Consider the following 55,497-nt stretch of genomic DNA (forward strand, 5'->3'; position numbering starts at 1 on the left):
AGGACGCTTGGTGGGAGATATCACCTTTGAAGATGTCATCAACTTGGTGGAAGAAGAAGCCACCGACGCCGCTCTGGCCCAAGCAGGGGTGGGCAACTTGCTCAGCCGAGACAAGGTTTGGAGCGAGCGCCTGGTTAAAGGCTCCCGTTGGTATGCCGTCCGCCTGCGCATCACGTTTTTAGTCATCACCTTGATTGGCGGCATGGTGGTGGGGGGAGTGATCGAAACCTTTGAGGAGGTGTTGGAGGCGGTGACGGCAGCGGCTGTTTTCATCCCCTTGGTCATGGATATGGGCGGTAATGTCGGTACCCAATCTACGACCATCTTTGCCCGTGGCTTGGCTTGGGGCCACATCAACGTGCGGCAGTTTCTCCCCTATTTGCTGCGGGAAGCCAGCATTGGTGGCATTATCGGAGTGATCCTGGGAGTCACGGCTGGGGTGATTGCCTACTTCTGGCAGGGGGCACCCAATGGGATCCCACAATTGGGTCTAGCGGTGGGCTTGGCTCTGGCCATTGTCCTCACTTTGGGGGCTGTCTTGGGCGCCATTTTGCCCTGGGTGATGTTAAAGCTGGGCTTTGACCACGCTCCGGGAGCGGATCCTTTTATCACTACCATTAAAGACTTCACCGGCCTCTGGGTGTATTTCACCCTGGTGGCTTGGCTAGTCGGGGTTGAAGTGGAGCTCTAGGGCTGCGCCGGCGCTGGATCCAGGGGGCACCTCACCGGCAAGGCGCGTTCCAGGAACGAATAATCCAGCCCTTCTTGAGAAATCAGCCTTTCAGAGTCTCGCCACAAGGCTATCGCGACGGCGGCGCAGAGCACTTTTACGAGGTGTCCTTTGACCAACGAAGGGTTACAGCAAACATTTAGGAGGTGTGCCATGACCTTGAAAGTTCTATCTCCCTTGGCTGCTGCTCAATTTCGGTCACGGCTGCAGCAGTATGCCTATCGGGTGGGCATAACCTGTGCTTTAGAAACAGGTGGTAAGCTGGCCCCAGAATCCGCCTTTGCTCAACTGGAAGCCCTCTGGCAAACCTTGCAACAGGAAGCCACTGCCCTTGGGATCCCAGATGAGGATGGCTAAACTTTATCCTTTCACGAGAACCGGAGCATGACCTGGATTGACTTCACCTTGCGTTTGGCCGTTGCCTTTGTCCTGGGATCCCTCATTGGCCTGGAGCGACAGTGGCGGCAGCGTATGGCCGGCTTACGCACCAACACCTTGGTGGCCACGGGTGCAGCTTTGTTTGTCATGCTCTCGGTTCTCACCCCTGATGAAAGCAGCCCGACCCGTATTGCGGCCCAAGTGGTATCGGGGATTGGCTTTTTGGCCGGGGGCGTGATTCTTAAGGAAGGAGCCAGCGTCCGTGGCCTGAACACTGCCGCCACCATCTGGTGTGCAGCCGCGGTGGGAGCCTTTGCCGGATCGGGGTACATTCCCCAAGCTGCCATTGGGGCCGCAGCTGTGTTGATCTCCAACGTTGTGCTGCGTCCGCTGGGCTACCGCATCAACCAGCAGCCTTTGAAAGGCACAGAACTGGAACTGGTCTATGAGTGTTCGTTCATCTGCAAAAGCCAAGCAGAGGCCCACATCCGCGCCTTGCTCCTGCAGGGTATAGCTCCCACCCATCTCAAACTGCGCGCCCTCTACAGCGAAGACCTGGAGGACAAGCCCGATCTGGTCAAAGTCGAAGCAGAGCTAGTCACCCAGACCCGCGACGACCAAGCCCTGGAACTTGTCGTCAGCCGCATCAGCCTAGAGCCAGGCGTGATCACTGCCCGATGGCGGATCATCGAACAGGAATTTGGCTGATCCCTCATCCTGCCAACTCCCAACCGGTCAGCAACGCAAACACCAGAAATAAGCCGCCCCCCACCCAATGCACGGCGCGTTCAGAGGACTACTACGGCTTGGTCAATCCCGGTAGCTTGGAGAAAATTAGAGTTGCCTGCGAGCAGTTGGCTAGGGTTCTTTTGAAGGTGGGATAGAGGGGCAGTAAACGCTGTTTTTCCTAGCAGGGGAAAGGGGATCCCCCTCTCCTATGCATAAGCCACAACTTAGCTATGCCGAAATCGCATAGCTCGTTAAGAAGTGTAACGCCAACTACCAAAGTCCATGGTTCGTCATCGCTAGGATAGGCGGCGTTCATCCCACGGCAGCGATCATGGCGAACCAGTTTGAACGCCTTAAAAGCGAGAAGGATGGGCTGGCGGTTAAGGACGAGCTGGAAGCTTTTGCCCAAATGGGCTGGGAGAACATCCCCGAAGACGACCGAGATCACCGCCTCAAGTGGCTGGGGATCTTCTTTCGCAAGCGCACCCCTGGCCAGTTCATGCTGCGGCTGCGCCTGCCCAATGGGATCCTGACCAGCGGCCAAATGCGCAAGTTGGCCGAGATCCTCCGCCCCTACGGCCAAGATGGCGTAGCCGACATCACCACTCGGCAAAACCTGCAACTGCGGGGCATTCCCATTGAGGACATGCCTCAGGTTCTGCGGCAACTCAAGGAGGTGGGCCTGACCAGCATCCAGTCAGGCATGGACAACGTGCGCAACATCACGGGATCCCCTCTGGCCGGTATCGACCCGGATGAGCTGATCGACGTGCGTGGCCTCACCCGCAAAGTGCAGGACATGGTAACCAACAACGGCGAGGGCAACCCTTCTTTCTCCAACCTGCCGCGCAAGTTCAACATCGCCATCTGCGGTTGTCGCGACAACTCGGTGCATGCCGAGATCAACGACCTGGCTTTTGTGCCTGCTTTCAAAGAGGGCAAGCTGGGCTTCAACGTCTTGGTGGGAGGCTTTTTTTCGGCCCGCCGCTGTGCCGAGGCCATCGGGCTGGACGTTTGGGTAGATCCCCGCGATGTGGTTCCTCTATGTGAGGCGGTGCTGCTGGTCTATCGGGATCACGGCCTGCGGGCCAACCGGCAAAAGGCGCGGCTGAGGTGGCTCATTGACGAGTGGGGCCTGGAGAAGTTTCGGGCGGCGGTGGAGCAGCAGATTGGCCACCCTCTGCCCAGAGCGGCGGAAAAAGACGAGGTGGTCTGGCACAAGCGGGATCTGCTGGGAGTACACGCCCAAAAGCAACTGGGCCTTAACTTTGTAGGCCTGCACGTGCCCGTCGGGCGGCTCAACGTCCCGGAGATGAGGGAGCTGGCTCGCTTGGCGGAGGTGTACGGCTCCGGAGAGCTGCGGCTAACGGTGGAGCAGAACGTGCTCATCCCCAATGTGCCCGACTCGCGGGTGGGGCCGCTTCTCCAAGAGCCGCTCTTGAAAAAGTTCTCCCCCAACCCGGGACCCTTGCAGCGGGGGTTGGTGTCCTGTACGGGCAACCAGTTTTGCAACTTTGCCCTCATCGAGACCAAAAACCGCGCCGTGGCCTTGATGGAAGAGCTGGAGGCCGAGCTGGAGATTCCTCAAACAGTGCGCATCCACTGGACAGGCTGTCCCAACTCCTGCGGCCAGCCCCAGGTGGCTGATATTGGCCTCATGGGCACCACCGTTCGCAAGGACGGCAAGCCGGTGGAGGCAGTGGACATCTACATGGGGGGAGAAGTGGGCAAAGACGCCAAGCTGGGCGAATGTGTGCGCCAAGGGATCCCTTGCGAAGACCTCAAGCCCGTCTTGGTGGAGCTGCTGATTGAGCACTTCGGGGCCAGGCCGCGTCGTGATCCCTCGGCTGCTCAGACCTCTGCTTCCCCCTTGATGACCTACTAGGCAGTTCGTCGTTCGAAATTTTGGAGGTTGTGATGTCTAAGCTATTCAACACTTCCTCTCCCATCTCCCGTCGCCAGTTTTTGGCTGGGGCAGCTGCCCTTGCGGCTGGAGCAGCTACGGCTGGGATCCCCCGCGCCCAATCCCAATCCTTGGGGCAGGGCTACTGGGTAGCTCAAGCTGATACCCCAGAAACCACGCGAGCCAGGCTGGGATTTATCGCCCTCACCGACGCTGCCCCCCTCATCATTGCCAAAGAGAAGGGGTTTTTTGCCAAGTACGGCATGAAAGACGTGGAGGTGGTCAAGCAGGCCTCTTGGGGCACCACCCGCGACAACTTGGTGCTGGGATCCGCCGCTGGCGGCATCGATGGGGCACACATCCTCACCCCCATGCCCTACCTCATCACCACCGGCAAAGTTACCGATGGCAAGCCGGTGCCTATGTACATTTTGGCCCGTCTCAATCTGGACGGTCAGGGCATCAGCATTTCCAACGAATATCGGGATCTGAAAATTGGCTTGGATAGTTCCCCCCTCAAAGCTAAGTTTGCCGAGTTGCGAGCAGCCGGCAAAGAGCCCAAATGCGCGATGACCTTCCCCGGCGGTACCCACGACATGTGGATGCGCTATTGGCTGGCGGCAGGCGGGATCGATCCCACCCGCGATGTCTCCCTCATTGTGGTGCCGCCCCCGCAAATGGTGGCCAACATGAAGTCCAAAACCATGCAAGCTTTCTGTGTGGGCGAGCCTTGGAATGCCCAGTTGGTGAACCAAAAAGCGGGGTATAGTGCCCTCACCACCGGCGAGCTATGGAACAACCACCCGGAAAAGGCCTTTGCCCTGCGGGCCGACTGGGTGGATGCGCACCCGAAAGCCACCCTTGCCCTGTTGAAAGCAATCCTAGAAGCCCAGATCTGGTGCGATCAGATGGAAAACAAAGAAGAAATGTGCCGCATCATTAGCAACCGTCGCTGGTTGGGGGTTCCCGTAGCGGATATCTTGGGCCGCGCCAAAGGCACTTTCGACTACGGCACCGGCAAGGTTGTTGAGAACAGCCCCCATTTGATGAAGTTCTGGCGAAATAGTGCTTCCTACCCCTTCAAGAGCCACGATCTCTGGTTCTTGACGGAAAACATCCGCTGGGGTTACCTGCCTGCTGACACCGATACCAAAGCTTTGGTGGATAAGGTCAACCGAGAAGATCTCTGGCGCGAGGCCGCCAAAGCCATTGGCCAGCAGGCTGCTATTCCCCCCAGCACCTCCCGCGGCGTGGAAACCTTCTTCGATGGGGTGAAGTTCGATCCCGAAAATCCTGCCGCCTATCTGGAGAAGTTGGCGATTAAGAAGCTGGCCTAACTTGCTGACTTGCCTGAGTTGGTAACTGCCCAGGAGAGAAGGGATCCGCCAACTTCTACCTAGAGTGTTCAAGTTGAACCCCTTCTCTCTTGGGATCCCTCTAAGCTAACTTCAACCTCACTCCTAGTAGACTATGAGACTTCCCGAATCTGCCCTAAAGTTGAGCTACCACCTCTTGCGGATCTTCCTTTCCCTACTGGCTGGCCTAGGACAATGGCTGCTGAAAACTGGCCCAGGTTTTGCTCTTCAGGCCAACGCCGGCATTGGTTCACCCGCTAGCTCTACCTTTGCTTGGCGGCAACGGGTTCAGGTTTACAAGGTGCTGCGCCGCATTCTGTTGCCCGCCACGGCCATTCTAATCCTGCTCATTCTCTGGCAAATTGCCTACAGCCGGCCGGGAGCCAACTTGCCCACACCTCTCCAAGTTTGGCAGGACACTTGGGATCCCCTCATTAAAGATCCCTTTTTTGACTATGGTGGCAATGCTAAAGGGCTGTTCTGGCAAATTTGGGCCAGCTTGCGGCGGGTGTTCATTGGGTTTGCCCTGGCCGGCTTGGTGGGGGTCGTGGGCGGCATGATCATTGGGGTTAACCGCTGGCTCTACGAGGCCTTGGATCCCATCTTTCAGGTGCTGCGCACAGTGCCACCTTTAGCCTGGCTGCCCATTTCCTTGGCCGCCTTTCGCGATGCCAATCCTTCCGCCATTTTTGTTATCTTCATCACTGCCCTCTGGCCTATTTTGATCAACACCATCGCTGGCGTGCAGCGGATCCCACAGGATTACCGCAATGTGGCCAGAATTCTGCGTCTGTCTGGCTGGAAGTATTTCTTCAAGATCGTCTTCCCGGCAACCGTGCCCTACATTTTCACCGGCCTGCGCATTGGGGTGGGCCTGTCTTGGCTGGCCATTGTGGCGGCGGAAATGTTGATTGGCGGCGTGGGCATTGGATTCTTCATTTGGGATGCCTGGAATAGCTCCCGCGTTAGCGAGATTATTCTGGCCTTGGTCTATGTTGGCCTAGTTGGACTTTTGTTGGATCGCATCACGGCTTGGATTGGCTCGCTGGTGGTGAGCGAAGATCACTAGGCTAAGTTTTCCTGATCCCAACAATCCATTTCAAGGAATCCCTTAGGTAGCCTTATGAAGACCCAGCCTTACATTGAAGTTGATCATGTAGACAAAGATTTTCTTCTAGACAATGGAGAAGTCTACCCTGTCCTGAGAGACATCCATCTAGAGATCCAAAAAGGGGAGTTTGTCTCGCTCATTGGCCACTCCGGCTGTGGCAAATCGACCTTGCTCAATATCCTTGCCGGCTTAGAGCAGCCATCCCGAGGCGGTGTTCTCCTAGAGGGCCGGCAGGTGACGGATCCCGGGCCGGATCGCATGGTGGTGTTTCAGAACTATTCCCTGCTGCCCTGGCTGACGGTGCGGGAAAACATTGCTCTAGCCGTAGACGAGGTGCTGGGATCCCTTCCCAAAGCGGAGCGGAAGCAGATTGTGGAAGAGCACATCCGCCGCGTGGGGCTGCAGGGGGCAGCCGACAAGCGCCCGGCCCATCTGTCGGGGGGGATGAAACAGCGGGTGGCCATTGCCCGGGCTTTGGCCATTCGCCCCAGGGTACTGCTGTTGGATGAGCCGTTCGGGGCGCTGGACGCCCTTACCCGCGGCAGCCTGCAGGAGCAACTGATGGAGATTGCCCAGGCCGAGCAGCTCACCTGCGTCATGGTGACCCACGATGTGGACGAGGCGCTTTTGCTTTCAGATCGAGTGGTGATGCTCACCAATGGCCCTGAGGCCCGCGTCGGCCAGATCTTGCGGATCCCGTTTCCCCGCCCCCGCCACCGCCTGGAAGTGGTGAATCACCCCGAGTACTACAGCCTGCGGGGCGAGATGATCTACTTTCTCAACCAGCAAAAGCGGGCCCGCCAGAAAACTCTCACCCGCGTGGCCATCGCCAAGGGGGGGCTGGAAAAAGTCAACTTGGCAATTGGCTTTGTGCCCCTCAACGACTGCGCCCCTCTGGTGGTGGCCCAAGAAAAAGGCCTGTTTCAAAAGCACGGTCTGGAACAGGTCACCCTGGTGCGGGAGCCGGGCTGGAAGACCATCTGGGAAGGGATCCGCTCCGGTCGGCTGGATGCGGCCGTGGTGGTGGCCGGGATCCCGTTGGCGTCCACTCTGGGAGTGGGGGGAGTGCCGGTGCCTTTGGTAACCTCGTTAACCCTCTCCCGCGGCGGCAGCGCCATTACCTTTGGGCGTCGACTTCTGTTGCAGGGGGTTTTTAGCCCCTGGGATCTTGGCAACTACCTAAGGGAAACCCCAGAGGCCGTCCCTACCCTGGGGGTGGTTCACCCAGCTTCCCTGCACAACTTCTTGTTGCGGCACTGGCTGGCCAGCGGAGGGGTGGATCCGGATCGCGACGTCACGTTGACAATGATCCCACCTCTGCAGATGGTGGCCCGTCTCAAAGCCAGCAATATCGACGGCTACTGCGTGGACGAACCCTGGAACTCCCGCGCCGTTAGGGAAGGGCTAGGGTTCATCGTCACCACCACTCCCGAAATCTTGCCCAGCCACATCGAGAAAGTCCTAACAGTGCGCCAGGACTGGGCCCAAAGCTACCCCCGCACCCACGTGGCTCTGGTCAAGGCGTTACTGGAGGCTTGCCACTACTGCGATCAGCCGCAGCACCGTTCTGAGATCTTGGAGTGGCTGGCTCAGCCCCAGTATGTGGGCGCGGCCCTGGAGGATCTGCAGCCGGGGTGGAGGGGTGTCCTGCAGCGGGGAATTGCCGATGAATCGCAAGTGATTGTCGGTTTCCATCAGTTTGCCAACGGGCGCAACACCTGTCCGGAAAGATTGGAGCACCTTTGGATCCTGACGCAGATGGCTCGCTGGGACCTCTGCGCTTTTCCTCGCAATTGGGTTTCTGTCCTCGAGCAAGTGCTAGACGACAAGACCTATGCCCTAGCTGCCAGAGACCTGGGGCTGCCGGATCGGGCCCACGACCGTGGAGCTTTGCTCTTTGGCGATGGATCCCGCTTTGATGGCGAGGATCCCATTGCCTACCTGGAGTCGGTGGCCATAGGGCAGGAGCCGAAGCTGCAGAACTACCGGCTTAGCGAAGTTTAGCTTTTGTTACCTTACTCAACCCGAAAACGCCATGATGACCCGCTCTCGCCTATCTTCCTCGCCCTCGTCTTCAACAATTTCTGCCGCAGGGCTGCCTCTTCTGCGTCTTCAGAATGTGGGCAAGACCTACTGGACTGCGGCAGGGCCTTTTGTTGCCTTGGAAAACATCAATCTGGAAGTAGCTGCCGGGGAATTCGTCTGCATTATCGGCCACTCCGGCTGTGGTAAGTCCACCTTGATCAACATGGTGGCCGGGTTTTCTGCTCCAACGTCCGGGTCCATTACCCTCAAGGGCCAGCCCATCACTGCTCCAGGGCCGGATCGGATGATGGTGTTTCAGAACTATTCCCTTTTGCCTTGGCTGACAGCTTTTGAAAATGTTTATCTGGTGGTGGATCAGGTCTATCCCGATAAATCCCCCAAAGAGAAAAGGGAAATCGTTCAGGAACACCTGGAACTCGTGGGCTTGGCCGAAGCAGCCCACAAGCGGCCCAAGCAGCTTTCTGGCGGCATGAAGCAAAGGGTGGCCATTGCGCGCGCTCTGGCCGTTCGCCCTGAAGTGCTGCTATTGGACGAGCCCTTTGGGGCCTTGGATCCCATTACCAAGGAAGAGCTCCAGGATGAGCTGCTAGCCATTTGGCGGGATCACCGCTGCACGGTTTTGATGATTACCCATGACATCGACGAGGCTCTTTATCTATCAGACCGGGTGGTGATGATGACCAACGGCCCTGCTGCTCGTATTGGCGAGATCTTGACCATTCCTTTCGAGCGACCGCGCATCCGCTCCCGTATCATGGAAATGCCTGAGTTTTACGAGCTGCGCCACTCTGCCCTCGACTTTCTCTACCGTCGCTTCGCCCATGTCTTGGATTAAGCCATGACGGCCTCTGGGCACCAACCTCCGTCGCCCCTTCAGCAGCAGGCTAAGCAGCAGGCTTCCCGTCGCCTTTTGAAGGGATCCATCATCGGCGCTGGGCAAGTGGGCATGGCCTGTGCCTACGCGATGGTTATCCAGAACACGCTGGACGAGCTGGTTCTTCACGATATCGACCGCGCCAAGCTGGAAGGAGAGGTGATGGACCTGGTGCACGGGATCCCCTTTGTCGAGCCGACGCGGATCTGGGCAGGGGAGCTGGCCGATTGCGCCGGGTCTGATGTGGTGATTTTAACGGCAGGGGCCAAGCAGCGGCCTGGGGAAACCCGCTTGGATTTGGTCCACCGCAACGTCGAGATCTTCAAAAGCCTGATCCCGGCCCTGATGGAGCATTGTCCAGAGGCCATCTTCCTCGTGGTGAGCAACCCCGTTGATGTCATGACCTATGTTTCTTTGAAGTTGTCGGGGCTGCCGCCAGGGCAGGTGATGGGGTCGGGAACGGTCTTGGATACGGCCCGCTTTCGCTACCTTTTGGCCCAGCGGCTGGGAGTGGATCCGCGCAGCCTGCACGCCTACATCATCGGCGAGCATGGGGATAGCGAGGTGGCCGTCTGGAGCAAGGTCAATATCGCCGGCACGCCAATTGGCCAGCTTTCGCCAGCCTGGGATCCCGCCCACTTGGGGGATATTTTCGAGCAGGTGCGCAACGCCGCCTACGAGATCATCCGCCGCAAAGGGGCCACGAGCTATGCCATTGGCCTAGGGGTGGCGCAGATTGTCCAGGCGCTGGTGCGGGATCAGCGGCGGGTTTTAACCGTGAGCAGCCTCACCCAGGGGGAGTACGGCCTGCCGGAGGTCTGCCTTAGCTTGCCCAGGGTCGTTGGACGGCAAGGGGTGGAGCGCACGCTAGTCATGGCCCTTACCGAGAGCGAGCAGCAGCAATTGCACCGCTCGGCCCAGATCTTGCGGCAGGTCATTGACAGTATCCAGTGGTAGCTTAGATTTCCCCTGGCGGAGGGTTCCCTCTGCAAGAGCCGAAGCTGGCGCTTATGGCAACAGAAGTGCAACGGCCCAGTCCTAGAAGCCAACCCAAGGAGGGCTCTTCTTCTCCCCCCTGGGCTGACCTCCCGCTGCAAAAGGGGCTTGGCCAACGGCTGCGGCAACACGTCAACCCCCTGCAGGCTCAGTACCAACAGCCTGCTTCCCCACCCCACTGGGAACGGGTGTATCGGCGGCTGGGACAGCCCTTTCACTTGGATATCGGCAGCGGGAGTGGGCGCTTTCTGCTGCGCCTGGCCCAGGAACAGCCCGACTGGAACTTTTTGGGCGTGGAGATTCGGCAGCCGCTGGTGGAGCGGGCCAATGCCTGGCGGGACGAGCTGGGGCTGGACAATGTCTATTTCCTGTTTGCCAACATCAACGTCTCCCTAAGGCATCTGTTTGCCCCTGGGGAGCTTAGCCGCGTCACCATTCAATTTCCGGATCCCTGGTTTAAAAAGCGCCATCACAAGCGGCGGATCGTCCAGCCCCAACTGGTGGCGGATCTGGCGCTGCTGCTGCAACCGGGCAGCCCTGTTTTCTTGCAGTCGGACGTGCAGGAAGTTGCCGAGGAGATGGTCGCTCGTTTCCTAGAGCATCCGCAGTTTTGGAATCCCTACCAGGGTCCCCTCGATGACAACCCCTTTGGCATTCCTACTGAGCGGGAGTGGCAGTGTCTGCAGTTGGGGCTGCCCATCTACCGTTATTGGCTGGAGCGACGCTGACTCCTTCAGTCGGCTGAGGCCAAGAGAAGCTAGGATATAAGCCGCTGGAGTTGCCGCCGTTGCTGCCATGTCTCCCTCTGAAGCCACGGCTTTTGTCGATCCCTTTTTCGGTTGGCTTTCTGTTCGCCGGGGGCTCCTCAACCTGCTCAGTTTGCTAGCTTTTGTCATTGCTGGGCTTGCGTTGGCCAGCAGTTGGTTCCAGCCGCCGCTGCAAACGAAGCTGGATCTGTTGCAAATTGATCTTGCCCTGCAGGCTGCCCGCACCCTTGACGATCCTCGCTATCAGGATCTGGCCCGAGCTCTGCTGGATCAGGAGGTGTTCAAGGTAGCTAGCAGTCGCTACCAGCAGGTGGCCGACAACTACGCCGAGCGCCTACAGCGCCTGAAACGGGTGGCAGGGCTGGAGACGAGGGGCGAAGGGTCCACAGGGGATCCTGCCCTCCTGGCTTCTGTCCAGGAGCTGCAGGCAGAGCTGGACGGGCTACGGCTGCGCCTGGGCTTGCTCTACGCCTACCAGGAGGATCTGGAGGCGGCCCACCGGCAGTGGCAGCAAGTGGTTGATCCCAGCCGTCCCTTCGAGTTGGAATCCCCGCAAAAGGAGGCGGCCCAGGTCTTGCAGGGGCTGTGGGGGACGCCGCGGCGTATCCTGCCAGAGGCCGAGGTACACCTCCGCAACCACCTGGACGGCTGGTTTGAGGCGGTGGCCCTGCAGCAGCTCTACCGGCTACAACAGCGCGGCGACAGCCTCAATGCCCTTAACCAGCAGCAGGAAAAATTGGCTCTGGCAGCTTTGTTCCGGCTGGCGGTGGTGGGCGGGATCCCCCTGCTGGGGGCGCTGCTGGGGCTGATCCTCCTAGTGGGCTGGCTGGGCTGGAGCTTCTGGCGCCAACGTTCTCTCGTGGGTCCTCCCTGGGAGGTGCCTTGGCCAGGGATCGGGGCGCAGGCAGTGCTAACGGGATGGTTCCTGGGGTTTCTTCTTCTCAGCGCCTTGGTGCCTCGACTCTACACCACCCTCCTTGGCCTGGGAGCCCAGCAGCTTAGCCCTTGGCACCAAGGAGCGATCCTGTTTCTCACCTACAACTCTGGGGCTTTGCTGGGGGCAGGGCTATTGTCCTGGCTCCTACGTGCCTACCCAGGTTGGCAAAAAGTGCTGCAGGTGCGCCTAGGGGGTCCTTGGCTGCTCTGGGGCCTGTGCGGCTACGGGGCGGCCCTACCGCTGGTGGTGCTGGCGGCGGCGCTGTCGCAGCTACTGCTGCCGCAGGCGGGGGGCGGCAACCCCATTTTGCCGCTGCTTTTGGAGAGCCACGGCTGGGGGGCGCGGTTGCTATTTCTAGCTGTGGTCTCTGTCTGTGCCCCCGTTTTTGAGGAGGTGCTGTTTCGGGGCTTTTGGCTGCCGACGCTGGGCCGTTACCTGCCGATGGGGGCTGCCATTGCTCTAAGCGCCTTCACCTTTGCCATTGCTCACCTCAACCTTGCCGATTTGCTGCCCTTGACCATGCTGGGGGTAGTGCTGGGAGTGGTGTACAGCCACAGCCGCAACCTGCTAGCCCCCATCCTGCTCCACAGCCTCTGGAACACGGGATCCCTGGTCACGCTGCTGGTGCTGGCGGGCGCTTCCTGAAGGGAGCTGAGCCTACTTTTTCTTGCCGAAGATGCCGAAGAGGCGGCTCCAGAAGCCACCGCTTTCTCCCTTGCGGGAGGGCGGCACCACTTTTTGGGGCTGGGAGGTCTGACGGCTAGCCGAGGGAACGGGAACCGGCTGCTGGGTGGTGACCTGCTGCAGCCAGCGGCGCACTTCGGCCATCAACTCGGCGTTGTTGGGTTCTAAGCGACTGGCCTGCAGAAAGTCAGCCTTGGCCATACCGGCGTTGCCCTGCTTCAGGTGGGCAATACCCCGGTGTAGATAGTAGCGGGCCACGTTGGGCTGGGCGCTGATGGCAAAGTTTAAGTACTGGATGGCAGCCCGGTACTGCTTGCGCTCGATCATGTCCAGGGCCTGCAGGAAGCGGGTCTCGGCAGGACTGGGTTGGGGAGGTGGAGGCGGGGCGGCAGGAGAAGGGGGCGGCGGAACTGGGGGGCTGGTCGGGATCCCGCCCAGGGGAGTGGTTTTAGGGGCAGGAGCTGGGCTTGCCTTGTAGCCAGCCTTGAGCAACAGATAGGCCAGGTTGAGCTCGCTCAGTTGCTCGGTTTTCTCCAGCAGGGTGGCCAGGGAGCTGTATTGCTCTTTGGCCAGCTTTTCCACCCGCTGGACATACTCTTCCTCCCAGTTGGGAGACTCGGCCAAACCTTTGACTGCCTCTCCCGTAGGCCAGAGATCTGCAGGCGGCGACTCCAGTAGCCGTTGGATGCGCAGCTTGAGCAGAGCCTCGTATTCCGACCGCTCCCGCTCTTTGGTCAGCACCTCGTTGGCCGGGTTGACCAGCTTGGCAAAGAGGACATTGGCCCGCTCTGCCCCTTCCGGATCCCCGACAAAGCGATCCGGATGCAGGGCCTTGGCCGCCTGCAGGTAGCCGCGCCGAATCCTCTTGGGGTCGGCGGTAAGGGGCACACCCAGGATGGCAAAGTGGTCGGTCTCGTAACGAGCTAGCCCCCGGTCAATGCGGGGGACATCAGCGTTGGCTCCCATAGTTGCCACCTCTCCAAGATTTGCTGCAGAGTTCCATTTTTAGCCAGGGCTGCGATCGCCGCATCCACCGCTTCCTTCAAGGAAGGGTGCTGCGAGGATACCACTCCCACCAAAGGTATGGGGAAGAGAGGCGGCCCCACTAGGCGCAGCCGGGATCCCGCCTGACGCAGGCCCAGGACAGCCACGGGCTGATCGACGAGCACTGCATCCAACTGGCCGGCCTGGAGCTGGGCAAACAGGCGCTCGGGGTTGCTGGTGGCAAAGAGCCGGATGGGGTTGCCCCGCCTCTCGTTGTAGGCTTCCAACAGCGCTGCTCCCGTACTATTGACTACAATGCCCACCTTGCGGCCAAAGAGCTGGGCCAGAGACTGGATAGGGGGATCCCCTTGCCCAGGATCCCGCACCACCAAGCGCTGGGGGCTGAGGTAGTAGGGCCGGGTGGCGAGAAACTGCTGCGAATCCAGGCCCAGGCCTTCCCGTGCTCCCCAGATGAGATCCACCTCATCCGCCTGCAAGGCCGTCAACTGCTGGCTCCAGGGGATGTAGACAGGTTCAAGCCGCACCTCTAGCGTCTGGGCAATGGCCTCGAGGATCTCCCACTCAAAGCCGGCGTAGGTTTTTCGCCCCAGGTCGGTGTAGAGGTAGGCAGGGCCCAAGCTGGGATCCAGGCCAACCCGCAGACGGCCCCGCGCCCGAATTTGGGCCCAACGGGAGTCGGAACCCACGAGGGCGGCTGAGGCTGGCTTTTGGGCAGGCTGAGGATAGGCGGGGATCCCCAAGAGAAGCACCAGGCCAAACCCTGCCGCCCAACAACAACGCCAGAGTCTTTTCCCGACTAAGTTGCCTCCCTTGCTTTGCAAAAGCGCCATGACTTGCTGGCCTTTACGTAGACTTTGACTTTAGCTGCTGCGCTCTCCGAGCTAGCGATTCCGCCGCAGCGGGAAGGAAACCGGCAGGGGGCTGACCTGGGCCAGTTCTTCTTGGAGAGCAGCATGGAGCCAGCCGTTGCTGGCCAGCAGGCGGCCACTGTACACATCTACCGGGCTGCCGTCGTAGGCGGTAACCTTGCCGCCGGCCTCTCGCACCAAGACAATCCCAGCGGCAATGTCCCAAGGGGAGAGACCCCGCTCCCAATAGCCGTCCAACTGGCCAGTGGCCACGTAGGCCAGGTCAAGGGCAGCCGATCCCCCTCGCCGCACTCCCTGGGTGAGGTGGGTGAAGTGGCAGAACTCAGCGTAGTTGTTGTCCGGAGTTTCCCGGCGGTCGTAGGCAAAGCCAGTAACCAGGAGACTGCGGGAGAGTTCGGTAGTAGAGGAGACGCGGATGGGTTTGCGGTTGCGGGTGGCTCCCATCCCTTGTACGGCGCGAAAGAGATCCCCCCGAAAGATGTCGCAGACCACCCCTAGCACCGGCTCCCGCCCCTCCAGCAGGCCAATAGAGACGGCAGCAAAGGGGTAGCCGTGGGCAAAGTTGGTGGTGCCATCTAAGGGATCGATCGCCCAGGTGTAGGTGCCTTCTGGGGATCCCTGCTGGCCCGATTCCTCCGTCAAGATCCCATCTTCGGGGAAGTGGCGCCTCAGGATCTTCAAGATGAGCTCCTCGGAAGCGCGGTCTGCTGCCGTCACCAAGTCTCCTGGACGTTTCTCCTCAATAGCCAGAGCTTTGTCCACGTACTCCCGCAACAGTGCTGCCGCCTCCAGAGCCGCTTCTGTAGCCACATCCAACCGACGCAACAGAGCTTCCGTCACATCCGCACCTTAGGGTTATAAAGTAAGCTATAGACCTGCTACCCAGAATAGCCTGTCTGCTAGCAAGGCTTGCCCCTCCAAGCGGGCCCAGACAGCCAGAGAAAAGCTCTGCCTGATGCAAAATTTGGAGGAGGTGGGAACCTGCAAGTTGCGAGTTTTGTGAGTTGCCTGGAAAGCCTAGGTTGAATGGGGTGTACTTGAAGGTGGGAGAGGGAAAGCCGATGCCATCTAACCTCAGCGACTTTTTTACTGCGACTACAGCAGTGGGCGGAGCACAGCTGTCCGCTAGCCAGGAGTTGGAACTGGCAGAAGAGCTGTTCGAGCCAGTTCCCGAGCAGCCTCTGTCCTACCCGGAGTTCACCCTTTGCCTCTGTCATCCTGGGCGGCCCTGCAGCTACATCCTGCGGGGGGATATCTACACCATTGGCCGAGACCCTTCCAACACTATCCAGATTGTCAACCAGTTTGTCTCGCGCCGCCATGCTTACCTGGTGCGGGTGCCTACCCGGTCTAGCCGCACAGGGTTTACCTACTGTCTCATCGACGGCGACCGCCAAGGGCACTCCAGCACCAACGGCGTATTCGTCAACGGCAGCCGCGTGGCTACCCACTACCTGAGAAGTGGGGATGTCATTTACTTTGGGCCGGAGATCCGGGCCTACTTCTTCGAAGTGGTCCCCATCCCCCAGCTGCCCAGCCCTTCTGGGGTCAACTCCGGCCCCCTGGCAAATAGCTGCAGCTTCCCCACGACCTAGGCGACCAGGGAACCGTTGACAGATTCAAAGCCACATCGCTATATTGAGCTAGCTAGGCAAGGTAAATTGGGGCATCGCCAAGTGGTAAGGCAGCGGGTTTTGGTCCCGCCATTCGGTGGTTCGAATCCATCTGCCCCAGCTTGAGTGAGTTTGCTTGGGAGAGGAAGCTGCTTCCCTCCCTTTTCTTCTGCCCCTTTGGAGGGAGGGTCTGCCTGTCGAAAAGCTCAGGGGATCCGCAATGGCCCAGCTGTGCCGCTCCTTGATGGTGGTGGGGACTGCTTCCCATGTGGGCAAGACCCTTTTGGTGGCTGCCCTCTGTCGCCTCCTGAAGAAGGCGGGGAAGAGGGTTTCCCCCTTCAAGGCCCAGAACATGTCGCTGAATGCCTATGTCACTGCCGAGGGCCACGAGATTGCCTACGCGCAGGCCCTGCAGGCCTGGGCCGCCGGGATCCCGCCCGCCGTGGAGATGAACCCGATTTTGCTCAAGCCCCAGGGCAACCTAACTTCCCAGGTGGTCCTCAACGGCGTGGCGGTGGACACCTGTTGTGCCAGTGAGTATTACGAGCGCTGGTTTGCGCCTGCCTGGGAGGCAGTGAAAACAGCTCTGGCTCGCCTGCAGCAGCAGTACGAGTGGATTGTCTGCGAGGGGGCGGGCAGTCCGGCAGAGGTCAACCTCAAGCAGCGGGATCTGGCCAACATGCGGGTGGCTTTGCATTTGGGATCCCCCACCTGGCTGGTGGCAGATATTGACCGAGGGGGGGCGCTAGCCCATGTGGTGGGCACCCTGCAGTTGCTGGAGCCAGAGGAACGGGCCCTGATCCGCGGCATTGTCATCAACAAGTTTCGCGGCGCGCGGGAGCTGCTGCAGCCTGGCCTCGATTGGCTGGAGAACTACACCGGGATCCCCGTGGTTGGAGTTCTGCCCTGGCTGGACTGGACGCTGCCGCAGGAAGATTCGCTGGGCCTGGAGGCCGGCCCCCAGCTCTGGGAAGTTCGCCGTCCCCGGCGGGGAGACCGGCTGGAGATTGCCGTGGTTCGCCTGCCCCAGGTGGCCAATTTCTCCGACTTCGACCCCTTGCTAGCAGAGCCCAGCGTCCATCTGCGCTGGGTTGTCCCTGGCCAGATCCTGGGATCCCCCGATGTGGTCATCCTGCCCGGCAGCAAAACCACCCTCAAGGATCTGCTGGTGCTGCGCCAGAGTGGCCTAGCCGACCAACTGCGCCACTATTCCGGCCACATTGTTGGCATCTGCGGCGGGCTGCAGATGTTGGGACAAACCATCGCCGATCCTGAAGGCCGAGAGGGAGTTGCCGGCACCTACCCCGGGTTGGGCCTCTTGCCGCTGACCACCGTCTTGCAGCCCACCAAGGTCACCCAGCAGGTGCAAACACAAAGCCGCTGGCCTGCCACCACCCCCGTCCAGGGGTATGAGATCCACCAAGGATCCACCCAGGCCAATTCCTCAGGCTGCCTGCCAATCTTTGAGCAAGAAGGCTTGGGTTGGCGGGATCCCACAGGCCGGGTCTGGGGCAGCTATCTACACGGCCTCTTCGACAACCACCGCTGGCGGCGGCAATGGCTAAACTGGCTGCGCCGACAAAAAGGCTGGGATCCCTTGCCAGAACTGGAGGGCCACTACGCCCAGCAGCGGGAAGAACTGCTGGATCGCCTGGCAGAAGCTTGGCGGCCTCATCTCGAGTGGCAGCAGCTTTTGGAATAGGGCGGGGCAATAGCCGAGGTCTGCGAGAATGGCTGTATTCTAGACAGGGATTTCCTTCCCCCTGGCCTATGCGGCTTCTGGTTACAGGCGGCGCAGGCTATATCGGCAGCCACACCTGTAAAGCCCTGGCGGCCTATGGCCACCTGCCGATTGCCTACGACAACCTGGTTTACGGCCACCCCTGGGCTGTTCGCTGGGGGCCCTTGGAAATTGGCGACATTGCCGACCGCCATCGGCTAGATCAAGTCATCCGGCAGTACCGCCCCGAAGGGGTAATTCACTTTGCCGCCTATGCCTACGTGGGCGAGTCGGTCAAGGATCCGGGCAAATACTACCGCAACAACGTGGCCGGATCCCTGACCTTGTTGGAGGCGATGCGGGATCACGGGATCCCCTACCTGGTGTTCTCCAGCACCTGTGCCACTTACGGCGTGCCGGAGCAGATCCCCATCCCGGAAACCCACCCCCAGCGCCCCATCAACCCCTACGGCCAGAGCAAACTCATGGTGGAGCAGATGCTGCGGGACTTCCAGCTTGCCTACGGGATCCAATCCGTTAGCCTGCGCTACTTCAATGCCGCTGGCGCCGATCCTGACGGCGAAATCGGCGAGGCCCATGACCCAGAAACCCACCTCATCCCCCTAGCCCTAGAAGTTGCCGCTGGCCAGCGCTCTCACCTAACCATCTTTGGGGATGACTACGATACCCCTGACGGTACCTGTATCCGCGACTTCATCCATGTTGCCGACCTGGCGCAAGCCCATGTCTTGGCCCTAGAGGCGCTGGCGGCTGGCAAGCCTCTGCGACCTGCTTACAACTTGGGCAATGGCCAAGGTTTTTCTGTCCGGGAGGTGATTGCCACAGCCGAGGCCGTGACCGGCAAGCAGATCCCTGTGCAAGTGGGGGCGCGCCGACCCGGGGATCCGCCGCGGTTGGTGGGCGACGCCACGGCCATTAGCCGTGACCTCAACTGGCGGCCTCGCTATACCAACTTGGCTGAGATCCTTCAAACTGCCTGGTGCTGGCAGCAGAAGCGGCCCTATTTTCAAAGACCACGTTGCTAGCGCTCCGTGCTACTCACTTCTGGCGAGGGGCAAAGGCGCTGAGGGTGTCCAGGTCGGTTTTGCCTTCTAGGATCAAGTCTCGCAGGATGGCGGCGCTAATGGGAGCCAGCAAGACCCCATTGCGATAGTGGCCAGTGGCAACGAGCAGATTGGCATAGCCAGGAGCCGGCCCTAGGATAGGAGCGCGCTGCCCTAGCGGTCGCGGCCGCTGGCCGGCCCAGTGCTCCAATAGCCTTGCTTCCGCCAAAGCTGGGCAAAGCCGGATGGCGCGGGTCAGCAGATCCTGAAGAGCCAGCAGGGTTGGCCCGGCGTGGGGGGGCTGAAATTCCACCGTTGCCCCCACCCACAGGGATCCATCCCCTAAAGGAACCAAGTTGAGATCCCCATCAGCCACCACTGGCCCCCACGGGATCCCAGCAGCTTGAATCCGCAGGGCCTGGCCCTTAACAGCTTGCAGCGGCATCTGCAAGCCCAGCTCTTTGGCCAGAGCAGAGCTGCCCAGCCCAGCAGCGAGAACAACGTACCCCGCCGCCAAGGTGAGCGATGGGGTGTGAACCACCTCTACGCGAAAGGGGGGATCTGGGCTGCGCTGAAAGCTGTAAACCGGCTGGTGAAAGAAAAAGCGGGCTCCTCGGCGTTGAGCTGCCTCCAAAAGGGCCTGCGTGAAGAGCTTGGGGTGGATCTGGCGATCGTGGGGAGAGTAGATAGCCCCCGCCAGGTCGCTACGCAGGCCAGGCTGCAGGGATCTCACCTCCGCCGGACTCAGCCACTGGAGGTCATAGCCCGCCTGTTGACGAGCTGCCAGGGTCTCTCGCCAGGCTGCTACCTCCTCCTCCTGGAGGAGCCGGAGGATGCCGCGCCGATTGACGGGCAAGGTGCGGCCCAAGTCTGCTTCCAGCCGAGCAATCAGGGGATCAAACTGCTCCAGGCTTTTTAGGCGCAACTGCACCACCTCCCCGCTGGGTTGGCGGCTGCAGACTCCCATCAACACCCCCAGCGACGCGCCGGTAGCCCCTGAGGCCGGCTCCCCAGCATCTACCCCAATGACTGATAGCCCTGCTGCCGCTAGCTCATAGGCGATGGCACAACCCACCACCCCGCAGCCAATGACCAACGCGTCACAGTTCACGACTCCTCGCCCCCTTTTCCAGGTGGGACTGCCAGGCGCGGTGATCTTAACTGCTGGCTCCCGACTTCGCCTATGAACCGCTCCCGAATTGTGCCGGAGGTTTTTCTCAGTCTAGATGCCAGCGCTCGCCGTTTGTTCCCTCCGCTACTCCTCTACACTCAAAGAGGGAGCTGTTTAACTCTAGAGAATCTCGCGCTCTGCGATGGGCTATCGCCACCGGGATTGGTTGGCCTACTGGCTGCTCAAGTGGCTAGTAGTCAACCCGCTGTTTCGGGGACTGTATTTTGGCCGCACCTATGGGCAGGAAAACGTGCCTCGCCAGGGATCCCTCATTATCGTCAGCAACCATGCTAGCCACCTGGATCCGCCCTTGCTGGCCAACGCAGTGCGCCGCCCTGTAGCCTTCATGGCCAAAGAAGAGCTGTTCCGAGTGCCCGTGCTCAAGCAGGTGATCCGGTTCTACGGCGCCTATCCAGTAAAAAGAGGTGGGGCAGATCGCAGCGCCCTGCAGGCCACAGAGGCAGCTTTGGCCAAGGGATGGGCAGTAGGGATCTTCCTCAACGGCACCCGCACCCCCGATGGCCGCATTCCCCAGCCTCACCTGGGGGCAGCCTTGGTGGCAGCGCGCACTCAGACACCCCTGCTCCCTGTCGCCCTCTGGGGCACCGAGAAGGTGCTGCCCAAGGGATCCCGCTGGCCGCGTTGGTTTTGCCCCATCACTGTGCGCATCGGCAAGCTGATCCCCCCGCCAGTTTCTAGCGAGAAAGCTGAGCTGCAGCGGGTAACGGCAGCCTGTGTGGAAGCCATTCACCTCCTCCTGGATCAGGGGCGCTGAGGGGCAATCAGAGTAGCTTGGGCAACGAGGTACTCAGCCACCGGCTTCCCGCCCAGGATGTGCTCTTGCAGCACCCGCTCTATCACTGGCGGCGTGGCCGAGTGGTACCAAAACCCACCGGGGTACACCAGCAGCACGGGCCCGGGAACGCCATAGTTGCATGCCCGTAGGCAATTGGCCTTGGTGCGGTTGACGCGCAGAGAGCCAACGCCCGCCAGCTCTAGGTTCAACTGCTGAATCCGCAGCTTCAGGTATTCCCAGGCCTCCAGCCCCACCGCTTTTTCACAGCACTTGGGCTTGGTCTGGTCGGCGCAGAGAAATAGATGCCAATGGTAGGAGGGAATCGAAGCCGGCTGAAGCTCTGGAGAGACAGGGGAAAGCTGGGTCATGGGGGATTCTTACCACTGCGTCGCTAGATAATTAGGCGATGCCCTAGCCTGGAGGAAAGTACCTCTTGCCTGCTTAGCAATGCTCATCAATGCTCCCCAGCAGCGGTTGTTTCTTGCCCTTCTTCCTCCAGCAGACCTGCAGGAGCAAGTGACGGCAATCAAACAACAGTTTGCCGAGCAATTTGCCAGCCGAGCAGCCCTGCGCTCACCCCCTCACATCACCCTCGTGCCTCCTTTTGAGTGGCCCACCGCTGAGCTAGCAGCCCTGGCGGGGTCCCTGGAGGAATTTGCCAAAGAGCAGGCCCCAGTTGCCGTTGAGCTGCGTGGCTTTGGTGCTTTCGCGCCGCGGGTTATCTATATTCACGTTGAGCCCTCCTCAGAGCTGGAGCGGCTGCAGACCAAGGCCCAGCAGCACATGAGCCTTCTTCTCAGGCAGCAGGCCACAACACCTCCCCCTCGTCCTTTTGTGCCTCACATAACGGTAGCCTTTCGAGATCTCCGGCCAGCCCAGTTCCGTGCAGCCTGGCCCCTGTTCCAGAATCGTCCCTTCCAGGGATCCTTTCTCGCCTCTGCCCTCACCCTCCTCGTCCACGACGGCAAGCGCTGGCAAGTCTTTGCCGAGTTTTCCCTCTCTGCCACTAGGGGATGAGAAGCAGCCGACTACTCTACCCAGTGAGCGGCCATGTATTCAGCCAGATCCAGCACCCGCTGCGAGTAGCCCCACTCGTTGTCGTACCAGGCCATGACCTTGACCAGATCCCCGTCCAGGACGCTGGTCAGCTCTGCATCCACAATGGCGGAGCAACTGTGGCCCCGGTAGTCGATAGAAACCAAGGGAACGTCTGAGTAGGCGATGATCCCTTTCATGGTCGTTTCCGAGGCTTCCTTCAGGGCGGCGTTGACCTCCTCGGCAATTACTTGGCGCTCTGTTTGCACCACCAAATCCACCAAAGAGACATTGGGCGTAGGAACCCGTACCGCCACCCCGTTGAGCTTGCCTTTCAATTCAGGGATCACCAGCGCCACCGCCTTGGCTGCCCCCGTCGTAGTAGGCACCATGCTCAGCGCTGCCGCCCGCGCCCGCCGCAAATCGCGGTGGCCTCCATCCAGAATGCGCTGGTCGCCCGTGTAGCTGTGGGTGGTAGTCATGGTAGCCCGCCGCACACCGAACTTGTCCAGCAGCACTTTGAGAATCGGGGCAAGGCAGTTGGTGGTGCAGCTAGCGTTGCTGACAATGTTGTGCCGCACCGGGTCGTAGGTGTGCTGGTTAACACCATAGACAAAGGTAGGGATGTCACTTCCCTTAGCTGGGGCAGTGATCACCACCTTTTTGGCTCCCGCCTCCAGGTGCTTGGAGGCCCCCTGGTAGTCCAAGAAAACGCCGGTGGCCTCGATTACAAGATCCACCTTCCACTCTTTCCAGGGGAGGTTGCTGGGGTTGCGCTCGGAAACGGCATGGATGTGCTTGCCGTTAATTAGCAAACCACCCTCGCTAGCCTCCACTTCCACTCCTTGTAGGGTTCCAAGGATGGAGTCGTACTTGAGCAAATGGGCAGCCGTGCGAGCGTCTGAAGTGTCGTTGATGGCAACAATATCGACATTGGACTGCGGACGACTTAGCCAACAGCGCAAAAAGTTGCGACCAATACGACCAAATCCGTTGATGGCTACCCTAACCACTGCTTTGACCTCGCTGCTTCCAATTGTTCGGGGGCTGCTTAGCCCATGATACCGCAAGCCCTGAACATTCTGAATCTGAAGATGACGTTCGCGATCTGGCAAGCTTGGCGCTCCTAAGTAAAATCGCTCTGGCACAATTGGGCGGGTAGGGGACAGGCCGCCGGCTGCTATGACAAGCAGACCCCTTGCCTGTAGCTAGGCTCAAAGACTGCAACCGCTCCGAGGTACCTAGCTTTTGGTTGCCTCAGCGGGATAGATTCCTTCTTGGGGCAAGCTGTCTTGGGGGCATGGCAAAGAGTTTTGAGGATCCCTTGCTTCCCCATTGGTAGCTGCTTCGGCTTCCGCCAAGGCTTGCAGAGCCAGCAGGATCTCCTCTTCTCGGCGGGTATAGGTCTCCTCGTCGATCTCCCCTAGATCAAGCTGGATCTGCAGAGCTGTAAGCTCTTTCTGGAGGTTTTCCCTGCTGTCAAGTTGCGCCTCGGCCCGCTCGCGAATCTGCTCTGCTAGCCATAGCAAGCCCTGCGCTGGCCACGTCAACAACTGCCAAACCATCCTTGCTTTCCTTGTAAGGACAGGTCGATTCTACTCAACGCAGATCCTGCCTGCACGCAAGGCCAGCTAGCCAGAGCCAAGCAAAGGCAGCTCCTCCGGATGCGGCTGGGCTAGCTGTTCCGAGAGCATCAGCTCTCGCTTAGAGAGCACGCACAGAGGGATCCCCTGCCGGTGGACTCTACTGCGAGTTGCCTCTGTTCCAGCACCTCCAGCGGGGGGTGTTGTGTGCTGCCTGGCTGCTAGCATGAAAATATGGTCATATAAGCAAACACAGGTCAGCAAGATGAAGCAACACTGGGAGAACGTCTACAAGACCAAGCGAGCCGAGTCTCTCAGTTGGTTTCAGCCACGCGCTGAGCGGTCGCTGCGTCTTATTCGGGAGACGGGGTTGGGCTTCTCAGCCTCGATTATTGACGTTGGCGGGGGAGCGTCCAGGTTGGTAGATGAACTGCTGGAGGCGGGCTACCGCAAGCTAACAGTTCTCGATATCTCTGCGGCAGCTCTGGCAGTGGCAAAGGCCCGTTTGGGGGAGCGGGGAAACACAGTCAACTGGGTAGAGGGCGACATTACCCAGCTAACTCTGCCGGCCAACGCCTACGACATTTGGCATGACTGGGCAACGTTTCACTTTCTTACGAATCCTCAAGATCGGCGAGCATACGTGGCCAATGTCCTGAGAGCAGTAAAGCCAGGAGGGTTTGCTATCATAGCTACCTTCGGTGAAGACGGGCCTACGCAATGCACTGGCCTGCCTGTTGTGCGCTACTCGCCCGATCTCTTGCAGGCAGAGTTCGGTAGCGCTTTCAACCTCCTAAAGCATGAGCAAGAAGAACACCGCACCCCCGCTGGCGCTGTGCAAAAGTTTGTGTACTGCTGTTTCCAGAAAAAGCCAACTGCTCTTGAAGCTGAGCTCTCTCCGGAGGGTGACCGCCAGCAACAAAAGTCTCTGGTTGTGGTTTTGTAGGGTTAGAGGCTACCTGCAGTTACCCACCTAGAGCAGGCGACTGCAGCGAGCTTTCCAGTCCAGCTTCTGATCCAGAAGGAGCTCCAGGTGAGGTAGATAGGCTTTGTAGCTGTGCTCCCCAGAGCCGATTAAGTGAGTGGCATTAAGGTTCTCGATTCTGGGGTGAAACTCTTTAATTGGCTTGATCCCGCAGGGGCTGCGGTTGAGGGATGGAACCTTGAAGACGTAGGCCAAAACTAGATCGTCTTCGTTGTAGATATTCACCAGTTTTCCAGTGATATTTTCTACATGCAGGCTCCACTGCTTATCGGCTTGCCTTCTAACGGCACCACTGAGCAGGATGATATCCTTGAGGCGCGGATCTACGGTCTTAGGCCAACCTCGCATAATGTAGTAGGCTACCCTAGCTCCCAAGGGAAACCCCATCAGCGTAATCTGTCTTTCCGGCAAAGAGGAGAGCAGAGGATAGCCATAGTCAAGCCCCACTTTTTTGGCTTTGGCTTTGTGGGCTTCCCAGTGGGCAAGCAGTCCTACGCCAAGCTTAAGGGTGGATAAGGCGAATCTCACCGGACTGAAAGCATCCCACCAGAGGTAGTATGGGGATCCCATCCACCCAGCCCGTCGGAGTGTTTCCCACAATAGTCTTTTTTTCCAAGGTTGGGTCTCGCCTTCGCTGAGAAAACCGTTGATAAAAACCAGGGCCTCGTCCCAGCCTAGGGAGGGCTCGATAGGGATCAGCTCAGGCTTGTGGTGGACAGCTTCTTCGACAAGATAGTTCCAGGTTCCGTCAGCAAGAGTTCCCGTAAGATGGAGAGCAGTTGTGCCAGCTCCAGCAAGAACTTCTCTTGCTCCTCGAGCAACCTCAGTACCTAGGTCGAAAGCAGCTTGGGCAACTCAACTGCTTGAGTCGCCTGACCGACGACCTTAGCAGTGCCAAGGACAGCACCTGCAGATTTTCCCACAACCTCGGCAGCAATCTCCGCAGCCGCCTTTGGGGCTCCCTAAAGGATTTTCCCAACGATCTCCAGGATTGCTTTCTCCTTGAAATTAGCAAAGAACTTAACTTGTTCCACTTTACTCTACCCGCGCCGCATGGCGGTAACCCCCGTGGGATCCAGCACCTTGCCGCGCTCTGCCTCGGCGTAGACTAGGTAGCGATCGCCACACTCCATCCAACTTTTGACACGGCACTCTAGGTAAGCCAGGGCATCCAAAAGGATCAGGCAGCCATTCTCGGCAGTGGCGATGGCTAGACCGGCAAAGCGATCTTCGCCAGGGCGTTGAGGCCGTTGAAAGTGCCGCTGCAGGCTGCTGCTTTTGCCCTCCCGCAAAATGTTGAGTACAAAGGGCACCTGGGGACGGGTAAGCAACTCTGCCTCGCTTTCCTTGCTCACAGAGAGGGTAAGGCCTGGGGGGTTGAAGCTGGCCTGGGCCACTGACCAGGTGAGAAAGCCGCGCGGGATCCCATCTTGCAGGGCGGTAACCACGCAGAGGGATCCCACTACCCGGCTGAAGGCCTGCACTAGCCGATCCGCCTGCGCTTCAACACCCCCTTGGCGGGAGGTGCGGGCTCGCTTGGCCTTGCGCAAGGCTTGGGCAAACTGGGATCCCGCCTCTTGACAGGCTTCCAGGATTGCATGGGTAGGCTTGAACCTAGCGCGGATGGTTGCAAACCCCAGGGTAAAGCCGGCATTGAGCAACTTGCTCTCAATGAGATCCACGGCTTCGCCGCTCCAGCCGTAGGAGCCAAAGACCCCAGCCAGCTTGGTGGTGGGAACGGAAGAGAGAATGATGCCCAGGGCCGTTTGGATTTGAACTGGAGGATGGCCGGCCAAGGTGGGGGATCCGATAATGAACCCCTGGCAGCGCTCTAGGGCTTGTGCAATCTCTTCAGGAGTGGCCCATTCACAGTTAATCCGCTCCACGGTAACTCCCGCCCGCTCCAAGCCTTGGGCAATAGCCACCGCCATCAGGCCGGTGTTCCCGTAGGCGGAGGTGTACAGGAGAGCTACCCGCTGCTCCAGGGGATTCTCCTCGCACCACAGGTGGTAATCCAAGCGCAGCCGTCGCAGGCTGTGGCGCACCAGGGGGCCGTGGGCAGGGGCGTAGATTTGGGCGGGGAATTCTTCCAACTTGGCTAGGGCTGCCTTCACCTGGGGCGCTTGGCTACGGTGCAGGCAGTCAAAGTAGTAGCGGCGGTCTTCGCTGAGCTGCCGCCAATGCTCGTCGAACACCTGCTCGTCGCACACATGAGCGCCAAACAGCTTGTCGGTAAAGAGGATCCCCGTGGCCGGATCGTAGGTGCAGAGGGCGTCGGGGTGGCGGGGCGTGGGCACGGCGCGAAAATGCAACTCATGGCCTTCCCCCAGATCCAGGCGATCCCCATCTCGGATCACGCGCAGGCGAAAGGACTGGTTAGTTCCGTAGGCAATGCCAAAATCGGCAGCCTCCTCTTCGTCACGGCTAGGAGTTGGGGATTCCATGCCTTCAAAGGCCGCTCGCAGGGTGAGGGATCCGGGCTTAGAGCAGAGCACCACCGCATAGGGAGCCAGCGGCAGAAGCGCTTTGAGGGTAGCGATGCGGTTGAAGTTGACGTGGCTCAGTAGGATAAAGTCCAGCCGCTGCAGGTACTGGTGTTGGGCCAGCTCCTCCAAGAAGATGTCGGTAAAGGATTCTCCTGGGGGATCGATGAGCAAGGTCTGCCGCGCCTGGATGAGATAACTATTAGCCGTGGTGCCCCGCTGCCGGGCATATTCCAGCTCAAACTTTAGGCGATTCCAGGTGCGGGAGCGAAAAACCAGGGTAGAGGGGCCAATGGTGGCCACCTGGACATCGCGAGCAGGAGTCTTGCTCTCCATAGCAGCCTCCGATGCGGCATCTGTCCCCACCTTGCCACGAAATCAGCGAGACTGGGATCCTCTTTGGAAAACTTCGAAAGACCCGCTACTGGAGCGGGATCAGAGGGCTGACAACAGCTAACGTACAATTTGTCCATTGACCCTGAGTGTCCCCATGATCCAAGCTGCTGGATCTCCTCATTCGGATGCCCCTGCTTGGCATAGCCTGCCTCTTCCGGCTGTTATCCAGAAGTTGCAAAGCGACCCCGACTGTGGCCTGACTAGCCAGCAGGTTACCCAAAGGCAGCGGGAATACGGCCCCAACGAGCTGATCTCCTCCCCTGGCCGCAGTGCCTGGCAGCTCTTCCTTGACCAATTCCGCAACGTCATGCTGCTGATGCTGATCGCCGTGGCGGCGATCTCAGTCCTTCTGGATCTGCAAAAGGGAGAGTTTCCTAAGGACGCCCTGGCCATTCTGCTGGTGGTGGGTCTCAATGGCTTGCTGGGCTACTTGCAAGAAAGCCGCGCGGAAAAGGCGCTGGCGGCCCTAAAAAAACTGGCCTCCCCCAGCGTGCGGGTGCAGCGGGACGGCCTGTGGCAGGAGATCCCCGCCAACCAATTGGTGCCAGGGGATCGGGTGCTGCTGGAAGCCGGAGTGCAAATCCCAGCCGACGGGCGCTTGGTGGAAGCGGTCAACCTCCAGGTGCGGGAGGCGGCTTTGACGGGGGAGGCGGTGCCGGTTACCAAGCAGGCCGATTGTGTCCTCCCCGAGGAAACTGAGCTCGGAGAGCGGCGCAACATGGCCTTCATGGGCACCGAGGTGCTCCAGGGGCGAGGGATCCTCTTGGTTACGGCCACCGGCATGAACACGGAGCTGGGCAAGGTGGCCAAGCTGCTCCAAGCAGTAGAAAACGAGCCCACTCCCCTGCAGCGGCGCATGAGCCAGTTGGGCAATGTGCTGGTGTCGGGATCCCTGGTCTTGGTGGCTCTGGTGGTGATTGTGGGGCTGCTGCAGGCCAGAAGCCTAGCGCCTTTCACCTCGCTGCTGGAAACTTCCCTCAGCATGGCCGTGGCGGTGGTGCCGGAAGGGCTGCCGGCTGTAACCACGGTTACCTTGGCTATTGGAACCCAGCGCATGGTGCGCCGCAACGCCCTCATCCGCCGCCTGCCAGCCGTGGAGACGCTGGGATCCGTCACCACCATCTGCTCCGACAAAACCGGCACCCTCACCGAAAACAAAATGGTGGTCACCGACATCCTCACCCCCGACCGCCACTACCACGTCAGCGGCACTGGCTACATTCCCAAGGGATCCTTCTACTGCGGCGGCCAGCCCATCGATCCCCAGAGCGCCCCCGATTTGCAGGCCCTTCTCAGGGCTGTGGTCTTCTGCAACGACGCCTTGTTGCAAGCTACCCTCCCAGCCCAGCGTGGCGCTGCCCCCACCTGGTCGATCCTGGGGGATCCCACGGAAGCCGCCCTGCTGGTGGCTGCTGCCAAGGCCAACCTGCAGAAAGCCTCTTTGCAGGAGCAGCACCCGCGGGTGCAGGAGATCCCTTTTAGCTCGGAGCGCAAGCGCATGAGCGTGGTGGTGCAAGAGGAGGGCAGCTACGGCGTCTACGTCAAGGGATCCGCTGAGCTGGTGCTGGAGCAGTGTGCCTATATCCAGAAGAGTGGAACTTGGCAGGCGCTGTCAGAAGCCGATCGACAAGCCATTCTGGCTGCCAACAACCGTTTGGCGGCCCAGGGCATCCGGGTTTTGGGGGTGGCCACCCAGCGGCTGCAGGGGATCCCGGAGAACCTCGAGGAGATTGAGCGCAACTTGGTTTGGCTAGGCTTAGTGGGCATGTACGATCCCCCTCGGCCCGAAGCGCGGGAAGCCGTAGCCCGCTGCCGCCAGGCCGGGATCCGCACCCTCATGGTAACCGGCGATCACCAACTCACGGCCATAGCTATTGCCCGCGAGCTGGGCATTCTCGACTCCGAGAGCCAGGCCATTGATGGGCGCACCCTCTCCCGCCTTAGCTTTGAGGAGCTGCTGCAGACGGTGCAAAGGGTCAACGTCTATGCCCGCGTGGCCCCCGAGCACAAGCTGCGCATCGTGCAGGCCCTGCAGAAACAAAACCAGTTTGTGGCCATGACGGGGGATGGGGTCAACGACGCCCCTGCCCTGCGCCAAGCAGATATCGGCATTGCCATGGGGATTACCGGCACCGATGTAAGCAAAGAAGCCAGCGACATGGTGCTTTTGGACGACAACTTTGCCACCATCGTGGCGGCCATTGAAGAAGGACGGGTGGTCTACAACAACGTCCGCCGTTTTGTGAAATACATCTTGGGCAGCAACATCGGCGAGGTGTTGACTGTGGCGGCTACACCTCTCCTGGGCCTAGAGGACGTGCCGCTGACGCCCCTGCAGATCCTGTGGATGAACTTGGTAACCGACGGCCTGCCGGCTTTGGCTTTGGCAATGGAGCCAGCAGAGCCGGGGGTGATGCAGCGCCCTCCCTTCAACCCCAAGGAAAGCATCTTCGCCCAGGGGCTGGGAGCCTACATGGTGCGCGTCGGCGTGGTCTTTGCCATCTCCACGATCCTGATGATGGCCATCGTGAAAGCCCATATCCCCCACTGGCGCACGATGGTCTTTACCACCCTGTGTATTGCTCAGATGGGCCATGCGCTGGCGGCTCGCTCCAATGACAAGCTGACCATCGAGCTCAACCCCTTTTCCAACCCCTACCTGCTGGGGGCCGTGTTGGCCACTTTGCTGCTGCAGTTGGCCCTGCTCTATGTGCCCTTCCTGCGCAGCTTTTTCGGGACGGAAGAGTTGACCCTTTCAGAACTGCTCATTTGCATGGGCTTTAGCACCGTGGTGATGGTCTGGGTAGATCTGGAAAAACTCTACCGCCGCTGGCGCCAGGGATCCCGTCAAACCCCTTGAGCAGAAAAGCCAGGGAGTCTACACCCCTCTCAGAGGGGTAGGGGAACTTTTTTGCTTCAGAAGTGACAGTTGTTGTTTTGGCCAGCCTACGGATCCTTCGGAAGCCCCTGGCAGGAGATCCGGCAAGCCAGCCAAGCCCCGCTGGGATCCCTAGCAGCAAGATGCCCAAACTGTGGCCCAGTGGCTCATCGTCTCAAGGGCAGCAGCACACTAGGGGCTAAGGCACTTGGCCAACTCTGTAAACTGAGATACACTTGAGAAGTCTCTCCGACGGCTGGGAGCCAAGTACTCGCGGGTTATCCTCGAGCTGTCGGCTGCTGTGCCAAAACCTCTTTCTTCTCCAGGTGCTCATGCAGAAGCTTGAGGTTAGTCCCTTGGCTGGATCTAACTCCGCTTCCGCGGAGAAGGGACTTCTTCTCCTAATTGTGGACGATGATCCCAGCCAGCGGCTTTTGGCTCGTTACGCCCTGGAGCGAGAAGGCTACCACATCCTAGAAGCCGACAGCGGCATAGCCTGCCTAGAAGCTGCAAGCCGCTACCAGCCAGATATAGTACTCCTGGATGCGGTGATGCCGGGCCTAGATGGGTTTGAGTGCTGCCGCCGCCTCCATGCCCAAAACCCTGACATGCCGATTTTAATCGTCACCGCTTTGGAAGACGAAGCTTTTGTCAACGAGGCTTTTGCTGCAGGAGCCAGTGACTACATCCCTAAGCCTATCCACTGGTCAGTTCTGAAGCGGCGGCTGCGCCACTTGCTGCAAGTTAGCCAGGCCCAACGCCGTCTACAACAGCTTAACCAAGAACTGGAAGCCAAGGTGAAGGAGCGCACTGCTCAACTGGCCTGCCAGGTAGCAGATTTGGAGCAGCTCAACCGCCTCAAAGACCACTTTTTGGCCGCGGTCTCCCACGAGCTGCGCACACCCTTAACCAAAATCAGACTAGCCTTGGAACTCCTGGGCCGCACCTCCCTCAACGAGAAGCAGCGGCAGTACCGGGACATTGCCCTGCAGGAGTGCGAGGTCGAAATTCATCTTATCGACCGCCTGTTGGCTCTGCAGGGTCTGCAAGGGAAAGAGTGGGGCTCTGCCGTTGCGGCCATTGATCTGCCCAGCTTTTGGCAGAGCTTGCTCGAGTCGGCACGGCAATGTGCGCAGGCCCACTCCCTCACGCTACAGGTTGGGGATCTGCACCCGCCTGCCTCGGGATTTTACAGCCATCCGCAGCTCCTGGATCAGGTTCTCAAAGAACTGCTGAGCAATGCCTGCAAGTTTACCCAGCCAGGTGGCACTATCTGTCTAGAGATCCAGTCGATTCCTGGAGGGGTCGAGTTTAGGGTCGGTAACAGTGCTCAGATTGAGCCCGAACACTTGCCCCACATTTTCGAGCCCTTTTACCGCGTGCCCACCACGGATCCCTGGGTCCAGCCAGGCAGCGGTTTGGGGCTGGCTTTGGTGAAGCAGTGGGTGGAGTATCTGCGGGGCCACATCCAGGTCACTAGCCAAAAGGGGTGGACCTGGTTTGTACTACGCCTGCCCAGTCTAGTGCCATCCAATCCTTGAGGCACCCTAATGGCCGACAGCAGCAGTTTCAGCAGTGGCAAAGGAAGTGCCGCAGCCGCAGGTAGCCACGGCATTGGGATTCTTGAATTTGAAGCCACCCCCCAACAGATCTTCGGAAAAGTCGACAGTGAGGCCCTGGAGCAGGGTCATGCTCAAGGGATCCACCGCCACCCGGAGATCCCCAAAGTCGAAGGTGTGATCGTCGGGGTTGGCCTGAGACTCAAAGTTCATCACATAGGAGAGGCCAGAGCAGCCGCTGGGCTTGACCCCCAGGCGCAAGATGGGCTGGGATCCCTCTTTCTCGTACTTGCTGCGCAGGCGCTTTAGCTCTTGGATGGCGCTATCGGTCAAGGTGATCATGGCGGGAAAGCTGACACGTACCCCTATCCTAACAATCCTTTCCAGGCGGAAACAGTTGATAAGCTAGGGATCCCGTTCCTTAACGTTGTCGACGTTTGACCCTTGTGACGGATCCTAACGCCATCCGGGTTACCTTTCTGGGTACCAGCTCTGGCATGCCCACCCGCCAGCGCAATGTGTCAGGAGTGGCGGTGCAGCTTCCGCAGCGATCGGAATGGTGGCTGTTTGATTGTGGCGAGGGCACCCAACACCAGCTCCTGCGCTTAGACGAGCTGCGCCCCAGCCAGTTGCGCCGCATTTTCATCACTCACATGCACGGGGACCACATCTACGGCCTGCCGGGACTGTTGGCTTCCTGCGGCCTGGGCAGCACCCCCCAACACATCGACATCTACGGTCCCCCTGGCCTGGAAGAGTATCTGAAGGCGGTGCTGCGATATAGCGAGACGCGGATCCCCTATTCCTTTCGGGTTCACACCGTAGAGACAGGTCTCATTCTCCAGGATCCGGAGTACTGGGTCTTTTGCGCGCCCCTGGATCACCGGGTGCCTGCCTTTGGCTACCGCGTGGTGGAACAGGACCGACCAGGCACTTTTAACGTGGCCAAGGCCCAAGCGGATGGAATCCCACCTGGTCCCCTCTACGGCCAGCTCAAAGCTGGGCAATCCATCTTCTGGCAAGGCCGCTGGCTCCACGGACGAGACTACGTGGGGGATCCCATTCCAGGCCGCAAGTTCTCCTATTGCACCGACACGACTTTCTGCCGCAACGCCGTTGACCTCTCTCGCGCCGCCGATCTGGTCATCCACGAGGCCACCTATGCCGAAGCCGATCGCGACTTGGCCCAGCGCGCCAAGCACTCCACTGCTGCCATGGCTGCGCGGGTGGCTGCCGAGGCCAAAGCCCAAACCCTCATCCTCACCCACTTCAGCCCTCGCTACACCTCGGATGGCCCCATCACTTTGGAAGACCTGCTGGCCGAAGCCCGGGCCATTTTTCCCAACACCCTCCTGGCTCGGGATCGGATGACCTACGAGATCCCTCGCCGCAGCCCTGTTCCCCTAGCGCTGGAGGTGTAGGTTTGCCTCGCTAGAATGGTAAAAACTGTCCCAACCAGCGATGACGGATCCCAGACCCTATTTCGAACGGCCCAAAACCGAACAACTGGACCAAAGCGCCAGCGAGTGGCAAACCTTTAGCGCCTTGCCCCCAGCAACCTCCCTGCCTCCTGTACAGGCCGAGCAATCGGCTAGGGTTCCCCAGGATGAGGAAACCCTGCCCAAACTGGCTCCCTGGGGCAAACGGGTCGGCGCCTTTGCTCTAGATTTTGGGCTGGGACTGGGGGTTTCCTACCTGGCGCAGGGCTTGGCTTCTCTGGTAGGAGCCGATGCGGCTGCCGTGGACATGACCGGCTACATTGCCTTTTTTGCCGCTTGGCTGGTGAACCGCGGCTACTTCCAATCTCGACCCGCTGGCCAGAGCTTGGGCAAATGGCTGCTGAACCTCAAAACCCTGGATCCGGAAACCGAGGCCTCACCTCACCTAGTTCGCTCCTTGGCCCGCGAGGGAGTGCTCTCGCTGTTTATCCTCACGGCAGCTCTGCTGGTGCCGCTGGCTGCCGACGGACTGTTTGCCTTCTTCGACAAGGAAAAGCGCCAGAGCATCCACGACCGCGCCGGGCGCACCCTAGTGGTGGAATCCGAGCAGGGCTACCACCTGGATGAAAAAGTCCTGCGGCTGCTCCAAGAAATCCTCGAGGGAGAAGCTACTGAGGACGTTAAACTGGCTGCACGGGATCTTCTGCGCAAAGCCCAGCGCAACGAGGCAGTACGGGGTCTCTCCAGCCAGCTAGGGCGCCTACGTCAGGATGTTGGCCGCAACACCCGCAGCCTTCGCCAGCAGACCAGCAAGCAAGTTAAAAGCTGGCTTGCTTCCCTCAAAGAAAAGTTGGATAATTGGTAGTTGCGCTTACACGCAAGCCCTTCTCCAACCATGGCTGTTGAGGTTGGGGAGGTAGCCTAGTACTCTCTCTGCAGAGGAATCCACCATGGCCAAGGGAAAAGGCGCTCGTATCATCGTTACGCTGGAGTGTACGGAGTGCCGCACCAACGTTAACAAGCGTTCTCCAGGTGTGAACCGCTACACCACTACCAAAAACCGCCGCAACACCCCCGGTCGCTTGGAACTGAGAAAATACTGTCCCAAGTGTAACCGCCATACTCTTCACAAGGAGATCAAGTAGTTCTGGAGCTATGGTTTACGTTCGCCGTCGCTTGTCTCCCATCAAGCCGGGAGAACCCATTAGATACACTGACGTTGAGCTGCTCAAGAAGTTCGTAACCGAGCGCGGCAAAATCCTGCCTCGCCGCATTACAGGGCTAACCGCCAAGCAGCAGCGGCAAGTCTCCAAAGCGATCAAACAGGCGCGCATCCTGGGCCTTCTTTACTTTGTCAACAAAGAAGGGTAGTTGCGTCGGCTTCTAATGAGCCTGCAGCTTTCACCGCAGTTGCAAGCCCGAATGGCCCAACCCCTAGAGATTGGGGGAGTGAAGATCTTCAGTCGGGTTTTTCAGGCACCGCTATCAGGGGTAACCGACATGGTCTTCCGGCGGCTAGTCCGCCGTTTTGCCCCCCAAAGCATGGTTTACACTGAGATGGTCAGTGCCATCGGCTTGCACTATGCCCGCGAGTTGCCCCGCGTTATGGAGGTGGGGGAGGGGGAGCAGCCCATCGGCATTCAGTTGTTTGACTGCCGGCCCCATTTCCTAGCTGAAGCCGCTCGCATGGCTGTGGACGAAGGGGCAACCCTGGTGGATATCAACATGGGCTGCCCGGTAAATAAGATTACCAGAAACGGTGGGGGCTCTTCCCTGCTGCGAGATCCAGACACCGCTGCAAAAATTGTTGAGACAGTGGCCAAGGCAGTAGAGGTACCCGTTACCGTAAAAACGCGCTTGGGCTGGTCGGACGAGGAGATTAACATTTTGGATTTTGCCTACCGCCTTCAGGAGGCAGGAGCCCAACTTATTACTGTACACGCTCGGACACGTGCCCAAGGCTTCAGCGGTAAAGCCCGCTGGGAGTGGATCCGCCGCGTTAAGGAACGTCTGCGCATCCCGGTCATTGCCAATGGAGACATCTTCTCCACCGCTGCAGCCGTGAAGTGTCTCGAAGAAACCGGCGCTGACGGGGTGATGTGTTCCCGCGGCACAATGGGCTACCCCTTCCTAGTGGGAGAGATCGATCACTTCCTTAAGACCGGGCAAGAGAGACCGCCTGCTACTCCCTTAGAGCGAATTCAAGTAGCCTTGGAGCATCTGCGAGGGCTTTGGGAATACAAGGGGGAGCAGGGGATCCGGCAGGCCCGCAAGCACATGACCTGGTATGTCAAAGGCTTTGCCGGCGCCTCCCACTTTCGCGCCCTTCTCTGCCGCATCGAGACGCTGCAAGAGGGAGAAGCGCTGCTGCTGCAGGCCATGAAGCATTGCCAAGATGCCGCTCCGGAGCCTGAGGATGAGGAAATGGGTGAGGCTCTTGAGAGAGAACACGCTGCCACCAAGGAAGCTCTTCTGGCTTAGCCACCCTTCCCCTTCCTTAGCACTCTGTACTGAGGTAGCTTAGCTGCCCACAAGCCACCTCTCCTAGCTGCTTGAAGGGAGCAGGCTACCAAGCTAGCTCCTGCTTTCCCAAAAAGCCCCTAGCCAATCCCTGCCAGGTCGCCCCTAACCTGGATGGGATCCCTCCTGAGGCTACGGCTTCCCAGTCTAGAGGATCCTCAAGGAGCAGAGTGTTAAGTTTTGTAAACTTTTCAAGCTCCCGCCTTGCCAGCCTGTGGAAAACTTGTGGAAAACTTTGGAAAACTGTGGAAAACCTGTGGAAAAAGACCCCAGGTTATCCACAAGGTATAAATGCCCTGTGGAAAAGACCCCCAAGTTATCCACAGATTTTCCACAGGCAGGGAATAAGCTCAAAGGCTTGCGGCGTAAGGCTTTGCTAATCGTCGGGCAATCAATTTCCACAATTTCCACAGGCCCTACTACTACTAGTTAAAAATTTAAATTGGGTAGGGATCGTGGTTTGTAATCTTCCTCGCGCGCGAGAGTGCAAGCTAAGGGATCGCCTGGGGCGAGTGGGTGCTAGGATTGGCATACTCAGCTCGCAAGTCCCGCAATGGTGCAGGCTCAGCGTCCTGTGGAGGGAGAATCCAGGGCTGCTCTGTTCGCGTCTGCCCCGCGCGACGGCAGGTCTGGAGATCTCCACGGCGTTGACGACGCTATGGGCCAGCCCTTCCCCCAAGCGGGAGGGAGTCCTAGCGGCAGCCTTTGCTTTACCTGTGAGCAAGCCGAGCTCAGCCAGCACCTGGCAACAGTTGGGCGAGCGGTTGCCAGCCGCCCCGCCCTGCCGATTCTGGCCAACGTGCTGGTAGAAGCCAGTGCAGAAACGCAGCGTGTGGCGCTGACTGGCTTTGACCTCAGCTTAGGCATTCGCAGCGAGTTTGAAGCGGAGGTGAAGGCATCCGGTCGCCTGGCTTTGCCAGCCAAGCTGTTTGGCGACATTGTCAGCCGTCTGCCTAGAGGCCCAGTTACCCTGAGCCAAGCTCAGGAGCGTGTCCTCCTCACCTCAGCTGCTGGCCAGTACCAGCTGCGCAGTGTTGCCGCGGAGGAGTACCCCACCCTGCCGGAGGTGGCGATCCCTGCTGCCAGCGAGGTGGCTGCCGCTTGCCCCGGCGGGAGCGAGTCCCTTGAACACCCCGCGGCGCAGGCTCTAGAGGTGCCCATTGAGAGCCTACTGCAGGGCATTGACCAGACCCTCTTTGCTGCCTCTAGTGACGAGACCAAGCAGGTGCTTACAGGGGTGCATGTCAAGCTCGTGCCAGGGGATCCGCCACAGCTAGAGTTTGCAGCTACCGATGGACATCGGCTGGCCATAGCCCAAGTGGAAGTTGAGGGAATCCCGGTCGAGGTATCCAGGGGAGGACCTGACTTCACCATTCCTGCTCGAACTCTGCGGGAGGTGGAGCGCATCCTCAGCGCCCAAACGGTTGCCTCCAGGGTGGAGTTGCGGTTTGACCGGTCGCAGGTGCAATTTGTTCTGCCCCCTGGCGCCAGCAGCGCTCAGTGCCAGCAGCGGATTACCAGCCGCCTTTTGGAGGGCCAGTACCCCGACTACAACCGTCTGCTGCCCAAGCAGTTTGAGCGACACGTAACCTTAGAGCGTCGGCCCCTGGTGGAGTCCCTAGAGCGGGTGGGGGTGTTTGCTGCCCGGCGGAACGACATCGTCAAGCTCAGTCTCTCTGCGGCAACCCAAACCCTACGCATTAGCACCGAGGCACCCGACGTAGGCAGTGGCGAGGAATTGCTGCCAGCACAGATGTCCGGCCCTGATCTCGAGGTGGCCTTCAATGTCCGCTACCTGCTGGAGGCTCTCAAGGTGTTCCACACGCAGCAGGTGAGCCTGGAGCTCAACGGAGCCACGCAGCCAGCCGTTTGGAAGCCAATTGGGGCGATGCGCCTCTGCTATTTGGTCATGCCAGTACAACTGCGGGCAACCTAGGGCGTTTCGCGGTTGGAAGAGTGCCATTCAGCAGGCTGAGAGGCGCTTGGTTGGCCACCTGGCGGGCTTGGTCCATAGTTCAGGGGCCCATGAGCCATCACCTTCGTCCATTACTCTGAGCGGCCTGAGAGTGTAGCGCTGGGGAGCTGCGCTGGCTGCTCTAGAGGCTCCACTCGATGGCGATCTAATCCCGGCTCACCTACTGCCGAATCGGCATCTCCGTGGAGGGCAGCTTGGGCGTTGCGGCGCAGGCGGTGGGCCTTGAGCCGGCGCAGGGCAGAGGCGGGAAACCGGCGGTCGAACTCCTCATCGCCAATCCGGGCCAGTTCTTGGAGATCGGGGGCAACATTCCAAGGGTAAGGCTGAAAGTCGGGAAGGGGACTGGGCCGAGCAAAGCGCTGGTTCCAAGGACAAACCTCCTGGCAGATGTCGCAGCCGGCCACCCAGTTGTGCAGGTTCTGGGCAATCTCAGCAGGGATCCGCTCGGCGTGGCTTTCCAGGGTGTGGTAGGCAATGCAGCGGCGCGAATCCACTACCCCTGGGCTGACGATGGCCTGGGTAGGGCAGGCCTCCAGACAGCGGGTGCAGGTGCCACAGTGGGCAGTATGGGGACGGTCGGGAACTAGCTTGAGAGTGGTCAGGATCACTCCCAGAAACACCCAAGAGCCGTACTCGCGGGTGAGCAGGAGGCTGTTTTTGCCAATCCAACCCAAGCCCGCCTGCATGGCCCAGGGCTTTTCTGCCACCGGGCCAGTGTCTACGTAGAAGCGACCCTGGTAATTGGGAAATTGAGCTTGCATCCAAAGGTGGAGCTGTTTGAGTCGCCGTCCCAGCACGCGGTGATAATCTCGCCCCCAGGCGTAGCGGGAGATCTTGCCTTTGGCCGGATCCCGGCTGTGGGGGGTGGGAGTGTAGTAATTGAGGGCCACACAGACTAGGGATTGTACCCCCGGCAGCACCAGCTCCAGATTCTGGCGCCGCGGATCCGCCATCCAGGCCATGTCGGCAGCCATACCGGCAGCCAGCCAGGCCCGTAGACCTGCCCAATCAGGAGGGTTTGCCGCGCTGGCAATGCCGACTTTGTCAAAGCCCAGCGCCCGCGCCTGTTGCTTCACCTGCTCGGTGGCTTTGGCCCAGTCCATCTCTGACTCCCCAGGGATCCCCGCCATGACTACCCCGGCAAACCCATCACCTGACGGTAGCGGGCCTCCAGCTGGGCTGCCTGCTGAGAGCGGCGGAAGGGATCCCAGGAGCTGTGTCGAAATAGCTCCTGCCGCAGCTTGGCTACATCCACCGTCGTTACTTCGCCATCGGCCACCACTTGTTTTCCCCTGATCCAGACGCTGTGGACTGCTTGGGTGGGCCGGCCCAGCACCAGTAGCCCAATAGGATCCGTGCGAGGTAGCAGCGACAGTTGGGTGAGATCATAGAGCACCAGGTCAGCCTGCTTGCCCACTTCCAGAGATCCCAGCTTGTCCCCCAGCCCCAGGCCGATGGCCCCACCACGGGAGGCCATTTCAACGCTCTCGCGGGGGGAGATCCAGTGCCGGTAGTCGGGATCGGTGACGTTGTGCAGGATGGTGCCGATTTTGATCGCCTCTAGAAGATCCTGGGAGTCGTTACTGGCCGCCCCGTCGCAGCCAAAGGCCACGTTGACCCCCGCTTGACGGTATTTCAAGATAGGGGCAATGCCGCTGCCCAGGCGCAGGTTGCTCAAGGGGTTGTGAACAACCGTCGAGCCTGTGCGGGCCAAGATCTCGATATCGCTTGCAGTCAGCCAAACGCAGTGGGCTAGGGAAGTTTTTCGGTCTAGGTAGCCCAGGCGCTCCAGATGCTCCACAGCACTACAGCCGTACTTTTCCTGAGCCAGCAGCTGCTGGGCGCGGGTTTCTAAGAGGTGGGCGTGGCGAGGCAGGTTGTACTTCTGGCTGAGCTCAGCACAGCCTTCGAACAGCTGGTCGGAGCAGAGTTGAATGCCAGTGGGGGCCACCATTAGGCTGATGCCTTCCTCAGGCCGGTGGTACTTTTGAATTGCCTCTTCCAGCATGGCCAACACCTCGGCGGTAGAGAGGGGATAGGCTGCCGACCCCCCTTCTCCACCCGGCAGGCAAGCGGGGAGAGCCTGATCCTGAAGCAGCGGACCAATGAAGGCGCGGATCCCGACCTCCCGATAGGCCCGCACGGCTGCCTCAACGGTGGCCAGCTCCTGGCCAGGAATGAGGATCAGGTGATCCACTACAGTCGTGCCGCCGCTAAGCAGAGTTTCCACCGCCGTCGCCAGGGCGCTGAGATAAACCTTCTCTGGATCCGGCGGCGCGTACTCGTGCAGTTGCGCTAGCCAAAGTTCCAGCGGGTAGGGCGGGATGATCCCTCGCTGCCACAGCTCGGAAGAATGGGTGTGGGCGTTAACAAAGCCCGGCAGCAGGAGCTTGTTGTCAGCGTTCAGTTCCACGCTGTCTGGCGCCCCTGCCAACAACCCCTTGCCGATAGCGGCGATTTGCTCCCCTTCAATGCGGACATCTGTCGTCTCGTAGCCGCTAGCAGTGGGGATCAGCGCATTGCGCAAAACGTAGCTCATGGCGGGAACAGGAAAAGGCCGTCGGAGCCAAGCGCGCCAAGGTTAGCGGCTAAAGTTGGGCTGAGGCTATTTCTTCTTGGTAGAGCCCTTCTTGGCAGGCTTGCCCTCGGCGGCTGCGGGCTCAGCAGCCCCTGCAGCAGGCTCGGGAGGAGCTGTCTCCGCTGGTGTCGGCTGGGGCTCGGCTGGATTCAGACCTGCCTGGGCAGCCACCTCAGCGGCAAAATCCGTCTTTTCTTTCTCAATTCCTTCTCCCAAGACAAAGCGAGCAAACCGCCGCACCCGGATGTTTTCTCCCAGCTTGGCGATGTGTTGCTTGACCAATTCCTCTACGGTGATCGAGGGATCTTTGATGAAGGGCTGATCCATTAGAGACAGCTCTTTCAGGCGCTTTTCAAGGCGACCTTGGATAATTTTTTCCCGCACATGCTCGGGCTTGCTAGCCAGATCCTCTTTGCCCATCTCGATGGCCTTCTCCCGCTCCACCACTTCAGGAGGGATCTGGTCAATGCTGACGTACTCCACGTTTTGGCAGGCGGCAATTTGCTTAGCGATGTCCTGAACCAGCTTTCTAAACTCTTCGTTACGGGCTACAAAGTCGGTCTCGCAGTTGACCTCTACCAAAACGCCGATCCGGTTGCCGAAGTGGATGTAGCTATCGACAACTCCCTCAGCGGTAATGCGGCCAGCCTTCTTGGCTGCTCCTGCTAAGCCCCTCTGGCGCAGCAAGACGATAGCCTTCTCCCTGTCGCCGCCAGCTTCTTCCAGGGCTTTTTTGCAATCCATCATGCCTGCGCCTGTTTCTTCGCGCAGTTTTTTGACAAGTTGGGGATCGATTTTGACACTGGTCTTGGTGTCGCTCATGAGAGTTCCTCAGCTAAAGTAAAGGATATGGTGGGGTGTAAGCTGCACCTGGCTAAAGCTAGGGGCTTTGAGCAGCCCTACAGTTGGCAAGCCAACCATAGACCTCCAGGCTGGGTTACAAAAGCAGCCGCCCAGAGTACGCCGCGCCGCTAGCTATTTGCTCTTGTAGCCTAGCACGGGAGGGGTTCCCTCTCCCCGTACGAAGCTCGTCAGCCGCTCCCCTGGGAAATAATTCTAAACCTAGCTCCCCAAGGGTATGGGGCAGAAAGGAGGCAAGGGAATGCCAGGGGGGTCTGGAATCCCTTTGGGGCTACTCGCCCTCATCGGCTTCGCCTTCGTCTCCCAGATCTTCCAAAATGTCCTCTTCTAGATCCATAGCCCCCTCGTAGTCGTACTCTTCCTCTTCGACGGTGTCGAGCTGCCCATGCCGCCCCTCGTAGATGGCATCGGCCAGCTTGCCTACAATCAGCTTGATCGCTCGAATGGCATCGTCATTAGCGGGGATGAAGACGTCGCTGAGGTCAGGGTCACAGTTGGTATCTAGGAGGGAGATGATGGGGATCTTAAGCTTGATGCATTCTCGGACGGCGTTGGCTTCGCGCCGCTGATCGACAATAATCACAGCGTCGGGGAGCCGGCGCATGTTTTTGATGCCGCCTAGGTACTTCTCCAGCTTGGCCAACTCACGCCTTAGGCGGCCTGCTTCTTGTTTGGGCAGGCGGTCGAGCAGGCCACTGTTTTGCATCTCTTCGATTTCTTTGAGGCGCTCAATACGGGTTCTCATCGTGGCCCAGTTGGTGAGCATGCCCCCCAGCCAGCGCTGATTGACGTAGTAGCTGCCACAGCGGGTGGCTTCGTGGGCAATGATCCCAGCAGCTTGCCGCTTGGTGCCGACAAATAGGAAGCGCCAGCCTTTCTCAGCACCCTCCCGCACGTATTCATAGGCTTCATTGAGGTAGCGGGCTGTCTGCACCAAGTCAATGATGTGGATACCGTTGCGCTCAGCAAAAATGTAGGGCCGCATCTTGGGGTTCCAGCTGCTGGCCTTGTGACCGAAGTGAACCCCCGCCTCCAACAGTTGAGGCAAAGTGACAATGCTCATGGTTCGGTTATCTCCTACGGGTTAGCCTCCGCCTGAACAGATCCCAGTTAAGGGCACCCGGTGGTTCAGGCGTGTGGGATTTTGACGGCCTAACCAGGCTAGCATGTCCCTTGCAGGATTTGGCAGCCGGGGGGGAGCTCTTGCCAAGATCCAGTTTCTAGTGCTAGCTTAGTAGAGCACCTCCAGAGGGAATCTCTGGTACAGGTGCGTCGGGGCGTAGCGCAGCTTGGTAGCGCACCACTTTGGGGTAGTGGGGGTCGAAGGTTCAAATCCTTTCGCTCCGACTTAGCTTAGAGAGAGCCCCTGTCTAAAGGCAGGGGCCAAAGCTTTTTTCTGGCGGTAAGCTACTCCAGGGCTAAAGGTTGAGGGCTCCGTCTCGCCGGCGCGAACAGGGAAACTGCTCCCGGGAAGAAAGTAGCATTTGCGCTAGCGGTGCGAGGTTCTTAAGCCTGCTAGGTGGCTTCTATCTTGGCCACTTGCACCGGAGTAGGATTAGTAACTTCTGTTAGCGGGCGGCGCTTCCTCCCCGCGGCTAGATTGATGAGGGCTTTCCTCTAGTCCTCGACTTGAACTCCATCCGTTCGCATAGCGGGCCGGAGGCCACTTTGGGGCACGCTGTGCATCCTCGCCAACGCACCTTCTGCCTCCACGTGGATTAGCTAGGCTAGTAGGCGAGCAGATCCATTTCTTCGGGTAGGCACTCTGCCTAGGCGAAAGTTAGCTCCGTCTTCAGCCTGTGTGCTCGATCAAGAGCAAGGAGCAACTCTCGTCAGCTCGACGGGAAGTGACGCCTGTGGACTAGTGGGGTAGTGAAGGTGGGCTCTGCTGCTAGCTACGGGTCGTTCTGGAGCAAAAGTCCGCTTTTTTCCGGAGTTGTATAAGTCTTTCAGAGCGGAGGAGGCAAGCTTTGCAAAACGCTGTGAACCACCGCTGCCGAGTTGAGAGCCGCTGTCTGAAGAAAAGTTAGGAAATCGGTATCGCTTCCTACGTCGCTGACCGACCGCACTAGCAGACAAGGGATCCCAGCTTCTTGCGCCACCCGCACCACTGCCGCTCCTTCCATCTCCACCACCAGGGCCCCGGTGCGCTCGCGAATTTGGCGCCGTAGGTTGGCGTCGGCCACAAATACATCGCCGGTGGCTACTAGACCTTGGTGGATGGCCGGTTGCCGTCCCTGCAGAGGGTGGAGGGGGATCCGCTCCAGCTGAGGCACAATCAGGTCGTAGAGGGCCCTATCGGCCTCGGCTAGAGGATGGCGCAACTCGGGAATGAAGTCGATCCCCAAGACAAAGCCCTCTGGGCGGCCAGTGCCAAAATCGTGCTCGATGGCGGCATGGGCCAGCACCACATCTCCCATCTGGAGATGATCGGCCAAGGCGCCGGCCACGCCGGTAAAGATGATTCCCCCGATGGGGAAATGGGCCACCAGCAGAGCTGCCGTAGTTGCCGCCCGCACCTTGCCTACCCCCCCTTGGACCACCACCACCGGCTGCCCAGCCAGGGATCCCTGATGGAACTGCCGCCCCAAGTAGGTATGGACGGAATGGGTCTCCATGGCCTGGGTGAGCATGGCCACTTCTTCTGGCAAGGCCCCCACAATACCAATAGCTTTCTGGGATGGGCTAGATGCAGTTGCCATGGCGCTTGCAGTTAACCCAAAGCAGCTCCATTCTGGCGCAAGCCGGATCCGGCTAGGAGCTCAGACTCCTAGGGAGTATAGTTAAGGTGGTTGACAGGGAGTAGGGAAAAAGGCCATGGCCTACAGCGAGCCGCTCATCGACCGTTCCTCAGAGGTTTTTCCAGGACTAGTGGAAGAGCCCCCTCGCTACGTTGAAATAGTCTCGGCAGTGGTTTCCAGCCTCAAAGAAGATGCCGCCTACGAAAACCACGAGCAGGGGCACACCTGGAAATTCACCTACGGCACCGTGGAAGTGTTCGTCCACCTGAGCGGCGAATCCCTAGAAGACACTCTTTTGGTATGGTCTCCCGTTCTCTCTCTGCCGGTGGCGGAGCCGGCTAAGCTCATGCGGAAGCTGCTGGAGAAGAACTGGAGCGACACTCTGGAAGCGCGCTTTTGCATCTGGAACAACCAGGTGGTGTTAAACCATTACCGCACCCTAGAAGGGATCACAGCGGGCGAAATTTCCCGCGCCATTACCATTGTGGCCAGCCTGGCCGACGAGTACGACGAGCCGCTCCGAGCAGAGTTTCCGCCTGCTTGAGATGGGATCCCAGGGCTCTTGGCTGCCCTATCGCGTGGCCGCTGGCAACTGGCAAATGGAACAGGACTTTTGGCTTTTGCAGCGGCTGCGCCACGTCCCCAAGCCCTACTTGCGCTTTTATGGCTGGGATCGGCTCACCCTTTCTCTAGGCAGGCATCAGGTTTGGGATCCCCCGCCAGGGATCCCAGTGGTGCGCCGGCCCACGGGGGGAAGGGCGGTGTTGCATCAGGCGGCTGAAGAGGGGGCAGAGCTCACCTACAGCTTGGTGCTGCCCCTCTCTTACCTCCAAGCTCGCCTACCCCGTTTGCAGCGAGCCTGCGTGTACGACTTCTGCTGCCGCTTTTGGGTTCAGGGGCTGGCCGCGCTGGGCGTTGAAGTGGATCCGCCTGTTTCTGCTCCCAGCCGGACGGATGGTCAGAACCGCCCAACCCCAAATCCAGGCTACCGCAATAAAATCAGTTGCTTTGCCTCCCGTACCCGTGCTGACTTGAGCTGGCGAGGCAAAAAGCTCATGGGCAACGCCCAACTGTGGCAGCCTTGGGGGATCTTGCAACAGGGATCCCTCCTGTTGCGGCCCAATCTAGCGCTCTGGGAACAGTACCTGCCCGGCTCGCAGGTGATTGGTATCTACGACATTTGCCCCACGGCGCCAGGGATCCCTGCTTTGATCGAACATTTTCTCCAGGCCGCCCAGGAGTGCTTTGAGGTGGAATGGCAAGAAGAAGCCTGGCCCGCACTGCTGGCTTAGTTTCTGGTTTCTAATCAACCATCGAGGGAGCAAGAAATAGCTTGACTCTTGCTGAAAAAGAGTTGTGCAGAAAAATCCGGAAGGCTTTGCAGCTAGACCGAAGAAGATTTTCCCTTGCTTAGAGCTCTAGCCTCTTTCCCCTGCGAAAAGAGGAAAGCCAAGACTCGTCCCAGCGCTATTTTTTGTGTCGACAAACACCAAAGGCAAAGCAGCAAGAGACTGCTACCCTCTCCATCCCCAATAGCTGTGCTAAAACCAAGGCAGCGCTCAGCCAGGTAGGCCATGCCAAAAGTTTGGGCGGCAGTTTTGCTAGGCATTTTCCTACTGCCGCAGCCCGCTTGAGCCATTACCCTTCAACAGGTGCCCAACCCTCGCCGCTATGGGGGATGGGTTTCCGACACCGCCAATATCCTCAGCAGTAGCACTGAAAACGAGCTGAACCGCCTTATCACCCAGCTTGAGCAGCGCACCGGTGCCGAGATGGCGGTGGTTACGGTACCCAATACCCAGGGATATGCCACACCGAAAGCGTTCACTACGCAACTATTCAACTACTGGGGCATTGGCAAGGCTGGCCGCAACAACGGCGTGTTGTTCCTCGTCTCGGTAGGAGATCGGCGGATAGAGATTGAGACAGGCAGAGGCTTGACCACCCTCCTCCCCGACAGCCAGGTTCAGCAGATTATCGACCAGCAAATCCTGCCCAGGTTTCGCGCCGGAGACTTCGACGGCGGCACCCTAGCGGGAGTACGGCAGTTGGCCTCAGCCCTGCAGGGGCAGCAGGCTTCCACCTCTCCTTCCCCTGCAACTGTTCCTCAAGCGGTTGGAGCGGTATCCCTGGCTGTTGCCCAAAGCTCCCTGGAAGGGATCCTGCTGCTATTGGGGATCATCATCCTAGGGGTGGGGTGGCAGCGCTCCCGCTTGCCGGTCTACCTAAAGGCCGAGCGAGGGACAAGACGAGCTATCCCCCTGACCCGTCGAACTCAAGAGGCGGCTGCTCTCTCTTCGCTCCAGAGCGATCCCATTCGACTGTTTCTCTATTCCGGCTCCCTTTGCCTTGGCCTCTTCCTGATGTCGGCCAGTGGCAACTGGCTGGTGCTGACGCTGCCCCTCCTGGCGGCTGTGGTGACCGACGGCACCCTGTGCCAGAACCGGGGGATCCCCTTTCAGCCCGTGGTCTGCCAAAGCTGCGGTCGACCCATGCGCCCCATCCAGGCGCAAGTTCTCGATACGTGCCTCTCCCCGGGAGATCGCTTGGCCAAAAGCCGGGGCAGAGCCAGCTACTACGGCTGGTTTTGCCCTAGCTGTCAGGGGGCAGCTGTGGTTGTTCGCGAGAATGCATTTTATCGCCACCTCTATTGCCCCCGGTGTCAAGCTCTCACCCTTGACCTCACCACACAGGTTCTCCAGGAAGCAACTTATGACGCCAGCGGTTTGAAGTTGGAGATCCTGACCTGCCCGATTTGCCAGTACCGCCGTGAGAGAGAAGTTGTGATCCCGCAGCTCAGTAGCAGCGACAGGGACTTCGATAGGGATGATAGGGATTCGGGTAGGGACTTCGGGGGCGGCAGCAGCAGCGGCGGCGGAGCAGGCGGCAGTTGGTGAGACCTGACTCTAGGGATTTCTCTATGGATTGAACAAGGGAGTTGGGCTTTTCCTCAGTCCGCCAGGGCAGTACAGTGGTAAGGGAGCAGCGATAGAGAAGATCCCATGACCCTTGCAGAAGGCGTACAACTGGTTAGCTTTGGGGTGCTCTCGGCAATGGCCATTGGCTTTGCCCTGGGAGTGGTTTGGGCCCCTAACATCGTCTATTCCGGCTTTCTCTTGGGGGGCGTTTTCCTGAGCATAGCCGGGCTGTACCTTCTCTTGAATGCCGATTTTGTGGCTGCCGCCCAAGTTTTGATCTACGTCGGCGCCGTCAACGTACTGATCCTGTTTGCCATTATGCTGGTGAACCGGCGCTACACCTTTGCCCCTCTGAAGCTGGGCTGGCTGCGCAATGGAGTGACAGCGGCAGTGTGTTTGGGTCTGTTTGCCCTGCTTACGGTGATGGCCTTCAACACTCCTTGGCCTCTGCAGCCAATCCAGCCTCTAAGCAGCGCTATGGTGATCGGGGGGCATTTCTTTAGCGATTATCTGTTGCCGTTTGAGCTGGCCTCCGTTCTGCTGCTGATGGCGTTGATCGGGGCCATTGTGCTGGCGCGTCGAGAGTTTGTCGTTCCCCAAGCCCAACAGGGGGATCTCAGCTTGCTGGAGCGGGCCCGGCCCCAGCTTGAATCGGAGTCAGAACGGCAAGCAGAGCTAGTGAGCACCCGTTAGAGCTGGTCTCATACCCCTCTCTACCCATCGGAGTCTCTTGCGATGTTGCAACTGCAGTTTTTCTTGGTAGTAGCAGCGATCCTCTTTTGCATTGGCATCTATGGGTTGATCGTTAGCCGCAATGCCATTCGGGTGCTGATGTCCATTGAGCTGATGCTCAATGCAGTGAACCTCAACTTTATGGCCTTCTCCAACTTTGTCGATTCAGCTCTGATTCGCGGCCAGGTGTTCTCGGTGTTTGTCATCACCGTGGCGGCTGCTGAGGCCGCTGTAGGCTTGGCCATTGTGCTCGGGATCTACCGCAATCGCGCCACCATTGATATGGAGAGATTTAACCTGCTTAAGTGGTAGCCTATCAAGCTAGCGCCGGGAGAACACCCACCGTTAGCACTTGCCAGCTAAAGTAGAGGCGGTGTAGTGGCCTGTAGCAGAACTTTCTAGCTTGCCACCACCGCCTTCTCTCTATGTCGGCAAGTTGTTTTACTGGGCTGAGGAAGAGATTTCTTCCCGCAGCGTTTTTGCTGCTGCCACCATGTTCTTCAAAGCAGGGATGACCTCCTCCCAGCGGCGGGTTTTCAGTCCACAGTCAGGATTTACCCAGATTTGCTGCAGTGGCAGAAGCTCCATAGCGGTCTTCAGTTGTTGAACGATCTGCTCTACAGTAGGTACTACTGGGCTGTGGACGTCGTAAACTCCATTCCCCACTTGATGTTGGTAGCCTGCCTCCGCAATTTGTCGCAGGGTTTCGTTGTTGCTGCGGCTATTTTCAATGGACAGTACATCTGCATCCAAGCGCTGAATGTGGGGCATGATGTCACCAAACTCTGAGTAACACATGTGGGTGTGAATTTGGGTTTCCGGCTTAGCAACGCCTGCAGTCAAGCGAAAAGCATCCACTGCCCAAGATAAGTATTCGTCCCAACGTTCTTGCTTTAGGGGTAGACCCTCCCGCAGGGCTGGCTCATCAATTTGCACCATCTTGGCGCCTGCAGCCTCCAGGTCAGCCACCTCATCCCGCAATGCCAAAGCAATTTGCATTGCCTGCTCCCGTCTTGGGAGATCGTCCCGTGCAAAAGACCAGTTCAATAGGGTTACGGGCCCTGTTAACATCCCTTTTACAATTTTCGAAGTCAGGGATTGGGCCACACGAAACTCCCGCACCGTCATGGGCTGGCGGCGCGCCACGTCACCATAGATAATGGGTGGACGTACGCAACGGCTACCGTAGCTCTGCACCCAGCCGTGTTCTGTAAAGGCAAAGCCTTCTAGCTGTTGCCCGAAAAACTCCACCATATCGGTGCGCTCGAATTCCCCGTGAACCAAAACGTCTAGCCCCACCTCCTCCTGCCACCGGATGCAACGGGCAATTTCCGCATCAATGGCTGCTTCGTACTCCGCCTGAGTGATCTCACCCCGTTTGCGCTTGACCCGCAGTTGTCGTACTTCCTCAGTTTGGGGAAACGAGCCAATGGTGGTGGTGGGCAAAAAGGGCAGTTGAGGCTGCAGAGGGCGGCGTTGGTCGTAGGGTAGAGCACGCTCCAGGCTTTGGGGGGTTATCTGGCGAACTCGCTCCCGTACAGTTGGATTTGGGGGGCTAAACTGGGCAAATTCCTGCCACTGGGCTTCAATGACAGCCAGTTGCTCTTGGGCTGCTGAACCTCCCTGGGCCAGGAGGACAACTTCCTCTAGCTTCTGTTCTGCAAAACTCAGCACTTGACGCAGAGGCGTGGGCAGGTGGGTTTCCCGTCGGGCATCATAGGGCACAAATTGCAAGGACGCAGAAGGCTGAATTCGCAAATTGGTGGTAACCTTTTGGATGCTCTCTAGGATAGAAAGCACCCGCTGGGGACGAATTTTCCAGACGTTGCGCGCATCAACCAGACCCACGCCCAATTGCTTGCTCCGGGGAAAGCCATATGTCTGCAGAAGTTCTAAATTGTTCCCCCGCGTAAAATCTAGACCAATGCCTGCCACTGGCAATTCCACAACCCAGGGATAGGTGTTCCCCAAGTCGTCAAAATAGGTTACAAGGTGAATTGGAACCTCCGCAGTGGCCAATTGGGTATACGTAGTTGTAATTGCTTCTCTCAGGGCTTCTGCTCGGCTTGTAACTAAGATTGGCTCGTGGAACTGCACTTCAGTAACGCCACGCGCAGCGAGCTGCCTCAGCAACTCAGCATACAAGGGCAGTAAACGATGCAAATGCTCTTGCAAACTTCCCTTGAGGCGACTCAGGCAAAGTAGGGTTACGGGGCTAAGAATGATGGGAACAGCTCTTTGTCCCAGAAGGCTTTGTGCTTGGTTAACTACTTCCAGGAAACTAGAAAAATCCGCTTTAGGTTGAGTATCCTCATCGATCTCTGGCACTAGGTAATGGTAGTTGGTATCAAACCACTTGGTCATTTCCAGGGCCGGGATGTTCTCTTTCCCTCGGGCCATGGCAAAGTACTGATCAAGACCTGACAAGTGGCGAAACCGCTTGGGGATCAGTCCCAAAAATACAATCCAGTCCAGAACCAAGTCATAGAGAGAAGTGTCTCCAATACCGATATGGTCAATACCTGCATCTTTCTGGGTTTGCCAGTTAGCCAACATCACCTGTTGCAGGCTTTGCTGGAGACTAGTCGCGTCAGATTTTTGACTCCAAAAGGACTCCAGTGCCTTCTTCAGCTCACGATTTTTACCAATTCGGGGGTAACCCAAAGTTGCTGTGGGAGAGGTCATAGCTCCACCCTTACAAAAAGTACACTTCCGGCTGGTAAAGAATTTCCTGCGAGGGACTGGTTGTTGTAGAGAAGCTCCTAGGCATTAGCTGACCATTCTAGGGCTTACCTAGCAAGCCTGTCTATGCAGCAGGAGGGGATGCAGAAGGCTGAGAAGGCTGGGTTGGCAACGGCGGGCATTGGATCCCAGGGATTAGCGACTCTAGGAGACCGCTACAGGCATCCCAAAGTAGCTCGATGACATAGTGAAACCCAGCCTCGCCCCCGTAGTACGGGTCTGGAACTTCTTCATCGGTGTGAGAGCGACAGTAGCTGCAGATTAGGCGCACCTTCTCGGCGTATTTCCTCTGGGGATCTAGGCTCAGGATATCTCGGTAATTTTGCCGATCCATGGCCAGGATCAAGTCGAACTCCCGCAGATCCAGAGGATGGATTTGGCGGGCCCGGCCCTGCAGCTCTAGCCCGTAGCGCTGGGCAACCTGGCGCATGCGCCGATCCGGTGGGCTGCCAATGTGATAGGCGGCTGTCCCTGCCGAGTCACAAAGGATGGCTCCTTCGTAGCCGCTGCTGCGCAGCAAGTAGTTGGTGATCCCCTCAGCAGCGGGAGAACGGCAGATGTTGCCCAGACACACGAACAAAAGCCTTTGGGTCATGAGTGACAGCAGTGAGCGTTTTCCCTTGTATTATCTCGCGGAAGTAGGCAGGGGCGGAGAAAACCTCCTCCCGAATCTTGTTGGGTTTGGGCGGCAGCAGAGTGGATTCTTGGCCAAAATGGAGCTAGTTCCGCTGGTTAAGTCCTCTATGCCAGATGCCACTCACTACCCCCATCCTCAGGATGTGGCCAATCTTATTCTCTACCTGCAAACGGAGCTGGCTCTGTTTGAACAATGGGCTGCCCAAGAAGGGATCCCACCTGCCGCCCTGCGCCCAATCGAGCGGTCGCAAGAAGCTTTGCGGCGGGCTGTGGATCAATTTGAGCTGCGGGAGTGGTACCGCGAACTCACCTATGGCTTCCGGGATCAACTTGGGCGCCTAGAAGAATGGCTTTAGTCTTCAACTCTCCCAGCTCAGGCGCCCATGTTGCAGGTGCAGCACCTTTTCTACCATCCGGCAGCCCTTCCCCAGCCGATTCTTCGCGATCTCTCCTTTGAGCTGGGCTTGAACCAGTTGGGGCTGATTGTGGGCAAAAGTGGGGCTGGCAAAAGCACCCTGCTGGAAATTTTGGCCGGCTTGGCGCGGCCCACACGCGGGCGGATTGCCTGGGGAGGAACAGAGCTCTCTCCTCAGCAGCTGCGCAGCCTGGCAGGGCTGGTGTTTCAGTTTCCTGAGCGGCACTTCTGTGGCCTGACGGTGCTGGAAGAAATGCGCTTTGGCCACCCGGAGCTGACCCCAAGGGAAGTTGAGAACGCCCTCAAACAAGTGGGACTAGAAGGGATCCCTCTCCAGAGCTCCCCCAACCGCCTCAGTGGCGGGCAACAGCGGCGCCTGGCCTTGGCGGTGCAGCTTGTTCGCGGCCCCCTTTTGCTGCTGCTGGATGAGCCGACAGCGGGGCTAGATTGGTCGGTGCGACAGCAGGTGATCGAGCTGTTGGCCCGGCTGAAATCCACTTGGACGGTGCTGGTGGTTTCCCACGACCCAGAGGAGCTGTCTTCTATTGCCGATGTGCGCTGGCTTTTGCAGGCGGGATCCCTGCAGCCCCTGCCGGCAGAGGCGTTGCTCTACAGATAGCGGCGGGGATCGACCGGCTGGCCGTTGACTCGCACCTCCAAGTGAACGTGGGGGCCGGTGGAGAGGCCGGTGGAGCCGGAAGCAGCAATGACTTGCCCGCGCTGAACCTTTTGGCCTACCCCTACGGTGATGCGGCTGTTGTGGGCGTAGAGGGTCGTGATACCGCCGCCGTGGTTGACAATGACCGTGTAGCCGTAGCCGCCGTACCAGCCGGCGTAGATGACGGTGCCTCGGTCTGACGCTCTCACGGGGGTGCCAGTGGGCACACCAAAATCGATCCCAGTGTGGAAGCGGCGGATGCCATAGATGGGGTGAACCCGCCAGCCGAAGCCGCTGGTGATCGGCCCGTGCACCGGTGGGATCAGCCGGCCTGTTCCCTGAACAGGATCCCTGCCCCCTCGCTGCTGAGCCTGTTGGGCGATCAGGTATTGGATGAGACGGGTCAGCTGTTGGGAGTCGGCTTCCAGACGCCGCTGGGCTGCCTCGTAGGCAGCACGCTCTTTGGCCAAGCGGCTTATGAGCTGCTCTTGGAGGGCAGCCTGCTGCTGCAGTTGGTTTTTCTGAGCCGCCAGCTCCTGCAGGATTAGGGAGATCTCGTTGCGCTGCGCCTCCAGGGCAATGCGCTGTTGCTCCACCTCCTTGGCCATCGCCTGCAGCTTTTGGATTAACTGCCGATCCGCCTCGATCAACAGTTGCAATTGGTGGCGGCGGTCAAAAAACTCGTTGAGGTCACGGCTGGTGAGCAGCAAAGCCCACCACTGTTCAGATCCCTGCCGCTGCATGTAGCGTAAGCGGGCAGCCGTACCCCGTTGCTGCCGTCTCAGGCGCTCTTCCAGCTCTTGCAACTCTTGCTGCGCTTGCTCTAGCCCTTTCTGGGCTTGCTCCAGCCGGTATTGGTTGTCCCGCAGGCTAACTTCGGTCTGTTGAAGGTTTCGCTGCAGGGATCCCATGCGGCGGCGGGCTTCTTCTTCGGCTTGGCGCAGCTCCCCAAGACGGCGCCGGGTGCGCTGGATTTGCTGTTGGATGTGCTGCTGCCGCTGTTGCAGTTGGTGGACACTCTGCGCCTGCGATGGAGCAACCCTCATCCATCCTCCCCACAGCAGGAGGGCCAGCAACCCCAGAATTGCCCATGCCTTTAGGCTGCTTGCCTTCCTCCTGAGACTCATCGCTCCCCCCACTCTCAGCAGCTACCGCCCCTAAAGATACCAAGGGCGGTCGTTTGCGACCTATCAGGCTACTGGCTGGTAAGGCAAAACCGGGCTCCAGTGCAGAAAATGGTGGTAAACCTAAGCTGGGCAACTGCAAAAGATGGCCTTCGAGAGTTCTGAACGCAGTTTCAGGAATGGGTCACAGCACCTCTGGCTACTTGACTTATGGCAGCAGCCCTTGATTGCCGTGATTCGCCTCTTGGCCAGCCACGCCCAAGCCCTGGCGGGGGCCACTCTGGCCATCCGAGCCGGGATCCGCCACATCGAAATCACCACGCAAGTTCCCCAGTATTTGCAGCTAGTTAGCCACCTGCGACGGGAGCACCCGCAGTGTTGGATAGGAGTGGGCACGGTCTTCAATCGGCAGATGGCAGAGCAAGCTTGGCAGGCAGGAGCCCAGTTCTGTGTTTGCCCCTTCACCGACGAGAACCTCATCCGCTGGGGCCAGGAGGTGGGGCTGCCCATCGTTGCCGGTGCGCTCACCCCCAGCGAGATCTGGAGAGCTTGGCAAGCAGGGGCAGCGGCAGTGAAGGTGTTTCCAGCAGAAAGCCTGGGAGGGCCCCGCTACTTGCGCCACCTCCAGCCAGTGCTGGGATCCCTGCCTTTGATCCCAACCGGCGGGGTTACCCTAGCCAATGCTGCGGAGTACTTGCGGGCAGGGGCCTGGGCCGTCGGCATTGCTGGGGATCTGTTCCCGGCGAAGTTGTTTAACGATAGCCAACAGAGGTTGGAAAATCGGCTACGGCAAGCGCTGGCGCAGCTTGTCGAACAGAGGAAGGCAGCCCCAGCTCCCAAGCCGAGCTTAACTTGAGCAAGCCAGTAGAATAGGGGGCATGGTGTGAGCGAGAGCTGCATGGAGGGGTTTCTGGATCTGTACCTGGAGCTGCAGGTCCCCAGCCCCATTGAGGAGGCCACTTGGCGACGTTGGTTTGAGGTTTGGTTGGGTAAGCTGGGGGTGACGGATCCCTGCGAACTCAGCCTCTGCCTTACTTCCGACGAACGCATTCGCCAGCTCAACCGCGAGTTTCGTCACATCGACGCCCCCACCGATGTGCTGGCCTTTGCCGCTGAGGAAATGGCTGCTCCTGTGGAGGTGCAGAAGCTAACAGGAGTGCGTCTACTGGGGGATATTGTGATTTCTGTGCCTACCGCCTGCGCCCAGGCCAAGGCGCAAGGACACTCACTATCCCACGAACTGGCCTGGCTAGCCAGTCACGGGCTGCTGCATCTTCTGGGGTGGGATCACCCCGATGAACTTTCCCTACAGCGCATGCTACAGCAACAGCAAAACCTGCTTGCTGCCATCCAAGAAGATCTGGAGGTGGCTCATGGCCGACAGCCCTAGTCGCTTTCCCTCGCCCCTGCGCTGGGCAGATGATTCTATGGCCCCGGTTGAGTCTCCAAGGGAGGATCCCTGGCGGCGCCCCCTTTCTTGGTGCGTGGCCACCAACCTGGGCAAGAGTTTTTACTATGCGGGCAGGGGCTTGCTGTACGCCGTTCGCACCCAGCGCAACTTTCGCATCCACCTCCTGGCAGCGGTGTTGGCCTTTGGCTTGGGCCTGGCCCTGCGGTTGAGCGCCGTGGAGATGGCCTTGATCAGCCTGACCAGTGGTCTGGTGATGGCTCTCGAGCTGGTGAATACTGCCCTAGAAGCAGTGGTGGATCTCACCTTGGGCAGTCGCTATCACCTGCTGGCAGAAGTTGCCAAAGACTGTGCTGCTGGGGCAGTGTTGGTGGCAGCGCTGGCTTCTGTGGCAGTGGCAGCTTGGCTGTTTCTCCCGCCCTTGCTGCTGCTATTGCCCCAGCATCTGCCTTCCCCCTTTTAAGCAGAGGCTCGGCCTTGCCAGGTGCGCGTCTTGCCCGGGTTGAGCAGCCCATAGGGATCCACCTCTTCTTTGAAACGGACCTGGCGCGGATCCATCACCTTGCGGCCTCCTTCTTCGAGGATGAAGGTGTGGGGGTTGGCGATGAACACTCCCTGGGCCTCGTGGTAGCGCATGATCTCGTTGAGCCGCTCTTCGGTGGTAAAGCGGACAATTTGGAGACCCACGGGGATGGCCTGTCCGCCAAGGCGAATCATTTCCAAGTGCATCAGCACTTCGTCGCCAAAGTACTCGTATAGATGCTGCACCAGCTTCAGCTCCCGGTCAGGCGGGAAAATCGACTGCAGATAGGTCAAATTGGGATCCACGCTGCGGCAGTGCAGAGTGGTGTGGTTCCAGGAAAATTCCCCCAGCGAGATCCCTTTGGCGGCCTCCTGGGCCGTTTTGTTGTAGACCACCTGGCCGCCATGCTCCCGGATGAGCTCTAGCAGCGGCTCCAGGCTGCATTCGGCCACCATCAACAGGGCTACAGCAGATCCCTCCGGCAAATAACCCCGTAGCGGCGCGAAATAGCTGGGGATCGGCCAAGCATGCAGGCTGATGAGTTTTTTTAGGATGCCATC

Annotated in this window: 53 protein-coding genes, 2 tRNA genes and 1 pseudogene (2 of these 56 running past the window's edge); 37 read left to right on the forward strand and 19 right to left on the reverse strand. The window is 59.2% G+C overall.

The features are described 5' to 3' along the window. The 11 genes from mgtE to NW812_RS03115 form a co-directional block, all read left to right on the forward strand. A protein-coding gene (gene mgtE / locus NW812_RS03065; RefSeq protein ID WP_414393974.1) for a magnesium transporter crosses the window boundary here: on the forward strand, positions 1–691 show its 3' portion. Its footprint begins 689 nt before the window's first position; only the last 691 of its 1,380 coding nucleotides appear in the window; the start codon falls outside the window, past its left edge; its stop codon occupies positions 689–691. 192 nt (positions 692–883) lie between these two features. Further along, the gene (locus NW812_RS03070) at positions 884–1,087 is read left to right on the forward strand and encodes a hypothetical protein (RefSeq protein WP_238376758.1); all 204 of its coding nucleotides are present in this window, start codon (positions 884–886) and stop codon (positions 1,085–1,087) included. A 27-nt stretch (positions 1,088–1,114) separates the two neighbouring features. Next, entirely contained in the window at positions 1,115–1,816 is a 702-nt protein-coding gene (locus NW812_RS03075) for an MgtC/SapB family protein (protein WP_414393975.1), read from the forward strand. Positions 1,817–2,168: 352 nt separating this feature from the next. After that, positions 2,169–3,722, forward strand: coding sequence for a ferredoxin--nitrite reductase (locus tag NW812_RS03080; protein WP_414393977.1), 1,554 nt, complete (start codon positions 2,169–2,171; stop codon positions 3,720–3,722). Between the two features lie 32 nt (positions 3,723–3,754). After that, positions 3,755–5,077, forward strand: coding sequence for a CmpA/NrtA family ABC transporter substrate-binding protein (locus NW812_RS03085; protein WP_414393979.1), 1,323 nt, complete (start codon positions 3,755–3,757; stop codon positions 5,075–5,077). Between the two features lie 133 nt (positions 5,078–5,210). Beyond that, positions 5,211–6,164 carry a nitrate ABC transporter permease gene (gene ntrB / locus NW812_RS03090; protein ID WP_414393981.1) on the forward strand — a complete coding sequence of 318 codons (954 nt, stop codon included), beginning with the start codon at positions 5,211–5,213 and terminating at the stop codon, positions 6,162–6,164. 54 nt (positions 6,165–6,218) lie between these two features. Continuing rightward, a complete protein-coding gene (locus NW812_RS03095) occupies positions 6,219–8,210 on the forward strand; it encodes a nitrate ABC transporter ATP-binding protein (protein ID WP_414393983.1) in 1,992 nt (663 codons plus the stop codon). A 34-nt stretch (positions 8,211–8,244) separates the two neighbouring features. Further along, the gene (locus tag NW812_RS03100) at positions 8,245–9,087 is read left to right on the forward strand and encodes an ABC transporter ATP-binding protein (protein ID WP_414394373.1); all 843 of its coding nucleotides are present in this window, start codon (positions 8,245–8,247) and stop codon (positions 9,085–9,087) included. A 75-nt stretch (positions 9,088–9,162) separates the two neighbouring features. Then, complete coding sequence (locus NW812_RS03105) at positions 9,163–10,083, forward strand: L-lactate dehydrogenase (RefSeq protein WP_414394376.1); 921 nt, start codon at positions 9,163–9,165, stop codon at positions 10,081–10,083. A 53-nt stretch (positions 10,084–10,136) separates the two neighbouring features. Then, positions 10,137–10,850 (forward strand): tRNA (guanosine(46)-N7)-methyltransferase TrmB, encoded by a 714-nt coding sequence (gene trmB / locus NW812_RS03110; protein ID WP_414393985.1) that lies wholly within the window; start codon positions 10,137–10,139, stop codon positions 10,848–10,850. Positions 10,851–10,917: 67 nt separating this feature from the next. Next, positions 10,918–12,471: a lysostaphin resistance A-like protein gene (locus NW812_RS03115; protein ID WP_414393986.1), complete on the forward strand. Its 1,554-nt coding sequence runs from the start codon at positions 10,918–10,920 to the stop codon at positions 12,469–12,471. Positions 12,472–12,483: 12 nt separating this feature from the next. Here the strand turns inward: NW812_RS03115 and NW812_RS03120 are convergent, their stop codons facing one another. Genes NW812_RS03120 through NW812_RS03130 form a run of 3 tightly spaced genes read right to left on the reverse strand, consistent with a single transcriptional unit; the run spans position 12,484 to position 15,224 of the window. Then, positions 12,484–13,476 (reverse strand): DnaJ domain-containing protein, encoded by a 993-nt coding sequence (locus NW812_RS03120; protein ID WP_414393988.1) that lies wholly within the window; start codon positions 13,474–13,476, stop codon positions 12,484–12,486. Further along, complete coding sequence (locus NW812_RS03125; RefSeq protein WP_414393990.1) at positions 13,434–14,345, reverse strand: ABC transporter substrate-binding protein; 912 nt, start codon at positions 14,343–14,345, stop codon at positions 13,434–13,436. The genes NW812_RS03120 and NW812_RS03125 overlap by 43 nt, the downstream gene beginning before the upstream one ends. A gap of 51 nt (positions 14,346–14,396) precedes the next feature. Beyond that, entirely contained in the window at positions 14,397–15,224 is an 828-nt protein-coding gene (locus NW812_RS03130) for an inositol monophosphatase family protein (RefSeq protein ID WP_414393992.1), read from the reverse strand. A gap of 221 nt (positions 15,225–15,445) precedes the next feature. On the opposite strand from NW812_RS03130, the gene NW812_RS03135 reads away from it, so the two are divergent. The 4 genes from NW812_RS03135 to galE all read left to right on the forward strand — a co-directional run bounded on the left by NW812_RS03135 (position 15,446) and on the right by galE (position 18,763). Beyond that, on the forward strand, positions 15,446–15,979 hold the full coding sequence (locus tag NW812_RS03135) for an FHA domain-containing protein (RefSeq protein ID WP_414393993.1): 534 nt from the start codon (positions 15,446–15,448) through the stop codon (positions 15,977–15,979). 67 nt (positions 15,980–16,046) lie between these two features. Beyond that, positions 16,047–16,118: transfer RNA gene (locus NW812_RS03140), tRNA-Gln, on the forward strand. 99 nt (positions 16,119–16,217) lie between these two features. Continuing rightward, entirely contained in the window at positions 16,218–17,699 is a 1,482-nt protein-coding gene (locus tag NW812_RS03145) for a cobyric acid synthase (protein ID WP_414393995.1), read from the forward strand. Positions 17,700–17,767: 68 nt separating this feature from the next. Continuing rightward, complete coding sequence (gene galE, locus NW812_RS03150) at positions 17,768–18,763, forward strand: UDP-glucose 4-epimerase GalE (RefSeq protein WP_414393996.1); 996 nt, start codon at positions 17,768–17,770, stop codon at positions 18,761–18,763. 13 nt (positions 18,764–18,776) lie between these two features. On the opposite strand, the gene NW812_RS03155 is transcribed toward galE, so the two are convergent. Beyond that, a complete protein-coding gene (locus NW812_RS03155; RefSeq protein WP_414393998.1) occupies positions 18,777–19,892 on the reverse strand; it encodes an NAD(P)/FAD-dependent oxidoreductase in 1,116 nt (371 codons plus the stop codon). Positions 19,893–20,094: 202 nt separating this feature from the next. On the opposite strand from NW812_RS03155, the gene NW812_RS03160 reads away from it, so the two are divergent. Further along, positions 20,095–20,727, forward strand: coding sequence for a lysophospholipid acyltransferase family protein (locus NW812_RS03160; RefSeq protein ID WP_414394000.1), 633 nt, complete (start codon positions 20,095–20,097; stop codon positions 20,725–20,727). Here the strand turns inward: NW812_RS03160 and NW812_RS03165 are convergent. Continuing rightward, positions 20,715–21,116 carry a (2Fe-2S) ferredoxin domain-containing protein gene (locus NW812_RS03165; protein ID WP_414394002.1) on the reverse strand — a complete coding sequence of 134 codons (402 nt, stop codon included), beginning with the start codon at positions 21,114–21,116 and terminating at the stop codon, positions 20,715–20,717. The two genes, NW812_RS03160 and NW812_RS03165, sit on opposite strands and share 13 nt — an antisense overlap. Positions 21,117–21,195: 79 nt before the next feature. On the opposite strand from NW812_RS03165, the gene NW812_RS03170 reads away from it, so the two are divergent. Further along, the gene (locus tag NW812_RS03170) at positions 21,196–21,765 is read left to right on the forward strand and encodes a 2'-5' RNA ligase family protein (protein ID WP_414394004.1); all 570 of its coding nucleotides are present in this window, start codon (positions 21,196–21,198) and stop codon (positions 21,763–21,765) included. A gap of 11 nt (positions 21,766–21,776) precedes the next feature. Here the strand turns inward: NW812_RS03170 and gap are convergent, their stop codons facing one another. Both gap and NW812_RS03180 read right to left on the reverse strand, forming a co-directional pair. Then, positions 21,777–22,796 (reverse strand): type I glyceraldehyde-3-phosphate dehydrogenase, encoded by a 1,020-nt coding sequence (gene gap / locus NW812_RS03175; RefSeq protein ID WP_414394006.1) that lies wholly within the window; start codon positions 22,794–22,796, stop codon positions 21,777–21,779. A 228-nt stretch (positions 22,797–23,024) separates the two neighbouring features. Beyond that, complete coding sequence (locus NW812_RS03180) at positions 23,025–23,348, reverse strand: gas vesicle protein GvpG (protein WP_414394007.1); 324 nt, start codon at positions 23,346–23,348, stop codon at positions 23,025–23,027. Positions 23,349–23,631: 283 nt separating this feature from the next. On the opposite strand from NW812_RS03180, the gene NW812_RS03185 reads away from it, so the two are divergent. After that, the gene (locus NW812_RS03185; RefSeq protein ID WP_414394009.1) at positions 23,632–24,312 is read left to right on the forward strand and encodes a class I SAM-dependent methyltransferase; all 681 of its coding nucleotides are present in this window, start codon (positions 23,632–23,634) and stop codon (positions 24,310–24,312) included. 27 nt (positions 24,313–24,339) lie between these two features. Here NW812_RS03185 and NW812_RS03190 read toward each other — a convergent pair whose 3' ends face one another. Together NW812_RS03190 and NW812_RS03195 are read right to left on the reverse strand one after the other, a co-directional pair. After that, on the reverse strand, positions 24,340–24,879 hold the full coding sequence (locus NW812_RS03190) for a DUF726 domain-containing protein (protein WP_414394010.1): 540 nt from the start codon (positions 24,877–24,879) through the stop codon (positions 24,340–24,342). Positions 24,880–25,391: 512 nt separating this feature from the next. Further along, the gene (locus NW812_RS03195; RefSeq protein ID WP_414394012.1) at positions 25,392–27,170 is read right to left on the reverse strand and encodes a flavin reductase; all 1,779 of its coding nucleotides are present in this window, start codon (positions 27,168–27,170) and stop codon (positions 25,392–25,394) included. A gap of 154 nt (positions 27,171–27,324) precedes the next feature. Between NW812_RS03195 and NW812_RS03200 the strand changes: the two genes are divergently transcribed. Both NW812_RS03200 and NW812_RS03205 read left to right on the forward strand, forming a co-directional pair. Then, a complete protein-coding gene (locus NW812_RS03200; RefSeq protein ID WP_414394014.1) occupies positions 27,325–30,090 on the forward strand; it encodes a cation-translocating P-type ATPase in 2,766 nt (921 codons plus the stop codon). A 374-nt stretch (positions 30,091–30,464) separates the two neighbouring features. After that, positions 30,465–31,649 carry a response regulator gene (locus tag NW812_RS03205; protein WP_414394016.1) on the forward strand — a complete coding sequence of 395 codons (1,185 nt, stop codon included), beginning with the start codon at positions 30,465–30,467 and terminating at the stop codon, positions 31,647–31,649. Between the two features lie 6 nt (positions 31,650–31,655). On the opposite strand, the gene NW812_RS03210 is transcribed toward NW812_RS03205, so the two are convergent. Then, entirely contained in the window at positions 31,656–32,009 is a 354-nt protein-coding gene (locus NW812_RS03210; RefSeq protein ID WP_414394017.1) for a HesB/IscA family protein, read from the reverse strand. Between the two features lie 122 nt (positions 32,010–32,131). On the opposite strand from NW812_RS03210, the gene NW812_RS03215 reads away from it, so the two are divergent. The 6 genes from NW812_RS03215 to dnaN all read left to right on the forward strand — a co-directional run bounded on the left by NW812_RS03215 (position 32,132) and on the right by dnaN (position 37,562). Beyond that, positions 32,132–33,088, forward strand: coding sequence for a ribonuclease Z (locus tag NW812_RS03215; protein ID WP_414394378.1), 957 nt, complete (start codon positions 32,132–32,134; stop codon positions 33,086–33,088). 40 nt (positions 33,089–33,128) lie between these two features. Next, the gene (locus NW812_RS03220; protein WP_414394019.1) at positions 33,129–33,971 is read left to right on the forward strand and encodes an RDD family protein; all 843 of its coding nucleotides are present in this window, start codon (positions 33,129–33,131) and stop codon (positions 33,969–33,971) included. A gap of 85 nt (positions 33,972–34,056) precedes the next feature. Next, a complete protein-coding gene (rpmG, locus tag NW812_RS03225; RefSeq protein WP_414394020.1) occupies positions 34,057–34,251 on the forward strand; it encodes a 50S ribosomal protein L33 in 195 nt (64 codons plus the stop codon). Positions 34,252–34,261: 10 nt separating this feature from the next. Then, a complete protein-coding gene (rpsR, locus tag NW812_RS03230; RefSeq protein ID WP_414394021.1) occupies positions 34,262–34,477 on the forward strand; it encodes a 30S ribosomal protein S18 in 216 nt (71 codons plus the stop codon). A 15-nt stretch (positions 34,478–34,492) separates the two neighbouring features. Beyond that, entirely contained in the window at positions 34,493–35,587 is a 1,095-nt protein-coding gene (dusB, locus tag NW812_RS03235; protein WP_414394022.1) for a tRNA dihydrouridine synthase DusB, read from the forward strand. Between the two features lie 592 nt (positions 35,588–36,179). Next, entirely contained in the window at positions 36,180–37,562 is a 1,383-nt protein-coding gene (dnaN, locus tag NW812_RS03240) for a DNA polymerase III subunit beta (RefSeq protein ID WP_414394023.1), read from the forward strand. Positions 37,563–37,672: 110 nt separating this feature from the next. Here dnaN and queG read toward each other — a convergent pair whose 3' ends face one another. From queG to rpsB, 4 genes and pseudogenes are all read right to left on the reverse strand, one after another. Then, positions 37,673–38,704: a tRNA epoxyqueuosine(34) reductase QueG gene (gene queG, locus NW812_RS03245; protein ID WP_414394024.1), complete on the reverse strand. Its 1,032-nt coding sequence runs from the start codon at positions 38,702–38,704 to the stop codon at positions 37,673–37,675. Positions 38,705–38,733: 29 nt separating this feature from the next. Continuing rightward, positions 38,734–40,140: an amidohydrolase gene (locus NW812_RS03250; protein WP_414394025.1), complete on the reverse strand. Its 1,407-nt coding sequence runs from the start codon at positions 40,138–40,140 to the stop codon at positions 38,734–38,736. A 195-nt stretch (positions 40,141–40,335) separates the two neighbouring features. After that, positions 40,336–41,001: pseudogene (gene tsf, locus NW812_RS03255) on the reverse strand (translation elongation factor Ts); the annotation flags it as partial. Positions 41,002–41,311: 310 nt separating this feature from the next. Continuing rightward, entirely contained in the window at positions 41,312–42,103 is a 792-nt protein-coding gene (rpsB, locus tag NW812_RS03260) for a 30S ribosomal protein S2 (protein WP_414394026.1), read from the reverse strand. A 210-nt stretch (positions 42,104–42,313) separates the two neighbouring features. Here rpsB and NW812_RS03265 point away from each other — a divergent pair. Beyond that, a tRNA-Pro gene (locus NW812_RS03265) sits at positions 42,314–42,387 on the forward strand. A 602-nt stretch (positions 42,388–42,989) separates the two neighbouring features. Here NW812_RS03265 and NW812_RS03270 read toward each other — a convergent pair. Continuing rightward, entirely contained in the window at positions 42,990–43,742 is a 753-nt protein-coding gene (locus NW812_RS03270) for a 5'-methylthioadenosine/adenosylhomocysteine nucleosidase (RefSeq protein WP_414394027.1), read from the reverse strand. 115 nt (positions 43,743–43,857) lie between these two features. Here NW812_RS03270 and NW812_RS03275 point away from each other — a divergent pair, with 115 nt between their 5' ends. From NW812_RS03275 to nuoK, 5 genes are all read left to right on the forward strand, one after another. Then, a complete protein-coding gene (locus NW812_RS03275) occupies positions 43,858–44,325 on the forward strand; it encodes a YbjN domain-containing protein (RefSeq protein ID WP_414394028.1) in 468 nt (155 codons plus the stop codon). 1 nt (position 44,326) lies between these two features. Then, complete coding sequence (locus tag NW812_RS03280; protein WP_414394029.1) at positions 44,327–45,073, forward strand: lipoyl protein ligase domain-containing protein; 747 nt, start codon at positions 44,327–44,329, stop codon at positions 45,071–45,073. A 360-nt stretch (positions 45,074–45,433) separates the two neighbouring features. Continuing rightward, positions 45,434–46,678 carry a TPM domain-containing protein gene (locus NW812_RS03285; protein ID WP_414394030.1) on the forward strand — a complete coding sequence of 415 codons (1,245 nt, stop codon included), beginning with the start codon at positions 45,434–45,436 and terminating at the stop codon, positions 46,676–46,678. A 105-nt stretch (positions 46,679–46,783) separates the two neighbouring features. Then, positions 46,784–47,392, forward strand: a complete 609-nt coding sequence (locus NW812_RS03290; RefSeq protein WP_414394032.1) for an NADH-quinone oxidoreductase subunit J — start codon at positions 46,784–46,786, stop codon at positions 47,390–47,392. A 45-nt stretch (positions 47,393–47,437) separates the two neighbouring features. Then, a complete protein-coding gene (gene nuoK / locus NW812_RS03295) occupies positions 47,438–47,743 on the forward strand; it encodes an NADH-quinone oxidoreductase subunit NuoK (protein WP_414394380.1) in 306 nt (101 codons plus the stop codon). 129 nt (positions 47,744–47,872) lie between these two features. On the opposite strand, the gene metE is transcribed toward nuoK, so the two are convergent. Together metE and NW812_RS03305 are read right to left on the reverse strand one after the other, a co-directional pair. Then, entirely contained in the window at positions 47,873–50,116 is a 2,244-nt protein-coding gene (metE, locus tag NW812_RS03300; protein WP_414394034.1) for a 5-methyltetrahydropteroyltriglutamate--homocysteine S-methyltransferase, read from the reverse strand. A 121-nt stretch (positions 50,117–50,237) separates the two neighbouring features. After that, positions 50,238–50,768 carry a low molecular weight protein-tyrosine-phosphatase gene (locus NW812_RS03305; RefSeq protein WP_414394036.1) on the reverse strand — a complete coding sequence of 177 codons (531 nt, stop codon included), beginning with the start codon at positions 50,766–50,768 and terminating at the stop codon, positions 50,238–50,240. 118 nt (positions 50,769–50,886) lie between these two features. Here NW812_RS03305 and NW812_RS03310 point away from each other — a divergent pair, with 118 nt between their 5' ends. Both NW812_RS03310 and NW812_RS03315 read left to right on the forward strand, forming a co-directional pair. After that, on the forward strand, positions 50,887–51,165 hold the full coding sequence (locus NW812_RS03310; protein WP_414394038.1) for a hypothetical protein: 279 nt from the start codon (positions 50,887–50,889) through the stop codon (positions 51,163–51,165). Positions 51,166–51,192: 27 nt separating this feature from the next. After that, positions 51,193–51,843 (forward strand): ABC transporter ATP-binding protein, encoded by a 651-nt coding sequence (locus NW812_RS03315; protein ID WP_414394040.1) that lies wholly within the window; start codon positions 51,193–51,195, stop codon positions 51,841–51,843. On the opposite strand, the gene NW812_RS03320 is transcribed toward NW812_RS03315, so the two are convergent. After that, on the reverse strand, positions 51,834–52,928 hold the full coding sequence (locus NW812_RS03320) for a murein hydrolase activator EnvC family protein (protein ID WP_414394042.1): 1,095 nt from the start codon (positions 52,926–52,928) through the stop codon (positions 51,834–51,836). The genes NW812_RS03315 and NW812_RS03320 overlap by 10 nt on opposite strands. 301 nt (positions 52,929–53,229) lie before the next feature. Here NW812_RS03320 and NW812_RS03325 point away from each other — a divergent pair, with 301 nt between their 5' ends. From NW812_RS03325 to NW812_RS03335, 3 genes are read left to right on the forward strand one after another with little or no spacing between them, the layout of a single operon-like run. Next, a complete protein-coding gene (locus tag NW812_RS03325; RefSeq protein ID WP_414394044.1) occupies positions 53,230–53,862 on the forward strand; it encodes a bifunctional 4-hydroxy-2-oxoglutarate aldolase/2-dehydro-3-deoxy-phosphogluconate aldolase in 633 nt (210 codons plus the stop codon). 27 nt (positions 53,863–53,889) lie between these two features. Beyond that, a complete protein-coding gene (ybeY, locus tag NW812_RS03330; protein ID WP_414394046.1) occupies positions 53,890–54,396 on the forward strand; it encodes an rRNA maturation RNase YbeY in 507 nt (168 codons plus the stop codon). A 37-nt stretch (positions 54,397–54,433) separates the two neighbouring features. After that, the gene (locus NW812_RS03335) at positions 54,434–54,877 is read left to right on the forward strand and encodes a diacylglycerol kinase family protein (RefSeq protein ID WP_414394048.1); all 444 of its coding nucleotides are present in this window, start codon (positions 54,434–54,436) and stop codon (positions 54,875–54,877) included. On the opposite strand, the gene NW812_RS03340 is transcribed toward NW812_RS03335, so the two are convergent. After that, positions 54,874–55,497, reverse strand: partial view of an FAD-binding oxidoreductase gene (locus NW812_RS03340; RefSeq protein WP_414394049.1) — the 3' end only. The gene runs 744 nt beyond the window's last position; the window shows 624 of its 1,368 coding nt (coding positions 745–1,368); its start codon lies beyond the right edge, outside the window; its stop codon occupies positions 54,874–54,876. The genes NW812_RS03335 and NW812_RS03340 overlap by 4 nt on opposite strands.

The organism is Synechococcus sp. O70.2 (genome assembly GCF_047462135.1).
Lineage (GTDB): Bacteria > Cyanobacteriota > Cyanobacteriia > Thermostichales > Thermostichaceae > Thermostichus.

Bases quoted from the DNA above. Each gene is read 5' to 3' on its own strand.
- NW812_RS03070 (WP_238376758.1), top strand. From the start codon at position 884: ATGACCTTGAAAGTTCTATCTCCCTTGGCTGCTGCTCAATTTCGGTCA.
- queG (WP_414394024.1), bottom strand. From the start codon at position 38,704: ATGGACTGGGCCAAAGCCACCGAGCAGGTGAAGCAACAGGCGCGGGCG.
- NW812_RS03290 (WP_414394032.1), top strand. From the start codon at position 46,784: ATGACCCTTGCAGAAGGCGTACAACTGGTTAGCTTTGGGGTGCTCTCG.
- NW812_RS03335 (WP_414394048.1), top strand. From the start codon at position 54,434: ATGGCCCCGGTTGAGTCTCCAAGGGAGGATCCCTGGCGGCGCCCCCTT.
- galE (WP_414393996.1), top strand. From the start codon at position 17,768: ATGCGGCTTCTGGTTACAGGCGGCGCAGGCTATATCGGCAGCCACACC.
- NW812_RS03305 (WP_414394036.1), bottom strand. From the start codon at position 50,768: ATGACCCAAAGGCTTTTGTTCGTGTGTCTGGGCAACATCTGCCGTTCT.
- NW812_RS03195 (WP_414394012.1), bottom strand. From the start codon at position 27,170: ATGGAGAGCAAGACTCCTGCTCGCGATGTCCAGGTGGCCACCATTGGC.
- NW812_RS03200 (WP_414394014.1), top strand. From the start codon at position 27,325: ATGATCCAAGCTGCTGGATCTCCTCATTCGGATGCCCCTGCTTGGCAT.
- trmB (WP_414393985.1), top strand. From the start codon at position 10,137: ATGGCAACAGAAGTGCAACGGCCCAGTCCTAGAAGCCAACCCAAGGAG.
- rpsR (WP_414394021.1), top strand. From the start codon at position 34,262: ATGGTTTACGTTCGCCGTCGCTTGTCTCCCATCAAGCCGGGAGAACCC.
- NW812_RS03250 (WP_414394025.1), bottom strand. From the start codon at position 40,140: ATGAGCTACGTTTTGCGCAATGCGCTGATCCCCACTGCTAGCGGCTAC.
- rpsB (WP_414394026.1), bottom strand. From the start codon at position 42,103: ATGAGCATTGTCACTTTGCCTCAACTGTTGGAGGCGGGGGTTCACTTC.
- NW812_RS03135 (WP_414393993.1), top strand. From the start codon at position 15,446: ATGCCATCTAACCTCAGCGACTTTTTTACTGCGACTACAGCAGTGGGC.
- NW812_RS03100 (WP_414394373.1), top strand. From the start codon at position 8,245: ATGACCCGCTCTCGCCTATCTTCCTCGCCCTCGTCTTCAACAATTTCT.
- NW812_RS03275 (WP_414394028.1), top strand. From the start codon at position 43,858: ATGGCCTACAGCGAGCCGCTCATCGACCGTTCCTCAGAGGTTTTTCCA.
- NW812_RS03165 (WP_414394002.1), bottom strand. From the start codon at position 21,116: ATGACCCAGCTTTCCCCTGTCTCTCCAGAGCTTCAGCCGGCTTCGATT.
- NW812_RS03180 (WP_414394007.1), bottom strand. From the start codon at position 23,348: ATGGTTTGGCAGTTGTTGACGTGGCCAGCGCAGGGCTTGCTATGGCTA.
- metE (WP_414394034.1), bottom strand. From the start codon at position 50,116: ATGACCTCTCCCACAGCAACTTTGGGTTACCCCCGAATTGGTAAAAAT.
- NW812_RS03280 (WP_414394029.1), top strand. From the start codon at position 44,327: ATGGGATCCCAGGGCTCTTGGCTGCCCTATCGCGTGGCCGCTGGCAAC.
- NW812_RS03170 (WP_414394004.1), top strand. From the start codon at position 21,196: ATGCTCATCAATGCTCCCCAGCAGCGGTTGTTTCTTGCCCTTCTTCCT.
- ntrB (WP_414393981.1), top strand. From the start codon at position 5,211: ATGAGACTTCCCGAATCTGCCCTAAAGTTGAGCTACCACCTCTTGCGG.
- NW812_RS03160 (WP_414394000.1), top strand. From the start codon at position 20,095: ATGGGCTATCGCCACCGGGATTGGTTGGCCTACTGGCTGCTCAAGTGG.
- NW812_RS03320 (WP_414394042.1), bottom strand. From the start codon at position 52,928: ATGAGGGTTGCTCCATCGCAGGCGCAGAGTGTCCACCAACTGCAACAG.
- NW812_RS03115 (WP_414393986.1), top strand. From the start codon at position 10,918: ATGTCTCCCTCTGAAGCCACGGCTTTTGTCGATCCCTTTTTCGGTTGG.
- NW812_RS03085 (WP_414393979.1), top strand. From the start codon at position 3,755: ATGTCTAAGCTATTCAACACTTCCTCTCCCATCTCCCGTCGCCAGTTT.
- NW812_RS03270 (WP_414394027.1), bottom strand. From the start codon at position 43,742: ATGGCAACTGCATCTAGCCCATCCCAGAAAGCTATTGGTATTGTGGGG.
- NW812_RS03145 (WP_414393995.1), top strand. From the start codon at position 16,218: ATGGCCCAGCTGTGCCGCTCCTTGATGGTGGTGGGGACTGCTTCCCAT.
- NW812_RS03315 (WP_414394040.1), top strand. From the start codon at position 51,193: ATGTTGCAGGTGCAGCACCTTTTCTACCATCCGGCAGCCCTTCCCCAG.
- rpmG (WP_414394020.1), top strand. From the start codon at position 34,057: ATGGCCAAGGGAAAAGGCGCTCGTATCATCGTTACGCTGGAGTGTACG.
- NW812_RS03210 (WP_414394017.1), bottom strand. From the start codon at position 32,009: ATGATCACCTTGACCGATAGCGCCATCCAAGAGCTAAAGCGCCTGCGC.
- NW812_RS03080 (WP_414393977.1), top strand. From the start codon at position 2,169: ATGGCGAACCAGTTTGAACGCCTTAAAAGCGAGAAGGATGGGCTGGCG.
- NW812_RS03120 (WP_414393988.1), bottom strand. From the start codon at position 13,476: ATGGGAGCCAACGCTGATGTCCCCCGCATTGACCGGGGGCTAGCTCGT.
- NW812_RS03125 (WP_414393990.1), bottom strand. From the start codon at position 14,345: ATGGCGCTTTTGCAAAGCAAGGGAGGCAACTTAGTCGGGAAAAGACTC.
- NW812_RS03220 (WP_414394019.1), top strand. From the start codon at position 33,129: ATGACGGATCCCAGACCCTATTTCGAACGGCCCAAAACCGAACAACTG.
- NW812_RS03095 (WP_414393983.1), top strand. From the start codon at position 6,219: ATGAAGACCCAGCCTTACATTGAAGTTGATCATGTAGACAAAGATTTT.
- dusB (WP_414394022.1), top strand. From the start codon at position 34,493: ATGAGCCTGCAGCTTTCACCGCAGTTGCAAGCCCGAATGGCCCAACCC.
- NW812_RS03075 (WP_414393975.1), top strand. From the start codon at position 1,115: ATGACCTGGATTGACTTCACCTTGCGTTTGGCCGTTGCCTTTGTCCTG.
- NW812_RS03310 (WP_414394038.1), top strand. From the start codon at position 50,887: ATGGAGCTAGTTCCGCTGGTTAAGTCCTCTATGCCAGATGCCACTCAC.
- NW812_RS03185 (WP_414394009.1), top strand. From the start codon at position 23,632: ATGAAGCAACACTGGGAGAACGTCTACAAGACCAAGCGAGCCGAGTCT.
- dnaN (WP_414394023.1), top strand. From the start codon at position 36,180: ATGGTGCAGGCTCAGCGTCCTGTGGAGGGAGAATCCAGGGCTGCTCTG.